This is a genomic window from Pseudomonas sp. NBRC 111119 (assembly GCF_001320125.1).
Classification (GTDB): Bacteria; Pseudomonadota; Gammaproteobacteria; order Pseudomonadales; family Pseudomonadaceae; genus Aquipseudomonas; species Aquipseudomonas parafulva.
In genome coordinates this window covers 1-57671 of sequence record NZ_BCAV01000063.1, presented here as the reverse complement: position 1 = coordinate 57671, position 57671 = coordinate 1, and the positions used below count along the sequence as shown (strand labels likewise).

Here is a 57671-nt window from a genome sequence, read left to right as displayed (position 1 = left end):
CCAAAGGCCTGCAACTGCCTGGCTACGGCCTCGATACCCCCGCGTTTTTCCCCCACCACGTACAGTTCGCCGCCCGCCAACGGTGCAGCCAGCGCATTGAGCAGGTAGGCAGCCAGTTCGCGTGATTTGGGCAGGAACAGCACGGCCGCAGTGAACGCCACGGCCGGTGGTTCCACCCCGCAGTGGCTGCGCATTGCGTAACGGTTGGCCAAGGCTGCATGGTCGCCGGCGTGCCAGGTCCAGGCATGGGCTTCAGGCAACTGGCCGAGCAGGTCGTCAGCCGGTGCTCCGGCTATCAGCAGCGGGCCTTGGAACAGCTCTGCCTGGCGGAGCAACACTTGACTACGCGGGTCCATGGACGAGGCCTCCGGAAAAAGTGGCGCAGTGTACCAGAGGCGCCACGTTGGCTCAGCTGACCACTCGCTGCGCCTGCCCGGCGAAGAAGGCCTGAGCGTTTTCGGCCAGCTGCCCGACGATGCGCTGGCGGGCCTCCACCGCGCCCCAGGCGCTGTGGGGCGTGACGATCAAGCGTGGGATGCTGGGCTCGAGCAGTGGGTTGCCGTGAACCGGCGGCTCGACGCTGAGCACGTCGGTAGCCGCACCGCCCAGGTGGCCACTGCGCAGGGCATCGGCCAGCGCCTGCTCGTCGATCAAACCGCCTCGGGCAGTGTTCACCACCAGGGCGCCGGGCTTGAGCAGCGCCAGCTCGCGGGCACCGATCATGTGCCGGGTCTGGTCGTTGAGCGGGCAGTGCAAGGTCAGGGCATCGACCTGAGGCAGCAGCTCATCGAGCGGCAGGCGGTCGTTGCGGCTGGGTCGCCCGGGTATCTGCCCGCTCAGCACGCGCATGCCAAACGCCTCGGCCAGCCGCGCCACCGCGCCACCCAGTTCCCCATGGCCCAGCAGGCCGAGGGTTTTACCCTCCAGTTCGACGATGGGGAAGTCCAGCAGGCAAAACTGGCTGGCCTGTGCCCAGCGGCCTTCACGCACGGCCTGCTGGTAGTCGCACAGGCGGGTGGCCAGTGCCAGCAACAGGGCCAGGGTATGCTGGGCCACTGAAGGGGTGCCGTAGCCCTGGCAGTTGCAAACGGTGATGCCTTGCGCATGCGCAGCGGCCAAGTCGACGTTGTTGGTGCCAGTGGCAGCCACCAGAATCAGCTTTAGCTGCGGGTTGGCAGCCAGGGTTGCGGCATCCAGTACCACCTTGTTGCTGATGACCGCGGTTGCCCCTTGCAGGCGCTCTGCCACCTGCTCCGGGCGGGTGGCCGCGAACAGTTCGAAGGTGTCGAACTGCTGCTTCAGGGGCGAGAGGTCAAGGTCGCCAAGGTCCAGGGAGTGGTGGTCGAGAAACACGGCGTGACGCGGGCTGGGCATGGAGTTCTCCGGTGGCTGATCGCAGGCTTCAACCCAGTGTCCAGCCCCTTGCAACCGCCCGTCAACGCCCACCCCTCAACACCTGCGCCTGGCAAATCATTCCTTCGGCTGATTTGGCTGTCATATCGGCGAACTACAGTAACGGCCACACGTTTCCAGCCTGCTGCTCAATGAAAGGGATATTTATGTTGCAGACCCGCATCATCAAGCCCGCCGAGGGCGCCTATGCGTACCCGCTGCTGATCAAGCGCCTGCTGATGTCTGCAAGCCGCTACGAGAAAACCCGCGAAATCGTCTACCGGGACACGCTGCGCCTGACCTACCCGCAGCTTAACGAACGTATTGCACGGCTGGCCAACGTGCTGACTGCCGCCGGCGTGAAGGCCGGTGATACCGTGGCGGTGATGGACTGGGACAGCCACCGTTACCTGGAGTGCATGTTCGCCATTCCCATGATCGGGGCGGTGGTGCACACCATCAACGTGCGCCTGTCGCCCGAGCAGATCCTCTACACCATGAACCACGCCGAAGACCGCCTGGTGTTGGTCAACAGTGATTTTGCAGGCCTGTACCAGTCCATTGCCGGGCAATTGACCACGGTCGAGCGCACGGTACTGCTGACCGACGATGCGGCCAGCCAGGCCACGTTGCCAGGCATGGAGGGCGAATACGAACAACTGCTGGCCGCTGCCAGCCCGCACTACGACTTCCCCGATTTCGACGAAAACTCGGTGGCCACTACGTTCTACACCACCGGTACCACGGGCAACCCCAAGGGGGTGTATTTCACCCACCGGCAACTGGTGCTGCACACGCTGGCCGAAACGTCGGTGACCGGCAGTATCGACAGCGTGCGCCTGATCGGCAGCGATGACGTGTACATGCCGATAACCCCCATGTTCCATGTGCATGCCTGGGGTATCCCTTATGCCGCCACCATGCTGGGCATGAAGCAGGTGTACCCCGGCCGCTACGAGCCAGAAATGCTGGTCAGGCTGTGGCGTGAAGAACGGGTCACGTTCTCTCACTGCGTGCCTACCATCTTGCAGATGCTGCTGAACTGCCCAAGCGCCCAGGGGCAGCACTTCGGTGGCTGGAAGATCATCATCGGCGGCAGTGCCTTGAACCGCTCGTTGTACCAGGCTGCCCTGGCCCGCGGCATCCAGCTCACGGCGGCGTATGGCATGTCCGAAACCTGCCCGCTGATTTCTGCGGCCCACCTCAATGATGAACTGCGTGCCGGCAGCGAAGATGAACGGGTCAGCTATCGCATCAAGGCCGGCGTGCCGGTGCCCCTGGTGGAAGCTGCCATTGTCGACGCCGAAGGCAACTTCCTGCCTGCCGATGGCGAAACCCAGGGGGAGCTGGTGCTGCGCGCACCCTGGCTGACCCAGGGCTACCTGAACGAACCCGAGAAGAGCGAGGCCCTGTGGCAAGGCGGCTGGCTGCACACAGGTGACGTCGCCACCCTCGACAGCATGGGTTTCATCGATATCCGCGACCGCATCAAGGATGTGATCAAGACCGGCGGCGAGTGGGTATCTTCGCTGGACCTCGAAGACCTGATCAGCCGGCACGCGGCGGTTCGCGAAGTCGCTGTGGTCGGCGTGGCCGACCCACAATGGGGGGAACGGCCATTCGCCCTGCTGGTACTCAGGGAAGGCCAGGCGGTCGATGCCAAGGCACTTAAAGACCATTTGAAGCCGTTCGTGGAGCAAGGGCAGATCAACAAGTGGGCGATTCCAAGCCAGATCGCCGTTGTTACTGAAATTCCCAAGACCAGTGTCGGCAAGCTCGACAAGAAACGTATCCGCCAGGACATCGTCCAGTGGCAAGCCAGCAACAGTGCGTTTCTTTCCACCTTGTAACAGGGCGGTAACCGGGGTGTCTGCGGCAATCTGCCCGGGGGTAACCCACGTGGCAGAGCGGCCCGGCGTCTTGCCAAACGGCGCAAATGCGCCATCCTTGAGCACTGCCAGCCTGCACGCGGAGCAAACACCAGCGGGTTGGCGGCATGGAGCGCAAATCACACTTTAGAGGGATCAAGCGCCTGTGCCTTGCTGGCTATAGTCGGGGTCAGGGGCTTTTCGGGAGGGGAGGGTACGCAGGCGCACGCTTGCATGCCGGTCGTTCAGGCCATTCCTGAAGGGACTCACTGCCATAACAAAAAAGTACATGGAGTAGCGTCGATGAAATCTGCAAACCCGTTCTGGCGCAGGGCCAGGTTGCCCATGGCCGTCAGCCTTGCTTCCACGCTCGCCGGCCCAGCATTCGCAGTCAGCTTCAACATTGGTGAAATCGAAGGCCAGTTCGACTCGTCGCTCTCCATAGGCGCCAGCTGGTCGACCGCCAACCCCAACCGCAACCTCATCGGGGTCAACAACGGCGGCAAGGGCCTGTCGCAAACCTCTGACGATGGCCACCTGAACTTCAAGAAGGGCGAAACCTTCTCCAAGATCTTCAAGGGTATTCACGACCTGGAGCTCAAGTACGGCGACACCGGCATCTTTGTGCGCGGCAAGTACTGGTACGACTTTGAACTCAAAGACGAGCACCGCCAGTTCAAAGACATCAGTGATTCCAACCGCAAGGAGGGCGCCAAGTCGTCCGGTGCCGAACTGCTCGACGCCTTCGTCTACCACAACTACTCCATCGGCGACCAACCGGGCTCGGTGCGCCTGGGCAAGCAAGTGGTGAGCTGGGGCGAAAGCACCTTCATCGGCAGCGGCATCAACGCCATCAACCCCATCGACGTGTCGGCGTTTCGCCGGCCCGGGGCCGAGATCAAGGAAGGCCTGATCCCGGTCAACATGTTCTATATCTCCCAGAGCCTCACCGACAACCTGTCAGCCGAGGCGTTCTACCAGCTTGAGTGGGACCAGACGGTTGTCGACAACTGCGGCACCTTCTTCTCCCAGCCAGACATCATTGCCGACGGCTGCAACAACAACCTGCGCGTGCTCAACAGCAGCCGCACCGTGCCGGCAGCAGCCCGCCAGTTCCTGGCCACGCGGGGTGTGAACATCAACGAAGAAGGGGTGATGGTGCGCCGGGGCGGCGACCGCGATGCCCGTGACAGCGGGCAGTTCGGCGTGGCCATGCGCTACATGTTCGAGCCGCTGGACACCGAGTTCGGTGCCTACTTCATGAACTACCACAGCCGCGCGCCGATCTTCAGCGCCACCGGCGCATCCCCCTCGGTGTTCGCCGCCATCCCGACCCTGCCAGCGCAACTGCGGGCCCTGGCGCCGCTGATCGTTGCCGGCAACTCGCAGTACTTCGTGGAATACCCCGAAGACATCCGCCTGTATGGCCTTAGCTTCTCCACCACACTGCCCACCGGTACAGCGTGGAGTGGTGAACTCAGTTACCGCCCCAACGCACCGGTGCAGTTGAACACCACCGATATTCTGTTTGCTGGCGTACGCCCGCTGGGCGGCGCACTCAGCAATGCTTCGCTGCTGACCGGCACCCCGGGCCAGGACCTGCATGGCTATCGCCGCAAGGAAGTCACCCAGTTCCAGACTACCCTCACGCACTTCTTCGACCAGGTGATGGGCGCCAGCCGCATGACCGTGGTAGGTGAGGTGGGCGTGACCCACGTCGGTGGCCTGGAGAGCGCCTACGACACCCGCTATGGCCGCGACCCGGTTTACGGCCCAGGCCCACTGCCTTCTACCGGTGGCGCCAATACCTGCCAGGCACTCAACGCCAGCACCATCGCCGGTGCCGGGCCGGGCAGCTCCACGGCCAACCTGAACCGCAAGTGTGAAAACGACGGCTATACCACCAGCACTTCCTGGGGTTACCGCGCCCGCGTGATCTGGGATTACCCGGACGTGTTCGCCGGGGTCAACCTCAAGCCCAGCGTGGCCTGGTCCCATGATGTGTCCGGTTACTCGCCAGGCCCGGGCGGCAACTTCGAGGAAGGTCGCAAGGCAGTCAGCCTGGGGCTGGACGCCGAGTACCAGAACACCTACACCGCCAGCCTCTCGTACACCAACTTCTTCGACGGCAAGTACACCACCGTGGATGATCGCGACTTCGTCGCCCTCAGCTTCGGCGTGAACTTCTAAGCAAACAGATCCAGGACGACACGACATGAACAAGACCAGAAGTCTGCTGCAAGCCGGTGTGCTGGGCCTGTCCCTGCTGGCGACCAGCGTAATGGCAGCGGTGTCTGCGGACGAGGCGGCGAAGCTGGGCAGCACCCTGACGCCAATGGGCGCGGAAAAAGCCGGCAATGCCGATGGTTCCATCGGCCCCTGGCAGCCGCTGGCCAAAACCGCCGGCAGCGTCGACGGCAAAGGTTTCCTTGCTGACCCTTACGGCAGCGAAAAACCCCTGTTCACCATCACCGCGCAGAATGCCGACCAGTACAAGGACAAGCTCTCACCCGGCCAGTTGGCCATGATCAAGCGTTACCCGGACACCTACAGAATCCCGGTTTTCAAAACCCACCGGGGGTCGACCGTTCCCGCAGATGTGTTCGCCGCCATCAAGGAAAATGCCACCAAGGCCACCCTGGCTGAGGGCGGCAACGGGCTGAAAGACTTCCGCACGGCAGTGCCGTTCCCCATCCCGAAAACCGGGTTGGAGGTGATCTGGAACCACATCACCCGCTACCGTGGCGGCAGCGTCAGCCGGCAGGTGATCCAGGCTACGCCGCAGCAGAACGGCTCCTTCAGCGCTGTGAATTTTTCTGACCAGTTCGTGTTCCGCGACCGGATGAAGGATTACGACCCGAACAACCCGGGCAACATCCTGTTCTACTTCAAACAGGAAGTGACGGCCCCGGCGCGTTTGGCAGGCACCGTGTTGCTGGTACACGAAACCCTCGACCAGGTGAAGGAGCCGCGCAAGGCCTGGATCTATAACGCCGGGCAACGCCGCGTACGTCAGGCACCGCAGGTGTCGTACGACGGGCCGGGCACCGCGGCCGATGGCCTGCGCACCTCGGATAACCTCGACATGTACAACGGTGCCCCGGACCGCTACGACTGGAAGCTCGAGGGCAAGAAGGAGCTCTACATTGCCTCCAACGCCTTCAAGCTCGATGACCCCAAGCTGAAGTACACCGATATCGTCAAGGCCGGGCACATCAACCAGGACCTCGCCCGTTACGAGTTGCGACGGGTGTGGCATGTGGTTGCCACCCTCAAGCCTGGCCAGCGGCACATCTATGCCAAGCGTGACTTCTACATCGACGAAGACACCTGGCAGGCCGCCGTGATCGACCAGTACGACGGCCGTGGCCAGCTGTGGCGCGTGTCCGAGGCCCACGCCCAGCCGTACTACAACGTGGAGGTGCCGTGGATCACCCTGGAGGCCATCTACGACCTGCAATCGGGCAGGTACCTGGCCTTGGGCATGAAGAACGAAGAGAAGCGTGCATACGACTTCGGCTTCACCGCCAGCAAAGCCGACTTCCAGCCTGCAGCACTGCGCCAGTCCGGCATCCGTTAATCCGGCGTCACACGGGCGATGTAGGAGCGAGCACAGCTCGCGATGGGGCGCAAAGCGCCCCCAGCCTTCCCGATAAACCCGCTGAATACCCCTCCAAACCCCCGCCATAGCCTCTGTCCATCGCCGTTGTTGCTTTTTGTCGTAGTCTTTTCCCCAGCATTCGCCCCGCTTTGCCTTCAAATGCGCGACGTTAACCGCTAGTCTCGCAAACACCGCTATCGCCGTATTCTTCCAACCAGAACGAGCCGGCCATGTCAGACCTGTCCCGTACGAACGGATTCGCCAGCCAGGCCATGGGCCTGCTGGACGGGCGTTTCTTCCGGCCACCCTTGCCCGATGGCCATGTCGCTCGCCAGCGCCTGTGCCAACGCTTGCACGCGGGGCTGGGTGGGCGTTTGCTGCTGGTCAGTGCACCTGCGGGGTTTGGCAAAAGCTGCCTGGCCATCGAGTTCTGCGAGGCGCTACCGGCCCATTGGCGTAGCCTGTGGCTGGGCTTGAGCCCGCGTGATGCCGACCCGGGTCGCTTCCTCGAGCGCCTGCTCGAGGGCCTGCAACAACACTGCCCGGCCTTGGGCGGGCAGGCCATGGGTTTGCTGAAGATGCGCCAGCGTCATCAGCCGTTCGCCTTCGAGCAATGGCTCGATGGCCTGGTCGATGAGCTGGCGCTGTATTTCCAGGCTGATACGCCTTTGCTGCTGGTGCTGGATGACTACCATCTGGCCCAGGGGCCTGTGCTCGATGGTTGCCTGCAGTTCTTCCTCAACCACCTGCCTGCTGGCCTGGTGCTGCTGGTCACCAGCCGACAGCGGCCTGACTGGCACCTGGCTCGCCTGCGCCTGTCACGGCAATTGGCCGAGTTGAGCGAACAGGACCTGCGCCTGACCGTGGATGAAGCCCTGGCGGTTATCGGCCGCAAGCCCACCAGCCTGCGCGGCCAGGCACTGGACAACCTGATCCAGCGCAGTGATGGCTGGGTAGCGGGCCTGCGCTTCTGGCAACTGGCTGCCAGTGAGTCGGCTGACGACCAGGCCTTGCCCCAGGCACTGCATGGCGGGGAAGGGCTGATCCGTGACTATCTGCTCGAAGAGGTCATCGACATGCTGCCTGCCGACGTGCAGACCTTTCTCGATGAAACTGCTTGCCAGGAACGGTTCTGCGCGCCCCTGTGCGATGCACTACGGGTGCGGGATGACAGCGCCGCCATCCTGGGTTTTCTGCAAGCGCACCAGGTATTTCTGGTGCCCCTGGACGAACACGGCCGCTGGTTCCGCTATCACCACCTGTTTTCCGACCTGCTGCGCAGCCGTCAGCAAAGCGAGCCGCTGGCTGGCCGGCACCTGCGCGCCTGCCGTTGGTTCCAGGCCCAGGGTTTGCTGGATGAAGCCGTCGAGCAGGCGCTGCGCGGCGGGCACCTGGACGTGGCGGCCGACCTTGTGCAAAGCCTTTCTGAAGAACAACTGCTGGCCGAACAGAACGTCGGCATGCTGTTGCGCTGGAAGATGGACCTGCCCGACAGCCTGCTGATCAGTACCCCTCGGCTGATTGTGCTGTACAGCTGGGCACTGGGCCTTGCCTGCCAGCTGGATGCGGCCGAGGAACTGGCCGGCTACCTCAGCCGCTTTCTGCCCGCGCCCTCTGCCAGCGCGCAGAAATCCATGCTGGCGCAATGGCTGGCACTCAGTGGCGTGATCGCCCGCGGCCGCGGTGACCGCGAGCGAACCCTGGCTTACTGCAGCGAAGCGCTGCACAGCCTGCCTTGCAAGCGTTACGGCCAGCGCCTGGTGTGCCTGTCCACCTTGTCCAACCTGGCCATTGCCGAGGGTGACTTCTGGCGTGCCCGCGGCTGGAACCGCGAAGCGCTCGAGCTGGCCCAGCGGGTCGGCAACCCGTTGTTCGAAGCATTGGCCCATTACGACCGTGCGCGCGTGCTGCACGCCCGTGGCGAGGTGCTGCGTGCGCTCGATGAAGTGCGTCAGGGCCTGCAGCGCCTGCAAGGGCTTTCAGCACAACGCCTGTATGCCATTCGCGCACGTCTGACCCTGTACGACGGCTACCTGCAGGTGTCGCGCCTGAACCCCGTGCAGGGCCGTGCCCGCTTGCGCGCGGGCCTCGGTGAAGCGCGCGCCTGCCGCGACATCAGCGTGCTCATCGGCCATTGCGTAATTGCCACCCTCGACGGGCGTGAAGGGCATTATGCCGAAGCGTTTGCCGAACTGGCCGAAGCAGAGCGCCTGATGCACATCTGGGACGTGCCGCCTGTGTACTACCTGGCTATGATCACCTTGGTGAAATGCGAGCTATGGCTGGCGCAAGGGCGCACAGACCTGGCCGAGTCCTGGTTGCAGCGCCTGGGCCAGACCTATGGGGGGGAGCAACCGGCCCTGGCGCCCGAGTTCCACCCCTTGTTGCCGTGCCATGTGGCGTTGCAGCAGGGATGGCTGGAGCGCAGCCGTGCGCGCTGTGAGGAGGCCGCGCAGCGCTTGGAGGCGCTGGTCGCTCGCGGCCAGCGCTGTGGCGGCATGATGCTCACGGTCAGTGCGCTGGCGCAGTTGCTGGCGCTGTTGTTGAGTACTGGCCAAGCCGGCAAGGCCGCGCAATGGCTGCCGGGTTTGCTGGAAGCTGCGCGTGGCGGGGTACTGCAGCCTTTTCAGGTACTGCTCGAACAGCACCCGCAGTGGCTGGCCGAGCAGTTGCAGGGGCTTGCCAGCTGCCCGGTCCAGGGCGAGCTGCTGCAGCGCCTGCCTAAACTTGCCAGTACCGGCGCCCCTGGCATGGAGGCCTTGAGCGGCCGCGAGCTGGCGGTGCTGGAGCTGATCGCTCAAGGCTGGTCTAACCAACAGATCAGCGAACGCTTGTTCATTTCGCTGCACACCGTCAAAACCCACGCCAGCCATATCAACAGCAAGCTGGGTGTGGAGCGCCGTACTCAAGCCGTGGCCAGGGCAAAATCCCTCGGCTTGCTGGCGTGACGCTGGCCCAGCGGGCGGCTGCCCGCTAAAATGCTGGCTTGGGGCCAGCCTGCAGGAACGCAGCTGCCCGCTTTCATCTTTTCCGACCAGCTGCCGATACAGCGATCGGTGGCATCGCCTCGCGCGGTTTTTCCCATTATTCCAAGGCAGGTCGTGTTGATGCTGCAGTTCGGGCAAAAGAGCTTTCTGATCGTCGACGACTTCACCGACTTCCGCACCTCGACCCGCTCCATGTTGCGCGAGCTGGGCGTGCGGGACGTCGATACCGCCGACAGTGGCGAGCAGGCATTGCGGATGTGCGCGCAAAAGCGCTACGACTTCATCCTGCAGGATTTTCACCTGGGCGATGGCAAGAAGAACGGCCAGCAGGTGCTTGAAGACCTGATCATCGACAAGCACATCAGCCATGAATGCGTGTTCATCATGGTGACGGCCGAAAGCAGCCAGGCCATTGTGCTCAGCGCCATCGAGCATGAGCCGGACGCCTACCTGACCAAGCCCTTCAACCGGGTTGGCCTGGCCCAGCGGGTCGAGAAGCTGTACCAGCGCAAGACCCTGCTCAAGCCTATCCTCCAGGCACTGGACCGTAACCGCCCCGGTGAGGTGCTGGCAGCCTGTGCAGAGCTGTGCAAAAAAGACCCGCGTCTGGCGCCGCTGTGCCTGCGCTACCGGGCCGATGCGTTGCGCAACCTCAACCGGTTCGAAGAGCTGGAAAAGTTTCTCAAGGCCATCCTGGCCAGCCGCCCCCAGCCCTGGGTGTACGCCGCATTGGGCAGCCTGATGCACAAGCGTGGGCAGAATGCCCAGGCGCAAGTGGTGTATGAACAAGCGCTTAAGGCCTTCCCCATCATGCCAGCCCTGTACGACGGCATTGCCGAAGTGCTGGTAGCCCAGGGCGAAACCAAACGCGCCCAGGGCCTGCTGGAAGAGGCCGTGCGCCTGTCACCGCTGTCTGTAAGGCGCCAGGCGACGCTGGGCAAGCTGGCACTGGCCAACGAAGACTTCGACAGCGCTTCCAAGGCGTTCCGCCACGCGGTCACCCAGGGGCAAAGCTCGCGTTACAAAGACGCCGAGAACAACCTGGGCCTGGCCCAGGCACTGATGAGCCGCAACGCCGGGTTTGGTCTGGATGCCCGCACCCGCGTCGAGATCAACACCACCCTCAGTGAAGTGGCCAAGGAAAACCCTGAAGACCAGGGTTTGCAGGTTCGTGCGCGCATGATGAAGGCCGCCAGCCTGCAGCAGGCCGGTGACCCTGAAACCGCTGCCAAGCTGACGGAGCAGGCGGTGTTGCGTCTGGAAAAGATGAACCAGTTCTTCTCGGTGGATGCAGCCCTCACGGTTGCCCGGCAGTTGCAGGCCATGGGTCAGGATGCAGCGGCCACCGTGGTGCTCAGGAACTGTGTGGAGAGTTATGGCGACGACCCCAAGGTCATGGAAAAAGTGGGCAAGCTGACCGACGACCCAAGCGTGCTCAACGCCATTACCGAAGCCGTCACGCTCAACCGTCAGGGCGTGCGCAGTTACCAGGGAGGTCAGCTTGGCGAGGCATTGCAGATGTTCCGCAAGGCACTGGGCCTGCAGCCCAAAAACATCAGTATCGCCCTCAACACCGCCCAGGCGCTGCTGCGCATCGGCGGTGAGAATCCTCAGCCTGCGATCATGCAGGAGTGCCGTGACGCCTTGACCAGCGTGGCCGGCATTCCTGCCAGCGATAACCGCTATGACCGCTACCGCAAACTGCATACCCGGGTGTTCGGCGCATGAATCAAGACAATCAGGGGCTGGATTTTTCCACGGTGATCGCCTCCACCGTGCACGACCTGAAAAATTCGCTCTCCGCGCTGATCCAGTCCCACAGCCAGTGGGTACAGCGCCTGCCCGAGGAACTGCGTGGCGGCGTGGAGCAAGGCGTGATGGAGCACGAGTTCCGTCACCTCAATGGCATGCTCGTGCAGCTGCTGGGGCTTTATAAGCTGGGCGTCAACCAGCTGCCTGTGTGCCCCGACTATCACGAGCTGGACGACTTCATCGAAGCCCAGCTGGCGGCTCACGAGGAGGTGCTGCAGCACAATGCCATTCAGGCAAGCTGGCGCATCGACACCGATAACCCGCTGGGCTTCTTCGACCGTGAGCTGGTGGCCTCGGTAATCGCCAACGTGATCACCAACGCCACGCGCTTCGCCGAGCAGGCGCTGTTGATTACCATCGAGGAAGCGGACAACCAGTTGGCCATCTGCGTGAACGATGACGGCCCGGGCTACCCACAGCGCATGATCGACCGGCAGCAGGATTACATCCAGGGCATCGATTCCAACAGTGGCAGCACGGGGCTGGGCCTTTACTTTGCTGCACGCATTGCCGCCCTGCATGAAAGCAACGGTGTGCAGGGGCGGATCGAGATCTCCAACGGGGGCGAGTTGGGCGGCGGGTTTTTCAAACTGTTCCTGCCGTGATGAAGACTCCTTCATGGAATTTTCCTTTACCGGGGCACTCCAACCCTGGCATAGAGCCGTTTCAGATCTACCGCCTTCACGACTTACAGTAGGAGCTTGCCCATGTTCAACATGCGTCGCCTGATTATCGTCGGAACTGCCGCTGCCATGATGGCCGGCTGTGCTGGCCAGAACCCCTACGAGAACCAGGGGCAAGGCTCCGGTGGCATGAGCAAGACCGCCAAGTACGGTGGCCTGGGTGCGCTGGCAGGTGCCGTTGCCGGTGCTGCCATCGACCATAACCACCGTGGCAAGGGCGCACTGATCGGCGCCGCCGCCATTGGCGCGGCAGCTGCCGGTTATGGCTATTACGCAGACAAGCAGGAAGCCGAACTGCGCGAGAAAATGGCCAACACCGGGGTGGAGGTTCAGCGCCAGGGTGACCAGATCAAGCTGATCATGCCGGGCAACATTACCTTCGCCACCGACTCGGCCAACATTTCCCCAAGCTTCTATGCGCCGCTGAACAACCTGGCAGGCTCGTTCAAGCAATTCAACCAGAACACCATCGAAGTGGTCGGCTTCACCGACAGCACCGGTAGCCGCCAGCACAACATGGACCTGTCCCAGCGCCGTGCGCAGGCGGTCAGTACCTACCTGACTTCGCAGGGCGTCGATGCTTCGCGGGTGTCGGTGCGTGGTATGGGCCCGGACCAGCCGATTGCCAGCAACGCCGATGCCAATGGCCGCGCGCAGAACCGCCGTGTGGAAGTGAACCTCAAGCCAATCCCCGGCCAGCAGTACGACCAGCAGCAAGGCCAGGTACAGCAGTACCCTTGATGCTCTTGGGTTAGGCAGTCAGGGGCCGCAAAGCGGCCCCAACCGCCTCAGCCCACCTCACTGGCCTGTATGGCCGTCAACGCGATGGTATGCACAATATCGTCAACCTGCGCGCCACGCGGCAGGTCGTTCACCGGCTTGCGCAACCCCTGCAACATTGGCCCCAGGCTCACCCCATCGGTGCTGCGTTGCACAGCCTTGTGGGTGGTATTGCCGGTGTTCAGATCTGGGAATACGAACACCGTCGCCCGCCCAGCCACCTGGCTGCCCGGAGCCAGGTCGCGGGCAATCGCCGGGTTGACCGCAGCGTCGTATTGCAGCGGCCCATCAATCAACAGCTCTCTGGCCGCCTCTTGGGCAATGCGTGTGGCTTCACGCACCTTGTCCACTTCTTCGTCACTGGCCGAGTCGCTTGAATAGCTGATCATCGCCACCCGTGGCGCAATGCCAAACGACTGGGCCGATGCTGCACTCTGCCGGGCGATCTCTGCCAGCTCCGCCGCGCTGGGGTGTGGGTTCATCACGCAATCGCCGTACACCAGCACCTGCTCGGGGAACAGCATGAAGAACACCGAGGAGACCAGGCTGGCACCCGGGGCCGTCTTGATCAGTTGCAGGGCCGGGCGAATAGTGTTGGCGGTGGAGTGCACCAGGCCAGAAACCAGGCCATCCACTTCGCCAAGGGCCAGCATCATGGTGCCGATGACCACCGGGTCTTCAAGCTGCTGTTCCGCCATCGGCGCGTTGAGGTTCTTGCTGTTGCGCAGCGCCACCATGGGTTCCACGTAGCGGCCACGGATCAGCTCCGGGTCCAGCACTTCCAGGCCATCGGGCAAGGTGATGCCCTGGGCGCGTGCCACGGCGTCCACCTCGTCGGGCTTGGCCAGCAGCACGCAGCGGGCGATACCACGGGCCTGGCAGATAGCCGCCGCCTGTACCAGCAACGGCTCGGCGCCCTCGGGCAGCACGATCCGCTTGTTGGCCTGTTGCGCCCGTTGGATCAACTGGTAGCGGAACACCGCCGGCGACAGACGCAGCTCCCGAGGGGTGCCGCAACGCTGGTGCAGCCAGGCTGCGTCGAGGTGGCTGGCCACGAAGTCGGTGATGAATTCGGCCCGTTCGCGGTCGTCCACCGGGATTTCCCGGTTCAGCGAATTGAGCCGGTTGGCGGTGTCGTAGGAGCCGGTGCTCACCGACAGGATCGGCAGCCCGGCCTGCAGCGCGCCCCGGCACAGGCCAAGGATGCGAGCGTCGGGCTTGCTGTCGCTGGTCAGCAGCAACCCGGCCAGAGGCACGCCGTTGATGGCGGCCAGGCTGACGGCCAGGATGATGTCGTCGCGGTCGCCGGGTGTGACCACCAGCGTACCCGGCGTGAGCAGCGGCACGGTGTTGGCCACGGTGCGTGCGCAGATGATGATCTTGCTCATGCGCCGTTGTTCGTAATCGCCGGCGTTGAGAACCTGGGCGCCCAGCAGGTCAGCCACATCGCGGGTACGCGGGGCGTTCAGTTCGGGCTGGTAAGGGATGCAGCCCAGCAGGCGGAAGTCGTCGCCACGCAACAGCGGCGAGTGCTCGCGAAGGCGGGTGGAGAACGCCGCCATGCTTTCATCGGTGCGTACCTTGTTGAGGATGACGCCGAGCACTTTCGGGTCCCTTGGGCCCCCGAACAGCTGAGCCTGCAGCTCGACCCGGCCAGACAGCTCGCTGAGCACTTCATGCTCGGCGGCCGACACCAGAATCACCTCGGCGTCCAGGCTTTTGGCCAGGTGCAGGTTCACCCGCGCGGCGTAGCTGGCGTGACGGGTAGGCACCATGCCTTCGACCACCACCACGTCGTTACCGACGCAGGCTTGCCGATACAGGGTGATGATGCCTTCAAGCAATTCGTCTAGCTGGCCATCGCCCAGCATCCGCTCCACCTGCCCCAGGCTCATGGGCGTGGGGGGCTTGATGCCATGGGTGCGGGCAACCAGCTCGGTGGACCTTTCCGGGCCCGTGTCGCCTGGGTGCGGCTGGGCGATCGGTTTGAAGAACCCGACCTTCAACCCGGCGCGTTCCAGGGTGCGGATAAGGCCCAGGCTGATGGAGGTAAGGCCGACGCCGAAGTCGGTTGGCGCTATGAAAAAAGTCTGCATGCGTGCTTCTCAAGATAAGCGGTGCAATGAATCAACGCTCAAGGGTAGCGCTATCGGTTGCCGGTGCGCACCCGTTGCACATCAATGCCGGGTGCTGATGCAACTCAATGATCCGACTGGTGGACCGTTGCTCGTCAGCAGGGCGTTCGCATTCGGGCGATGGCTTGGTTACACTTGCCCGTTCTACATTCTTTTGCAAAAGGTCTTGCCCCATGCTGATCGCCGCCAACAAGGCAGTCTCCATCGACTATACCCTGACCAACGACGCCGGGGAGACCATCGACAGCTCCGCCGGTGGCGCGCCGCTGGTTTACCTGCACGGTGCCGGCAACATCATCCCAGGCCTGGAAAAGGCCCTGGAAGGCAAGCAGGCCGGTGACGAGCTGAACGTCGCCATCGAGCCGGAAGACGCCTACGGCGAGTACCTCGCCGAGCTGGTAAGCACCCTGAACCGCAGCATGTTCGAAGGCGTTGACCAGCTGGAAGTGGGCATGCAGTTCCACGCTTCTGCGCCCGATGGCCAGATGCAGATCGTCACCATCCGCGACATCGACGGCGATGACGTCACCGTTGATGGCAACCACCCACTGGCTGGCCAGCGCCTGAACTTCCAGGTCAAGGTCGTCGAAGTGCGTGACGCTTCCGAGGAAGAAATTGCCCACCGTCACATCCACGGTGAAGGTGGCCATCACCACTGATTTTCTGCGCTAAGCTCAGAGAGTCGCCAGGCGCTCGGGCAAACCGTTCTGCCTTCCCCAGGGAAGCGGGCGGTTTGGACGAGCGCCTTTTTAGTGGGCGCAATTTGCCTGCGGGGTTGTCGGCATCCTGAGAAGGGGTTTCATCATGAGTGCATTTCACGACCTGAAGTTGAACGCGCTGAACGGCGGTGAGCTGCCCCTGGCGCCTTTTAAAGGCCAAGTGGTGCTGGTGGTCAACGTCGCCTCCAAATGTGGCCTCACGCCTCAGTACAAAGCGTTGGAGAATCTCTACCAGGATTACCGTGACCGCGGTTTCAACGTACTTGGCCTGCCGTGCAACCAGTTTGCCGGGCAGGAGCCGGGCACTGACAAGGACATTCAGGACTTCTGCAGCCTTAACTACGGGGTGAACTTCCCGCTGGGTGCCAAACTGGAAGTCAACGGGCCGCAGCGCCATGCGCTGTATCGGCTGTTGGCAGGCGAGGGGGCCGAGTTCCCGGGTGACATCACCTGGAATTTCGAGAAGTTTCTGGTGGGCAAGGATGGGCGGGTACTGGCGCGCTTTTCACCGCGCACGGCGCCGGATGACCCGGCAGTGGTGCAGGCGATCGAGAAAGCGTTGGGCTGATTGCCGGGGGGGTGTGGGCGGTATGAGGGGCGCCGTTTGCACGGCGTATCGCCAGCAAGCTGCCGCCAACCGGGTGGGCGCATGCGGGTAGGCTGCCTTGTTGCTGGCAGGCGCTGTGCAGGTAGCTTTCGAACTGCTCGACGATGGCCGGCCAGCCTTGGTGGCTGGCATGCTGGCGGGCATTGAGGCGCACGCGGCGCAGGGTTTCTTCTTCTTCCAGTAACCAGCAGGCAGCATCCATGAAGGCTGCCTGGTCACCCGGCATGGCCAGCGCCCCGCTGTGACCGTGGCGGATATGCTGGGCGGCGGCGGCCTCGTCGTAAGCGACCACAGCCAGGCCTGAGGCCATGGCTTCGAGTACCACATTGCCAAAGGTTTCGGTCAGGCTGGGGAATAGGAACAGGTCGCCACTGGCGTAATGCTCGGCCAGCGCTTCGCCGCGCTGGGCACCGCAGAATATGGCATCAGGCATTTGCTGCTGCAGCGCAGCGCGCTGCGGCCCATCCCCCACCACGATCAGGCGTAGACGGCATTGGGGGTGCGCCTGCTGCAAGGCGTGCATGCTTGGCGCCAGCAGGCCCAGGTTCTTTTCCACTGCCAGCCGGCCCACATGCAGCACGGCGATGTCTTCCGGGCCTAACCCCCAGCCGGCGCGCAGGGCCTGGTTGCGCCGGGCGGGGTGAAACAGGCAGGCATCCACCCCACGCGCCAGCAATGCCAGGCGCTCGAACCCGCGGCGCTCCAGCTCCAGACGCTGGCTGAGGCTAGGGACCAGGGTAACCGCCGTGCGCCGGTGGAACCAGCGCAGGTAATGGGTGAGCAGGCGTGCCAGCAGGCCCAGGCCATACTGGCCCGAGTACTGCGGGAAGTTGGTATGAAACCCGCTGACCACCGCGACCCCCAGGCGCCTGGCGGCGCGCAGGGCACTGAGCCCCAGCGGCCCCTCGGTGGCGATGTACAGCACATCCGGGCGTTCCCGGCGCCAGCGGCGCAACAGCCTGTGCATCGACACCTCGCCCCATTGCAGCCCAGGGTAGCCAGGTAGCGCCCAGCCCCTGCACAGCACGACTGCGGGGTCGCTCTCTGCCGCCCCGTCACCGGCCTGCCGGGGGCGCACTACCGTCACCTTGTGGCCCCGCTGGCACAGCCCCTCGCTAAGGCGGCCAAGGGTGTTGGCCACGCCGTTGATCTCGGGTGGGAAGGTTTCGCTGACCAGGACGATACGCAGGGCGGGTGTGTTCATGAAGAAAGTGTCCGCCGGCAGGGTTGCGCCAATGTGACGTGAACATGACGTAAAGATGACGCCTGATTTGTGCCACTTCATTTTTATGAAATTTTGCGCGGCGAACGCTCAAGACCCTGCCGCGCCCGCCGATTAAAGGGGTATTCGCCCTTACGCTCCAGGAGAGCGGTGATGTTCAATAACAAGCTCAAGCAAGAAATTCGGCAGTTGCGTGAAGACCTGATGACCGTCGAACAGGTCAAGAGCAGCCTCGATAGCGAGATGCTGGTCCTGCAGCTCGACCCTAACGGGCGAATTGAAATGGTCAACGGCAACTTCGAGAGCGAAATGCTCTACCGTGCCGACCAATTGCTGGGGCGCAACATCGAAGACATCGTGCCTACCCACGTCAAGTCGCTGGATTTCTACAAGCGGCTGAAGACCGCCATCAGCCGGGGCGAGCACCTGCACGGTGCGGTACGCCTGCTGCGTGGCGATGGCCAGGAAGCCTGGCTGCGATCGATCCTGCAACCTGTGAAGGGCATCGATGGGCGCATCAAGTATTTCTCGCTGCACTCAAGCGACCTTACCCGCACCATCGTCACCTCCCGCGAGCATGAGAGCCTGATCAAGGCCCTGATGCGGTCTACGGCAGTGATCGAGTTCGACCTCGACGGCAACATCCTCACGGCCAACGACCGCTTTCTGTCTGCGGTGGGGTACCGCCTGGACCAGATTCGCGGCAAGCATCACCGCATCTTCTGCGAACCTGAAGAAGCCAACTCCACGGCCTACCAGGCGTTCTGGGACAAGCTCCGCCGTGGCGAGTACATTGCCGAGCGCTTCAAGCGCATCGATGCCCACGGGCGGGTGATCTGGCTGGAGGCGTCCTACAACCCCATCTTCAATGCCCACGATGAGCTGTACAAGGTGGTGAAGTTCGCCACTGTGATCACCGACCAGGTCAACCAGGAGCAGGCAGTGGCAAGTGCTGCGGATGTGGCCTACAACACCTCGCGCGACACCGACGACAGCGCGCGCAGGGCCACCGACGTGGTCACCCAGTCCGTCAGCGTGATGCGTGGGCTTGAGGCATCCATGCAGCAGGCCGCCGAAGGTATCCAGGCGCTGGACACGCAGTCGCGGGTGATCGGCTCGATCATCAAGACCATCAGCGATATCGCTGGGCAGACCAACCTGCTGGCGCTCAACGCTGCCATCGAAGCAGCCCGTGCAGGCGAGCAGGGCCGTGGTTTTGCCGTGGTGGCCGATGAGGTACGCCAGCTGGCGTCACGCACCAGCACGGCTACCGAGGAAATCGCCCGGGTGGTCCAGCAGAACGAGCAACTGGCTCAGGCCGCAGTAGCAATTATTGACACCAGCAAGCGGCAGGCTGAGGAAGGTATGGCTTTGGCGGACCAGACAGGTAACGTGATCATCGAGATCCAGGATGGGGCCAAGCGGGTTGTGGACATTGTGGGCCAGTTTTCCAGCAGGCTTGGGCAGTAGTACGCGGTTAAGCGCCTCTCCGATGTGTAGGTAAGGGGGGCGCTGGGCGTCCCATCGCGACCTGCGGTCGCTCCTACGGGCGGTTGTTGGTCAGTTTCGCTCCCGCACCCAGAACAACGTCGCGCCGGCCACCGCCGCCGGCATCATCAGCACATTCACCCCAGGGATCAGCAGCGCCAGGTACGTCACCCCGCCAAACCCCAGGCTCTGCCAGCGCTTCTGGCGCAACCAGGCGAGCATGTCCTGCCAGCTCATCTTGTTGTTGTCGGCCGGGTAGTCGATGTACTGGATGGCCATCATCCAGATGCCGAAAATCAACCACAGTGGCGCAGCCACCACGTTCACCACCGGTACCAGCGAGAGGATGAACAGCCCAATGGCCCGCGGCAAAAAATACCCCAGCTTGCGCATTTCGCGGCTGAGGGTGCGGGGCACCATGGCTGCCAGCTCGCCCCAGCTGAACGCCGGGAAGTTATCCTGGCCGCGTACCACCACTTCGACCTTTTCGGCCAGAAACCCGTTGAAGGGCGCGGCGATCACGTTGGCCACCAGGGTAAAGGTGAAGAACACCATCAGGATGACCAGCGCCACGAACAAAGGCCACAGGATGTACGTGAGAAAGCTCAGCCAGCTGGGCAGGGTAGGCATGAGCGTGTCCACCCACAGGCTGAACTGATGGCCGGCAAAGTAGATCAGGCCACCGAACAGCAACAGGTTCACGGCCAGTGGCAGCAGCACGAACAGCCGCAGGTTGGGGCTCAGCACCAGTTTCAGGCCTTCACGCAGATACTGGGGGCCAGAGAGGACGGGGGCTTGCATCGGGGTACTCCGCAGAGGGTTGAAAACGCGCTGACCTTACCTGAGTTTGCCGCCTGCACCAAAGGCAACACGCTGGCGGGAAACTGCTGGTAACAAACCCGTAGACCACGGAAAGCTGGCAAATTCACCGTATAGACAATGGCTATGAGGTGGATTGTCGAAGGATATTTCCTTAATCTTTGCCACCTCGCTACAGTGCGCTCAACTTTCAGCTTTACGGGCCTGCGCGTCGTAGCCTTCCCCAAAGTGCTGCGCGGGCCCCTTTTATTTCCACAGCTGGCCGGGCCGGTCCATCATGGCCGGTCTCGCAGCCCGCTCGACAGGAGTTCGACATGTCCGAAGTACGTCATTCGCGCGTCATCATTCTGGGTTCCGGCCCTGCCGGTTACAGCGCAGCAGTGTATGCCGCCCGTGCCAACCTCAAGCCGCTGCTGATCACCGGCATGCAGGCCGGTGGCCAGCTGACCACCACGACTGAAGTCGACAACTGGCCGGGTGACCCCCACGGCCTGACTGGCCCGGCGCTGATGCAGCGCATGCAGGAGCACGCCGAGCGCTTCGAGACTGAAATCGTGTTTGACCACATCAACGCTGTCGACCTGGCCAACAAGCCGTTCACCCTCACAGGTGACAGCGGCACCTACACCTGTGACGCCCTGATCGTTGCCACCGGTGCCAGTGCCCGCTACCTGGGCCTGCCTTCCGAAGAAGCGTTCATGGGCAAGGGCGTGTCGGCCTGCGCCACGTGCGACGGGTTCTTCTACCGCAACAAGCCGGTAGCCGTGGTAGGTGGTGGCAACACTGCCGTGGAAGAAGCGCTCTACCTGGCCAATATCGCCAGCAAGGTGACCCTGGTTCACCGCCGTGACACCTTCCGTGCCGAGAAGATTCTGGTCGACAAGCTGCACGCTCGTGTTGCCGAAGGCAAGATCGAGCTCAAGCTCAACGCCACGCTGGACGAAGTGCTGGGCGACAACATGGGTGTGACCGGTGCGCGCCTGAAGAACAACGACGGCAGCAGCGACGAGCTGAAGGTCGACGGTGTGTTCATCGCCATTGGCCACACCCCGAACACCTCGCTGTTCGAGGGCCAGTTGACCCTGAAGGACGGCTACCTGGTGGTCAGCGGTGGCCGCGAAGGCAATGCTACCGCCACCAACGTTGAAGGTGTGTTTGCCGCTGGCGACGTAGCCGACCACGTCTACCGTCAGGCGATCACGTCGGCGGGTGCAGGCTGCATGGCCGCGCTGGACGTCGAGCGTTACCTCGACGGCCTGGCCAACGCCGCCTTCTGACCTGGCAAGCCGGGGCCGCTTGGCGGCCCCGTGCTACAGGCTAAGGCGCATCGACAGGTCGACCGCCTTTACGTCCTTGGTCATTGCACCGATCGAAATATAGTCCACGCCCGTTTCGGCAATTTCCCGCAAAGTTGCCTCGCTGACCCCACCGCTGGCTTCCAGCTTCGCTTTGCCCGCAGTGATCCCCACCGCCTCGCGCATCTCGTCCAGGCTCAGCTCATCGAGCATGATGATGTCGGCGCCCGCCGCCAGCGCCTGGCGCAGCTCATCCAGGGTTTCTACTTCAATCTCCACCGGCTTGCCTGGGGCGATGCGGTGCGCGGCGGTTACCGCTTCGGCCACGCCACCACTGGCGGCAATGTGGTTCTCCTTGATCAGGAACGCGTCGTACAAGCCAATGCGATGGTTGTGGCAACCGCCGCAGGTGACTGCGTACTTCTGCGCCAGGCGCAGCCCCGGCAGCGTCTTGCGGGTATCCAGCAGGCGCACCTGGGTGCCCTGCACCAGGTCGGCCAGCAACCGGGCGCGGGTAGCCACGCCGGACAGCATCTGCAGGAAGTTCAGGGCACTGCGTTCACCGCTGAGCAGCGACCGCGCCGGCCCCTCCAGGTGGAACAGCGGCTGGTTGGCCTGGGCACGGTCACCGTCGGCTACCTGCCAATGCACCGCAACGCGCGGGTCTAGCTGCCGGAATACCGCATCCACCCACGCAGTGCCAGCGATCACGCACGCCTCACGGGTGATGATGGTCGCTTTGGCCAGGCGCTCGGCCGGGATCAACTGCGCGGTGATGTCGCCACTGCCGATGTCCTCCAGCAACGCGCGGCGCACATTGGCTTCGATTTCAGCAGTCAGGTCGGCAAGGCGTAGGTTCGGCATGTTCGGCTCCACAAGCTAGATGCCGGCGATTATAGGGCAGGGCGCAGGTGTGTACAGCCGCATGGGCGACAACCTCTGGTCACGTGCAGGGAGTCATTTCCGATAAATGCCGGTCACTGTCCCTAGGAAAACGGTGCTGGCAGCAGTGGAATTTTTTGCTGATAATGGCGTCCGTTATTTGGCGTCATAGCTTTGACGATCAAGGGCCATGAACGGCCAGACCCTGCAAGGAGTACAGGATGCGCAAAGAGGGCAAGGTTGTGCCTCTGGCGGCAGCCAGCGACCAAGGACGACGCCCGCCGCTGGCTGGCCTTCCCGTGCTGTTGCTGCAGGTGCGTGACAAGGCCGCCTTGCAACTGCGCCAGGGCCTGCACGACCTGTTCGACAATGCCGACGACACGCTGTTCGAGATGGCGGACAAGGCGGCCGATCGCGGCGGCCAGCACCGGTACTTCGAGGCCATGCGCGACCTGCGCCTCAAGCGCAAGAGCATTGAACGCGGGGTCATCGACACCTTCCATGACAGCTTCGCCCGCCTAGGCGACAACGACCTGGTGGGTGGCTTGATGGTGCCTGCGCCCGTACGCCGTGCGGTTCATCCTCAACTCACAGCCACCATCGACGCCATGGTTGCAAGGGTCAGTGCTCGCGACGCCACCGCGCTGCAGCACATGGGCCTACGCTTTCAGGCCCTGCTGGAGTGGCCCTTGCCTGAACAGCTCAACCCGCTGGCGCCTGCGGCCCTGTGTGGCTACTTCATCGATGCGGTCCGTAGCCTGGGCGTGGCGGCACGGGTGAAGGATGTGTTGCTCAAGCTGTTCGAGCGCTACGTGCTGCGTGATGCGGACGTCATCTATGACGAAGCCAACCGGTTGATGGCCGCCGCCGGGGTGTTGAGCCATTTGCCGCCCAGCCCGCGCCGCCGTGCCGAGGACCGACCGTTGTCAGTGCGCCAGCCGCTGGACGAAGGTGAAGGCGCGATAGCTGCGGATGCCTCAGGGCAGTTGCTATTCGACACTTTGCAGCCGTTGCTGGCGCGATCGCGCGGGCTGTTTGCCCCGCGGTTGCAGGCCAACGGCAATGCGCAGCCCGTCGACACCGCCGACGTGCTGCGACTGCTGTCGCACTTGCAGCATTACGTACCAGGCCCAGAAGCCATCGACGAGTTCGAGCTGGGGCAGCAGCTTGAACAATTGCTGCTGAGGGTGAGCGTGCGCAGTGGGACGCGGCGGCGAATTCACCCGGCCGACGAAGACATGATCAACCTCATGGGCTGCGTGTTCACCTTTATCGGCTGCGATGAAAACCTCCCGCCTGTTCTTCGCTCGCTGCTCAAGCGCCTGCAAATTCCACTGCTGAAAGTCGCGTTGCTGGACAAGAGCGTGCTGAGCCGGTCTGGCCACCCGGCCCGGCGCTTGCTCAACGAAATCGCCGGGGCCAGCCTGGGTTGCAACCACGACAAGAACGGCCTGGGTGGCAACCTGCAACTGCGGGTAGAGCGAATCGTACAGCGTGTTCTCAACGACTTCGCTGAAGACCCGCGCCTGTTCGCCGAGCTGCTTGAAGAGTTCCTCGGCCAGAACCAGCACGAGCGGCGCCGTAACGAGCTGTTCGAGCAGCGCACGCGGGACGCCGAAGAAGGGCGGGTCCAGGCCCTCCAGGCCAGGCGGCAGGTTCAGGCGGTGCTGAACCAGCGCTTGCGCGGGCGTGTGCTGCCGCAGGGCGTGGTGCACATGCTGGTGCAGCACTGGAGCCAAGTGCTGATGCTGGCGTGGTTGAAACAGGGTGAGGCGTCGTGGGCCTGGCGCACGGCAGTGCACACCATGGACACACTGCTTGCCAGCGTAACCCCGCCTCATGAACCCGAAGCGCTCGTGCAGCAGGTGCCCGCGCTTCTGAAAGCACTGCGTGAGGGCCTTGCCAGCGTGGCGACCGACTCGGCTACAACTCGCGACTTCTTCTTGCAGTTGGAACAACTGCACCTGCGCGCTTGCACCGGCGAGCAGCTGCCCACGGAGGATGATGTTCTGGTTGCCCAGGACATCATGCTCGATGCGGCGCAAGAGGAGGGCGCCGTGATGCCTCGCCCGGCAGATGGCCCGCTGAGCCAGGTGAACGGTTTGCGTATCGGTACCTGGATCGAGGTGTTGGACGAACAGGAAGCCCAGCGCTGCAAGCTGGTAGCCCGCATCGATAGCCGCGACAGGCTGGTATTCGCCAACCACACCGGCATGAAAGTGCGCGAGTGGGACGTCGCCGGCTTGGGCCTGGCCCTGCAACAGGGCACCGTCCGGGTGCTGGACGACGGCCCCTTGTTCGACCGGGCGCTCGATGCGGTGATCATAAGCCTGCATGACCTGAAGTAGGCCGCATTACAATCATTCACATGCCAAGGGCGATGGCCGCAGGGCATACTGTGCCCCTGTCTGGCGCTTTTCAGGATCTGCCCCATGCAATTGGACCGTGCCAGTGGTTGGTTCCACGGAGACGGAATCACGCACTGCCCCTCGCCAAATTTCAATGCGCGCCCCCAGGGCGAGCCTATCTCCCTGCTGGTTATCCACAACATCAGCCTGCCACCTGCGTGCTTTGGAAGTGGCAAGGTGCAGCAGTTTTTCCAGAACCGGTTGAACCCGGATGAGCACCCTTACTTTGCAGGCATCTGCCACCTGACGGTATCGGCTCACCTGTTCATCGAACGTGACGGCGCCGTGACGCAGTTCGTGTCATTGTGCGACCGCGCCTGGCACGCGGGTGTGTCCAGCTTCGACGGGCGCGAAGACTGCAACGACTTCTCCATCGGCATCGAGCTCGAAGGCACCGACGAGTTGCCCTACACCGATGCCCAGTACCGGGTCCTGGAACAGGTGACCCGGCTTATCCGCAGCGCCTGGCCTGCCATTGGGGTGGATCGCATTACCGGCCACAGCGACATTGCCCCGCAGCGCAAGACCGACCCAGGCCCTGCATTCGACTGGTCGCGCTACCGCGAGGCGCTGCATAACGGCGAGGGCAAGGCATGAGTTTTCTGGTGTTGTTGATGGCGCTGTGGTTCGAGAAGTTTTCGGCCATGCGCCACGGGGTGCAGCGCGACAGCTTCTTCCTGGGCGAACTGGTGCGGCTTGAGCGCAGCGGCAAACGGCAGCCAGGCTGGGTGTTGGCTATCGTGGTACTGGCACCGGTCGCCTTGCTGGTGCTGCTATTGCACGTGCTCGAGCCGGTTGCCTATGGCCTGTTGGCCCTGCCCGTGCACCTGCTGGTACTCATCTACAGCCTGGGCCGTGGCGACGTCAAAGCGCCGCTGGGGCCGTTGCGTGATGCCTGGCGCCGGGGCGATGAACAGGCGGCGCTGCATGTGGCAGAGCGCGACCTTGGCCTGGTGGCCGACGGGCCGCGCAGCTTGATGGAGCGGGTGCAGAGCCAGTTGCTCTGGCAGGTGTACCAAGGCTTTTTCGCCGTCATTTTCTGGTACTTCGTGTTGGGCCCCGCCGCCGCGCTGGCCTATCGGCTGCTGGCGCTGTGCACCGAGCACAGCAGGCAACCCGCACTGCAAACCCGTGCAGAACAGTTGCGCCATATCATGGACTGGCTACCCGTGCGTGTGGTGGCGTTGAGCTTTGCCCTGGTGGGCAATTTTGTCGCGGTCACCCGGGTGATGCTCCATGAAGTGCTGAACTGGCACATCAGCGCTGCGCACCTGGTTGCCCGTGTTGGGCGCATTGCTGACGATATCCCCGATGAAGAAGACACCGAACGTGGGCTCGGCCGGCTGGACAGCCTGTGGGAGCTGGTGCTGCGTTGTGGGGTGCTGTGGTATGCGGTGTTCGCGCTGTTAACGGTGCTGCTCTGAATTGCAGATAACGCTATACCCGGCGTTACTGCAACGCCTGCCAGCCGAATAGCTGACAGGCGTTGCGGGTGCTGGCATCGGCCAGCGCTTGCACATCCACCCCCATCACCTCGGCCAACGCCTGGGCAATGTCTGGCAGGTGCTCCGGGCTGTTGCGCACGCCCGGGTGCATAACAGGGGCCATGTCGGGCGCGTCGGTTTCAAGTACCACGGCGTCCAGCGACAGCCTGGCCAGGGTCTTGCGCAGGCGCAGCGCCTGCGGCCAGGTGCCGGCACCGCCGAGCCCAAGGCGGAACCCCAGCTTGAGGTATTCGCGCGCTTCTTCGTAGCTGCCGGCAAACGCATGAATGATACCGGCCCGTGCCGGCCGGTAGCGCTTGAGGGTTGCGATCACCTGGGCATGGCTGCGGCGCACGTGCAGCAGGGCGGGGAGCTGGAAGTCGCAAGCCATTTGCAGCTGCGATTCGAACAGGTGTTGCTGCTGCGCCTTGTCCAGGTGCGGCAGGTAGTAGTCCAGGCCGAACTCACCTACCGCACACAGCCGAGGGTCGCCCTGCAGGCGCTCGAGCCACCCTCGCAGGTGTTCGAGGTCGGCTGGGCGATGCTGCTCAAGGTATACCGGGTGCAGCCCCAGCGCTGCGGGCAGGCGCGGGTCGGCGCAGGCCAGGTCCCACACCCGCTGGAAATTGGCCCGATACACCCCCAGTACCACCATCCTCATTACGCCACGCGCCGTCGCGCGGGCCAGCAGGCCTGCGCGATCGGCATCGAAGTCGGGGAAATCCAGGTGGGTGTGGGTATCGATCAGGCGCATGGTCAGGCCCGGGTGATGCGCTGTTTGAAGGTGCGGCCAACCGCGTGTACCCCGGGCTGGTAGCGTTGTTCTTCGATAGCGGCCAATGCCAGCTCCAGCGCCGTTGCCGCAATCTGGCCGTGCTGCTGGGCCATGGCGTTGACCGGAAGCGGCAGGAAGTCCAGCAGTTGGTTGTCGCCAAAGGTACCCAGTTGTAGCTGACGGGCCCCGGGCGGGCACGCCTGCAGGGTATCGAACACCCCCTGCAGCAGCACGTAGGACGTGGTGATCAAGGCGTCCGGCAGGCTACCCAGGTCATCGATGAGTTGCTGCATCAGTTGCTGGCCGCAGGCACGGCTGAACGCATCGCCCTGATAACGGCGCACTTCGCCGGTGTAACCCTGCAAGGCTTCATCAAAACCGCCGGCGCGGGCCTGGCTGACGGACAGTTCCGGGCGCGCGCCAATCAGCGCAATGCTGTTGGGTGATGCGCTCAGCAGGCTGGCTGCCAGCCGGCGGCTGGCATCGCGGTCATCACTGATCACCGAGCAGAAGTGTGCCGGGTCCAGGCTACGGTCGATGGCAATCACCGGCAGGCCTTTGTCCTGCAGTTCGCGGTAGCTCTGGTCTTCGGGCGGCAGGCAACTGGCGACGAACAGGGCATCGCAACGCCGCGCCCGGAACAGCTGCTGCAATTGCCGTTCGCTGTCAGGCTGGTCGTCGCTGCTGGCAATCAGCAGTTGGTAGCCGCGGGCCCGGGCGCCTTGTTCCAGCTGTTTGGCGATCCGGGCGTAGCTGGGGTTTTCGAGGTCCGGCAGGATGAAGCCCAGAGTACGGGTATGCCGGCTGCGCAGCCCGGCCGCTTGGGGGTTGGGGGTAAAGCCATGGGCCTCCACCACCGCACGAACCCGTTCCACGGTCGTGTTGCTGATGCGCTGCTGTTCGGCCTTGCCATTGATGACGTAGCTGGCAGTGGTCACGGACACACCGGCCAGACGGGCGATATCGCTGAGTTTCACCGAATTTTCCTTGTTATTACCGGGGCTGGCTGTAAGCGTTGGCCGGGCATTCTGCCTGGCGGGAGGCTTGCGGCGCAGACGACTATTGTCGCAATTGTCCGACAGGATGGGGCTTTTTCCTCGGAAGATTATCGAGTAACGTGGCCGCCTGGTCAGGTTAAACGTTTCAGCCTCCGAATTTTCTGCCTCGGCTGCCCTCTGTGCAAGGCTGTTGAGCTGGCCATTTCCGTGAATTTCACAACAATACTCCAGTACCCACCTCGGGAACTGCAAAAGGAGAAGGTCATGCTCGAGCTCGCCAGAGAGCAGATAGCCATGGGCCAGACGGCCCCAGACAAGGCGCACGCATTGCGCTTGCTGGCGGACCGGCTGGTTGCTGACGGGCTGGTTGCCGACGGTTACCTGCAAGGTTTGCAGGACCGCGAGGCGCAAGGCTCCACCTTCCTCGGCCAGGGGATCGCCATCCCCCATGGCACCCCGCAAACCCGCGACCTGGTGTTCGCCACCGGTGTACGCCTGCTGCAGTTCCCCGAAGGTGTGGACTGGGGTGATGGCCAGAGGGTCTACCTGGCCATTGGCATCGCTGCCCGCTCCGACGAGCACCTGCGGCTTCTGCAACTGTTGACCCGCGCCCTGGGCGAAACCGACCTGGCCGAGGCGTTGCGCCGGGCCAGCACGGCCGACGCGCTACTCAAGCTGCTGCAGGGCGCGCCTCAGGAACTGGCGCTGGACGCCCAGTTGGTGGGCCTGAACCTGGCCGCCGAAGATTTCGACGAACTGGCCTGGCGCGGCGCTCGCTTGCTCCAGCGTGCCGAATGCGTGGACAGCGGTTTTGCCGCCGTGCTGCAGCAGGCCGAGCCTCTGCCCCTGGGCGAAGGCCTGTGGTGGTTGCACAGCGAGCGCCAGGTCCGCCAGCCAGGCCTGGCCTTCGTGACCCCGCAGCAGCCGCTGCGTTACCGCGACCAGCCGCTCAACGGCCTGTTCTGCCTGGCCAGCCTGGGCGCGGCGCACCAGGCCCTGCTGGAACGCCTGTGCGAAGTGCTGATCGAAGGCCGTGGCCAGACGCTTTACCAGGCGACCAGCAGCCGGGCCGTACTCCAGGTGTTGGGTGGCGAGGCGCCAGCGGACTGGCCCAGCGCGCGCATCGTGCTGGCCAACCCCCATGGCCTGCATGCTCGCCCGGCCAAGGTGCTGGCGCAGCTGGCCAAAGGCTTTGAAGGCGAGATCCGCGTACGCCTGGTCGACAGTGCCCAGCCCGCCGTGTCGGTGAAGAGCTTGAGCAAGCTGCTGAGCCTGGGCGCCCGCCGTGGTCAGGAACTCGAACTGGTGGCCGAGCCTGACATTGCTGCCGACGCCTTGCCGGTGCTGCTTGCCGCCATCGAACAGGGCCTGGGTGAAGACGTCGAGCCGCTGCCAACCAGCCCGGCCCCCGTCAGCGCCCCGGCCCCGGAGGTGCTGCAGGCGCCCGCGCCGGGCAGCCGTGTGCAGGGTGTGGGCGCTGCGCCGGGCATCGCTTGCGGGCCAGCCCATGTGGTCACCGAACGCGCTTTCGACTACCCGCTGCGTGGCGAGTCGTGCAGCGCCGAGCGCCAGAAGCTGCGCGATGCCATTGCCAGTGTGAACACCGACTTGCAGGCGCTGGTGCAACGCAGCGAGGCGAGCATCGGCGAGATTTTTGTCACCCACCAGGAAATGCTCGCCGACCCGGCCCTGACCGATGACGTCGAGCAGCGCCTGGCGCAGGGCGAGAGCGCCGCCGCTGCCTGGATGGCCGTGATCGAAGCCGCCGCCAGCCAGCAGGAAGCCCTGCATGATGCCTTGCTGGCCGAGCGCGCGGCCGACCTGCGTGACGTGGGCCGGCGGGTCCTTGCCCAGCTGTGTGGCATACAGGCACAGGCCGAACCTGACCAGCCCTACGTGCTGGTGATGACCGAGGTCGGCCCGTCCGACGTCGCCCGCCTGGACCCGGCACGGGTCGCCGGTATCGTCACCGCCCAAGGGGGCGCCACCGCACACAGTGCCATCGTGGCCCGGGCCTTGGGCATTCCGGCAGTGGTGGGTGCAGGTGCCGCGATGCTGCTGCTGGAAAACGGCACGCCGCTGCTGCTGGATGGCCAGCGCGGCGTGGTCAATGTCGCCCCGCCGGCAGAAGACCTGCAGCGGGCATTGGCCGAGCGCGACCTGCGCGAGCAACGCTTGCAGGCGGCGTGGGAGAAACGCCTGGAACCTGCGGTCACCCGCGATGGCCACGCCATCGAAGTGTTCGCCAACATCGGCGAGAGCAGCGGCATCGCCAAGGTGGTCGACCAAGGCGCCGAAGGCGTGGGCTTGTTGCGTACCGAACTGATTTTCATGGCCCACCCCCAGGCACCTGACGTCGCCACCCAGGAGGCTGAGTACCGCCGGGTGCTGGACGGCCTGGGCGGCCGCCCGCTGGTGGTGCGTACCCTGGACGTGGGCGGCGACAAGCCTTTGCCCTACTGGCCGATCGCTGCCGAAGAAAACCCCTTCCTGGGTGTGCGCGGGGTGCGCCTGACCCTGCAGCGCCCACAGGTGATGGAAGACCAGCTGCGCGCCCTGCTGCGTGCCGCCGACAACCGCCCGCTGCGCATCATGTTCCCCATGGTCGGCCAGGTGCATGAGTGGCGCGAGGCACGGGCCATGGTCGAGCGCCTGCGAACGGAAATACCAGTGGCAGACCTGCAGCTGGGGATCATGGTCGAGGTGCCGTCGGCAGCGCTGCTGGCGCCACAACTGGCCCGCGAAGTGGATTTCTTCAGCATCGGCACCAACGACCTGACCCAATACACCCTGGCCATCGACCGCGGCCACCCCAGCCTGTCGGCCCAGGCCGACGGCCTGCACCCGGCGGTGCTCAGCCTGATCGACATGACCGTACGCGCCGCCCATGCCCATGGCAAATGGGTAGGGGTATGCGGCGAACTGGCCGCCGACCCGCAAGCGGTGGCTGTGCTGCTGGGGCTGCAGGTGGACGAGCTGAGCGTCGCGTCGCGCAGCATCGCCGAGGTCAAGGCACTGGTGCGCCAGGCCGATTATTCGACGGCCCGCGCCCTGGCGCAGGAGGCCTTGCAACAAGACAGCGCCGCAGCGGTGCGTGCGCTGGTGGAGCGTTACTGAATGGCCAAGATACTGACCCTTACCCTGAACCCCGCACTGGATATCACCATCGGCCTGGACACCCTGCGCCCCGGGCACGTCAACCGCAGCCTCGCCCAGCAAAGCCACGCCGCCGGCAAGGGCCTGAATGTGGCGCAGGTGCTGGCCGACCTGGGGCACAGCGTAACCGTTGCCGGCTTCCTCGGGCAGGACAACCTGCAGGCATTTGAAGCCCTGATCGACTGGCGCGGCTTTGCCGACTGCTTCGTGCGCGTGCCCGGTGAAACCCGCAGCAACCTCAAGTTGGTCGAAGGCGATGGCCGGGTCACCGACATCAACGGCCAAGGCCCTGCAATCGACGACGCCGCCCGCAGCGCCCTGTTGCGTCTGCTGCTGCAAGTCGCCCCCGGCCATGATGCGGTGGTGGTCGCCGGCAGCCTGCCCCGTGGTGTAGACCCGCACTGGTTCCGGCAACTGCTGGACATGCTCAAGGCGCAGGGCCTGAAAGTGGCCCTGGACAGCAGCGGCGAGGCCCTACGTGCAGGCCTGCAGAGCGCGCCATGGCTGGTTAAACCCAATACCGAAGAACTGGGCGAAGTGCTTGGCCTGGCCGTGGATGAGCCCGCGCAGCAGGGCGAAGCTGCCCAGCGCTTGCTGGCAACCGGTATCGAGCACGTGGTGGTGTCTGCCGGCGAGCAGGGCGTGCGCTGGTTCAGCCAAGGGACAACCCTGGCCGCTGTACCGCCCAAGGTGACGGTGGCAAGTACCGTCGGTGCCGGCGATTCACTGGTGGCGGGCATGGTGCACGGCCTGCTGCTGCATGAGGCCCCTGCCCGAACCTTGGCCCGTGCCACCGCCATTGCTGCCCAGGCCGTCACCCAGGTGGGCTTCGGCATCCGCGACCAAGCGCAACTGGCGCACCTGGAAGCCGGGGTGCAACTGACAGAACAACAAGAGGGTTGCCGATGAACATTGCCATTGTCACCGCCTGCCCCAACGGGCAGGTGTCAAGCGTGCTGAGTGCGCGGCTGTTGTCCGCCGCTGCCCAGCGCCGCGGCTGGAGCACCAGCGTCGAGGTGCAGGACACCGAGCACCCGGAGCGCCAGCTCAGCGCTGCACAGATCGCCGAGGCCGACTGGGTGCTGGTGGTCAGCACCGGATCTGTGGACCTGAGCCGCTTTGTGGGCAAGCGTGTCTACCAGAGTACGCCGTCCCAGGCCTTGGCCGACCGCGAAGGTTTTCTGGATGAAGCCGCCGCCAATGCCAGCCTGTTGGCTGCCACTGCGCCCGAAACCGCGGTCGCCACCCACACCGCCGTACGCATCGTGGCCGTCACCGCCTGCCCGACCGGCGTTGCGCATACCTTCATGGCAGCCGAGGCTTTGCAGCAGGCGGCGCAGCAGCTGGGCTACCAGCTTACGGTCGAGACCCAAGGCTCGGTGGGCGCGCGCAACCCGTTGTCTGCCGATGCCATCGCGGCGGCCGATGTGGTGCTGCTGGCCGCCGACATCGAAGTGCCCACGGCCCGGTTCGCCGGCAAGCGCATCTACCGCTGCGGTACCGGCATCGCCTTGAAACAGGCGCGAGCCACCCTGGACAAGGCCTTGGCCGAGGCGAAGGTGGAAGGGGCTGCCGATGCGGCAGCTGCCGCCCCGGCCAAGGGCGAAAAAACCGGGGTGTACAAGCACCTTCTGACCGGTGTGTCCTTCATGCTGCCCATGGTGGTGGCGGGCGGCCTGCTGATTGCACTGTCGTTTGTGTTCGGCATCGAGGCGTACAAGGAACCCGGTACCCTGCCTGCAGCTTTGATGCAGATCGGTGGCGAAGCCGCCTTCAAGTTGATGGTGCCGCTGTTGGCCGGTTACATCGCCTGGTCCATCGCCGACCGCCCCGGGCTGGCCCCCGGCATGATAGGCGGCCTGCTGGCCAGTACCCTGGGCGCAGGCTTCATTGGCGGCATCGTGGCGGGTTTCCTGGCCGGTTACAGCGCAAAAGCCATTGCCCGCTGGGCGCGGCTACCTACCAGCCTGGAAGCGCTCAAGCCAATCCTGATCATCCCGTTGCTGGCCAGCCTGTTCACCGGCCTGATCATGATCTATGTGGTCGGCCAGCCGGTGGCGGCCATGCTCGAGGGCCTTACCCATTTCCTCGACAGCATGGGCACCACCAATGCCATCCTGTTGGGGCTACTGCTGGGCGGCATGATGTGCGTGGACCTGGGCGGGCCGATCAACAAGGCGGCCTACGCGTTTTCGGTCGGGCTGCTGGCTTCGTCCAGCTACGCACCCATGGCGGCCACCATGGCGGCGGGCATGGTGCCGCCGATTGGCCTGGGTATCGCCACGTTCCTGGCGCGTCGCAAGTTCGCGCAAAGCGAGCGGGAGGCGGGCAAGGCTGCACTGGCGCTGGGGTTGTGCTTTATCTCTGAAGGTGCAATTCCGTTCGCCGCCAAGGACCCGCTGCGGGTGATCCCCGCCAGCATTGCGGGCGGCGCGCTCACCGGGGCGCTGTCGATGTACTTCGGCTGCAAGCTGATGGCGCCCCATGGCGGCCTGTTCGTGTTGCTGATACCCAATGCCATCAACCATGCCTTGCTTTACCTGCTGGCAATCGTGGCGGGTAGCCTGGTGACGGCAGTGATTTACGCGGTGATCAAGAAAAGCGAGCAGGTAGAACTGGCCGTGGCGCCCGCCAAAGGCTGACCCGTTCACCTTTCACCCATGCCCTGGGGCCACTCAGCTGCTCCAGGGCATGGACGCGTCAGCGTGATTGATGCTTGTGCCGCAATGGCACCAGCAGGTCACCCAGGCCGTTATGGTCGATTTCGTGCATCAATGCCAGTAACCCACCCAGTTCCCCCTGCGGAAAACCCTTTCGGGCAAACCAGGCCAGGTAGTCTCCCGGCAGGTCAGCGATGGCTCGACCCTGGTATTTGCCGAACGGCATGGTGCGGGTAACGAGTAATTCCAGGGTTTCTGGGTTCATGTCTGTTCACGGGGTCCGATTGATGCGGTGACGATACTGCAATCTGCACGAGCGCCAAAGTCGCAATCATGCAGAACGCCGCTGCCGAGGGTTTCCGATTGAAATTCAACTAATTGATATATATAGAGTTTTGTTTATTCGTCAGGTTGGCACGATCGCTGCTCTTATCTAAAGGACTACCACCTGCCAAGGAGTTTTGCCATGAGCAACCCGAACAAAGACGTTGTGGATGTACTGAACGACCTGATCGAGTACAGCAAAGACGGCGAAAAAGGTTTCCGTGAATCCGCCGACGATGTGAAGAACCCTGAGCTCAAGGCATTCTTCGCCCAGCGTGCTGGCGAGTGCGCCAACGCCGCAGCAGAGCTGCAAAGCGAAGTGCGTCGCCTGGGTGGCGATCCTGAGACTTCCACCAGCATCAGCGGTGACCTGCACCGTGGTTGGGTGAACCTGAAGTCCATGGTCACCGGCAAAGACGAAGAGGCCGTTCTGAACGAAGTGGAACGTGGTGAAGACCACGCCCTGAAGGCCTACAAAGAAGCCCGCGAAAAACTGGTCAAGCTTGGGCGTGCAGCTACCGATACCGCCTATGCGTTGGTTGAGAAGCAACTGCAAGGCGTACAGCGTAACCACGACCAGGTCAAAGCCCTGCGCGACGCCGCCCGCGCTCGCTCTTAACGGCCGGGCCCCTCGACACGGTTGCGGCCATTGGCTTTAGCCCTGTAGAGCGCTTCATCCGCAGCACCCAGCAGGCCTGCCAGGTCATGCTGGGTGTTTGCCGTGTGGGCACTGACGCCAATGCTCACCGTGACAGGTTGTGTGTCCTGGCCAAACGGCGCCAGCCGCTCAACCCGGGCGCGTATTATCTCTGCCAGCAGCATCGCCCCCGCCTCATCGGTTTCCGGCAATACCACCTGAAATTCCTCACCCCCGTACCGGGCTGCCAGGTCGGCAGGCCGCCTGATCGACGCCTCGATGGCCTTGGCTACCTCGCGCAAGGCATGGTCGCCCCCTGCATGGCCGTGGCGCTGGTTGAATGCCTTGAAATGGTCCACATCCACCATCAGCACGGCGAGTGGCTTGCGGTTGCGCTGGGTACGCGCCCATTCCTGGCGCAGCACCTGGTCGAGCCGCCTGCGGTTGGCCAGGCCGGTCAGGCTGTCGGTTGCAGCCAGGGCGGCAAGGCCCTGTTCAGCCTGTTGGCGCCGACGCAGTTCTCGGCCCAGCAGCAGTGTCAGCCACAGGATGCCTGCGCACAGCAGGCCCGTGGCGACACTGACCATGATGGCGGTGCGGCGCCACGAGGCGAATACGTCGTCGGCAGAATGCACCACCAGCACGATCAGGGGCAATTGCGCGACCCTGGCGAAGGTGTACATGCGCGGGCGACTGTCGGTTGCCGACGCCGCAGTAAAACTGCCGCTCTGCTGGCTGAGCATGCGGCGGAAATTCGGTCGGTCTGCATAATTGCTGCCGATGGGTGGGTCCTGCGCGCGTGCGGGTTGACGCGCCAGCAGCTGGCCATCGGTATTGAACAGGTTGATGTTGCTGTCCGCACCAATGTCCAACCTGCGGAACAGGTCCACGAAGTAAGACAGGCGCAGGGCACCGGCGGCAACACCGGCAAATTCGCCACCAGGCCCCGTGATGCGCCGGCTGAAGCTGATGCACCAGTCCAGGCCGCCCAGCCGCGCCTTGAACGGTGGGCCAACCAGCAACCCCAGGCTTTCATTGCGCGCGTGGGCCTGAAATACCCCGGTGTCGGCGAAATTGGCCTTGCGTGGCACAGTGCTGGTTGAGTCCCCCACCACATCGCCTTGCTTGTCCAGCCATAGCACGTCCCCGCGCTTGCGGTCGACGAACGCTTCGTTGAACAGCAAGCGCTGGCGCAGCGGGCCCGGCATGCTCGGCAGCTCGCTACGCCCAACGGCCCAGATCAGGCCCTTGAGGGATTGGTCGTAAAGCTCGGCATTGCGCAAAATGTCACTTTCGATCAGTTGCACGATGTTGCTGGCCGAGCGTACGGCCGACAACTCCACGCTGTCCCGCTCACGGGCCAGCAGGTAACTGACGATGGCCACGATCGCCAGCACGGCCACGCAGCTGCCCAAGGTAAGCGCCAGTTCGGGGTGTGACCTGTGAAGTGCGAAACGCGGTGTGGGGGTTGGCATGTTCGCTACTGCAGGGGCAGGGCCATTCGCGGCGGCGACATTCTAGGGAACTGTGGATTGTCGGACAAGTTTGCCCGACAGAATCCCCATGCGGCAGTGTTCAGCACTGCCGCAGGTTCAGTCCGAGGGGCGGCAGATCCAGGTCAGAACACGTTGAACGGGTAGTCGACGATAACCCGCACTTCATCGTTGTCGCTGTTGCTGTCGATGGACGCGTAGCCCTGGCTGCCACGGTGGGTGGCGTAGCGCAGCAATACCGACAGGTCCTTGAAGTCACCTTCCTGGAACACGTATTTCACATCCAGGTCGCGCTCCCAGTGGGTGGCGTTCTTGCCGTCGGCGCGGTAGTAGTCGTAGTGGGTATTGCCCTGGTCGGCCTGGGTCAGGTCTGCCTTACCCCGCGAGTACGACAGCGACGTGCTCAGGCCAGGCATGCCCAGGCCGGCGAAATCGTAGCCGTATTGCAGCTTCCACGAGCGCTCGTTGGGCGCGTTGAAGTCCGAGTACATGCGTGAGTTGTCCAGGTACACGCTGTCACCCAGGTTGATGTAGTCGAACGGCGTGTCACCGTTGACCCGTTGGTAGGCCGCCGTCACGCTGTGGTGCCCGGCGTTCAACGTCAGGTGCAGGCTGTAGGTATTGTTGTCGATGCGCCCGAGCAACGCCCTGCCGGTGTCCTGGGTGTGATAGAAATGCACGCCGGGGTTCAGGCTGAGCTGCTCGTTGACCACGTAGGTGTAGTCGAAGTCGGCGTAGTACTGGTTCCAGATGTCCTTGAGCTCGGCGGCATACAGGCTGGTGGTGATGCTTGGCGTGCCGGTCCAGGCGGCACCGGCCCAACTCAGGTGTCGGCTTTTGTCGTGGCCGTCGAGGGTGCCGTAGTAGCTGTCGATGCGGCGGTGCCCGCTTTGGTTGTATGGCTTGGTGAAACTCACCTGGCCACCTTCGAGCAACAGGCCGTCGATGCTGTGGTTGCTCAGGCTGACGCCGCGGAAGGTCTGCGGCAGCATGCGGGTCTCACCACCGGCGATTACCGGGTTGGTCAGGAACAGGTCGCCGGCTTTCAATTCGGTATCCAGTGCCTTGAGCTTCACCGCAGCCCCCGCGGTGGAGAATGAACGCGGCGCGGCGCCCAGTTCGCCATCAGCTTTGACATGGGCAGGCAGGATGCTGGTACCGGCATAACCGCCACCGCCGTCCAGCTTCAGCCCCAGCATGGCATGGGCATCGAGACCAAAGCCGACCGTGCCGGGGGTATAGCCCGATTCGAAACGCGCCACGGCACCCTGACCCCATTCACGTTTGTCGCGAACGCCGGGGTTGTGGTTGTCGCGGTTGAAGTAGGCATTGCGCAGGTTCAGGTTCAGGGACGAGCCTTCGACAAAACCCTGGGCCGGGCTGTCATCTGCCTGGGCGGCGCATGGAATAGTTGCAGTCAATGCAATGAACAACGGGGTAAAACGGAACGCGGAAGGCACCGGGACAAGCTCCTTGTTTCTGTCGGTGGGGCAGTTTTTGTTGTCGATATTTGCGCTTTATATCAAGGGACGACAGGGCCGGGCAGAAAACCAGCGCCTATAAAAAAAGCCGCTGATCGGCAGCGGCTTTCAAAGGCTAACATATCGACACAAACCCTGGCCATGTCACCCAGGGCCCACCGCGGCACGGCGGCATCAGCTGTCGGCATTGGCATCCACGGTAGCTTTTGCAGCGGTCTGTTTTGCGCCTTTCACGGTATCCAGCTGCTGTGCGGCAACGGCTTCGCGAGCCTCTTCGTGGGTGCTGGCGAATGCTGCATTGCGGGCGACGAACGCCGGGGATTCTTCGGCCATGGCCAGGGGTGACAACAACAGGGAAGACAGGACAAAGACGCTGGCAATACCCATACTGTTGGACATTTGTAACTACCTTCTTGCGGTGCAAGTGTTAATGAGGACAGGGCTAAAGTTAGCCCCTCACCGGCCCTGGAAACAGAGTGAAGTTGGATAAGCACTCTTGCATTAAAGGTAACTATCTTCGGCAAACAGGTAGCGTTCAAGGCGTGAAGGCGCGGGCTAGAGCCTTTCAAGCCCATCACCCTTTACGCCTGGGGCAGGCGTGCGCAATCAATAGGGACGTTCAGAACCCGATAAAAGCGTAATAAACAGGCGGTTCGCTCGTGGTCTGCATCCCACAGGCCTGCAAGTCTGAAACCAGTGCTTCATTCTCCACATGCAAGGTCCAGTGCTCACCGTCGGTTTCTGCGACCTGCGCCAAGGCCGTTGCGAAAGCGCCCATGTCGGGCAGGTAGGCGGTAAAGCCATTGCCTTTCACCGCGCTGGTGGTCATGCCCAGCCTCTGGCACACCGCAACCTTCGCGGCGATGTCGTCACGGTCAGCCTGGCGGGATGCCTGCACCAACGCCTCCAGGCCAGCATCCAGCAACTGTGTGCCGTGAATCAGTTGCGGGCCCTGCTGCCAGGCTTCGGGTGGGCAGTCCTTGCTCTCCGGCCGCAGCGGGATATGCGGGTTGATCTCTACCGGGTAGATACGGCACACCAGCGGCCGTTGCTCGTAGATGGTGCACAGGTCGTTGTCGTCCAGGTTGCGACAACGGCCTGGGTTGAAGGCGGCGAAGGTCACCGACACCCGGGCCTCACCACTGCCGCACGGCACCGGGTGGGAGCGACGCAGCACATGGTCGCGCTGCTCTGCCGGCATGCCCGGGCCGTCCGTCACGAACGCCTCGATCAGAACCACCACCTGCCCACCCGCATCCGCCCACTGGCGGGCCTCGCTCAAGGTCAGGGGTACATGATGCCCGGTGCAGCACTTGCCGCAACCGGTGCAGGCGAAACGTAGGCTGTCGGTCACTTGCTTTGCGGGCTCCACTCACTGACGTACGCCTGCTGCTGACGGCGATCGTACAGGCACAGCTCGGTGCCGGTGCGCTGCTTCATGTGCTTTTGCGGGTACACGCCTTCGATCAGCAGGGCGCTCATGGCCACCCGGTCATCGAACTCTGCGGGCTTGCCGCGGGCGTGGGCGTTCTTGAACTGGCTGGCGGCCAGGCACGCCTTGATCATTTGCTGGCGGTGTTCGTTCCAGGCCTCGTTGCTGGAGGCTTGGGCAACGCCGCTGAACAGGGCGCAACTGATCACGATGGAGCTGAGGCACTTCATGAATGGCTTCCCACAGGTCGCTGGCTGAGAGGGAATTATGCCCCAGTCACACCTGAGGGCAAGCCGGGTGTGGCCACAGCCGGTCAGCGCTCGGCGAACACCACGGCCCGCGCCGCCACCACCAGGCAGTCGGTCAGCTCCGGGGAAGAAAATTTGGTAAGGATGGCGTTGGCCCCGGCCTGGGTCGCCTTCTCGCTGCTCATGGCACTGTCCAGCGAGGTGTGCAGCAGCACGTAGAGGTGTTGAAAGTCTGGGGTCTGGCGCAAGGTGCGGGTGAACGCGTAGCCGTCCATTTCGCTCATCTCGATGTCCGAGACGATGATGTTGATTTCCTGCGCCGTGCCTTGCAGCTCCAGCAACACGTTGATGGCATCCTTGGCACTGCGTGCGGTGCGGCATTCGATGCCCAGGTTGCGCAGGGTATGCACCGACTGTTGCAGGGCCACGTTGCTGTCGTCCACCACCAGGATGTTGGCGGCGGCCAGCAGGCTGGCATCTTCCTCGCTGAGCCCACCTGGGTGAGGCTGCGGCGCAGGCGGGGCGATGCCGTGGATGACTTTTTCGATGTCCAGTACCTGTACCAGGGCGTTGTCCACCCGCGTTACACCGGTGATGAACGAGCGGTTGCCTGAGCCGAAGGGCGGGGGTTTGATGTCGGTGCTCAGGCAATGCACGATGCGGCTTACCGCCTGCACGTGCAGGCCTTGGCGCGAGCGGCTGATCTCGGTGACGATGAGGCAGCCACCGTTGGGGTCGGCCAGCGGCATCTCGCCGATGGCGCGGGACAGGTCGATGACCGACAGCGGGTGGCCACGCAAGGTGGCCACGCCCTTCACGTGCGGGTGCGATTCAGGCAGCTTGGTCAGCGCCGGGCAGGGGATGATTTCGCTGACCTTGAGCAGGTTGATTGCCATCAGCTTGCCGCTGCGCAGGGTGAACAGCAGCAGGGACAAAGCGTCCGCGCGGGCATTTTGCGTGGCCATGGTGACCTTCGGTGGGGAACAGGGGATAACAGGCTATCGGCCTGTTCCGTGCAGGCTTTAGGGGCGGATTGACTAACGTTCGCGCAACGCCTCCTTGGCCCGGTTGAGCGGCTTGATCAGGTAGTCGAGGATGGTCTTTTCGCCGGTGCGGATATCCACCGTGGCAATCATCCCCGGCACGATCGCAAAATGCTTGCCAGCCTTGTTCTGCAGGCTGTCCTGCTCGGTGCGGATGAACACCCGGTAGTAGTAGATTTCCGGTTTCACCTCGTCCTGCAGGGTATCGGGCGAGATCCCCACCACCTTGCCTTCCAGGCCGCCATACACCGAATAGTCATAGGCGCTGATCTTTACCTTGGCCTGCTGGTCGGGATGGATGAAGGCGATGTCGCGCGGTGCGATGCGGGTTTCGATCAATAGGCGTTCGTCCATCGGCACGATCTTCATCACCTGTCCGCCCGGCTGCACCACGCCGCCCAAGGTGTTGACCTCGATGTCCTTGACGATACCGCGCACCGGCGAGCGCAGCGTCAGGCGGGTGAGCGAATCGCTGCGCCCACGAATGACCTCCGACAAACTGTCGGCCTCGGCGCTGGCCTTGGCCAGTTCTTCCCTGGCGCGCACCAGGTAGTCCGACCGCGCCTCGGTGGCCTTGAGTTCCAGTTCCGAGCGCTGGCGGTTCAGGCGGATCACCTCCACCCGGCTGGAGGCGCCCATCTTGGCCAGGTTTTCGGTGATTTTCAGCTCGCTGCGCACCAGCCGCAGCGAGTCCTCGATGCCGGCCAGGGTCTGCTCCAGGCCACGGCGGCGGGTCTGGTACAGCGCGGTTTCGGCATCGATCAGCTCCGGCGATTCGCGCAAGCCGGGCGGGAACACCAAAGGCTTGCCAGTGACCTCTGCCTGCAGGCGGGCCTGGCTGGCCTTTGCCGCGCGGTACTTGGCCTCGCTCTCGCCCACGCTGGAGGCCGTCTTGGTCGGGTCGAGCTGAGCCAGCACCTGGCCACGCTCGACCAGGTCGCCTTCGGCCACAGTCATCTGCGCGACGATGCCGCCTTCGAACGACTGGATCACCTGCTCCCGCGAACTGGGGATGACCTTGCCAGTGCCGGTGGATACCTCGGTCACTTCGAACCAGGCCGCCCAGGCCAGGAACGCCGCCAGCATCAGTGCGCACAAGGTGATCAGGCGGCTGGCGCGGAACACCGCCTGGTCGTCCTGCCCATCGAGGTAAGAGGCGGGGAGTTCATGGTTGCTCATGCCTGCGCTCCTTGCAGCTTGGCCAGCGCGGCTTCGCGCGCATCATCGATGACGACCCGCCCGCCATCGAGGACCACGATGCGGTCTACCCGCTGCAGCACGCTCAGGCGGTGGGTGGCGATCACCAGGGTGCGGCCCTGGCAGAAGCGGTCGAGGTTATCCAGCAGCCGGCGTTCGGTGATGTCGTCCAGCGAGGCGGTCGGCTCATCCAGCAGCAGCACCTGCGGCTGGCGCACCAGCAGGCGTGACAGCACCAGGGCCTGACGCTGGCCGCCAGACAACCCCAGCCCGCCCTCCAGAATCAGGTGGTCCATGCCCTTGGGCAGGCGCCGCACGAAGTCCAGGGCGCCGGTGGCAGCCAGCGCAGCCACCAGTTCCTGGTCGCTGGCTTGCCCGGCCCCCAGGGTGAGGTTTTCCCGCAGGGTGCCGTGGAACAGCCGTGCGTACTGGGCCAGCAGCCCCACGTCGCGGCGCAAGTCGGCAGGGTCGAGGTGGGCCATGGCGATACCATCCAGGCTGACTTCACCCTGGCTCAGGTCCATTGCGCCGGCAAGGGCCTGCAGCAGTGTCGACTTGCCTGCACCGTTGCGGCCCAGCACGGCAATGCGTTCGCCTGGGCGGATGTCCAGCCGGGCGATGTTGAGCACCGGTGGGGTGTCTTCGCTGTAGCGGAAGGTGGCCTGGCGCAGGCTGTACTCCCCGCGAATGGCGGGCAGGTGCACCCGTGCCTCACCCTCCGGGTGGTCGACGGGCGACTGCATCAGCTTGTCCAGCCCCTGCAAGGCCACCTTGGCCTGCTGCCAGCGGGTGAGCACATGGGTAAGCTGGGCCAGCGGCGCCATCATGCGCGAAGACAGCATGGACGCGGCCACCAGGCTGCCGGTGGTGAGGTCCCCGGCAATGACCATGGGCGCGCCGATGACGATGACCACGGCGAACACCGCGCCCTGTACGTTCTGCGTCCAGGCCACCAGGCCATTGGTGAGTGTGCGCAGGCGCAGGTTGGTGTGGGCGCAGGCGGCGTTGTACTGGTTCCATTGCCGCTCGAAGCGCGCTTCGGCCTGCAGTGCCTTGATTTCGTCCAGGCCTTGCACGCTTTCCACCAGCATGGCATTGCGCAGCGACGACTCGCGCATCGACGCATTGGCCAGCCGGGCCAGGCGCCGCTGCGCCAGCAGGCCAGGCAGCACCATGGCCAGCAAGGCCACCAGCGGCACGAACACCAGCACGCCGCCGATCAGCCAGAACACCAGCAAGAACAACAGGAAGAAGGGCAGGTCGGCCAGCGCCGTGGCCGTGCTGGAGGTGATCAGGTCACGCACCGACTCCAGCTCGCGCAATTGCGAGATGAACGAGCCGGTGGACTTGGGCCGTACCGAGTTGCGCAGGCGCAGGGCATGCCCGTACACCAGGTCGCTCACCCGCAGGTCTGCACGCTTGCCCAACAGGTCGGTCACCTTCAGCCGCAACAGGCGCATGCTGAAGTCGAAGACCAGCGCCAGCACCACACCACCAAACAGCACGTACAGGGTGGGCAGCGATTCGGCCGGGATCACCCGGTCGTACACCTGCATGGAAAACAGCACACCCGCCAGCGCCAGCACATTGGCCACCAGCGAGGCGACCATCACCTGGCCATAGGGGCGCAGGTCGCGCAGCACGATGCGGGCGAACCAGTGGCGGTCGTAGGGGGCGGTGTAGTCGTCGGTGCGCACATCGCGCAGCGGGCGTGCCGGGCGCAGCAGGGCGACGCGGGTGATTCTGCCCACCAGGGTATCGCGTGGCAGGCGCGATGCGAGGCCTTGATCGCCGGCAAACACCACGGCCAGTTCGTCTTCCTGGGTGACCGACTCCACCACCGCCAGTTGGCCGTCATCCAGCTCCAGCACCAGCGGCGTGCGCCACTGGCGCAGCCCTTTGGCGTCGAAGCGCACGAAGCGCAGCGCCAGGCCCGCCTGGCGCGCCATGTGGCGCAGGATTTCGTCCAGCGGGCGGGCATCTTCGTCAGCCGCCAGGCGGATACGCTGGGGCGATACGTCCAGGCGGTAGTGGTGGGCCACCTGCAGCATCACCTCAAGCCACGGGCCCAGGTCTGCGCGGGGCGCGGGTGCAGGGGCCGCGGCCTGTTCAGGCAGCGTCACATTGATCGGGTCGCTCATGGCTGGATCTCCACACCTTGCAGGTTGCGCCCCTCAAGGCCCAGGGCGGCCCGCAGAGCGCCGGTGTTGTACAGGCAGTCCACGTCCAGGCGCAGCAGGTCGGAGCGGGTGCCGGCCAGCTCGAAACGTGATTGGTAGATTTCCTGCTCGGCGTTCAGCAGGTCGAGCAGTGGCCGGGTGCCCAGGTCCAGGTATTGGCGGCCGTACAGCATGCGCGCCTCCTGAATGCTGACCTGGCGCGCTTCCAGCGAACCCAGGCGACGGCCCAGGCCGGAGGTTTGCGCCATGGCTTCGGCCAGCCCACGGCGCGCCTGCAGGCGGGCGGCGTCTTCGGCGGAGTCGGCGGCGGTGAGCGCATAGCCGGCTGCCCGGGTGCGCGCGCTGATGGCCCCGCCCTGGTAGATAGGCACTTCCACGTTCAGGTAGATACCGGCCTGGGTTCGGTCCAGGCGGCCGTTGTCGCGGTTGTAGTCGTTGTCCAGGTAGTGGTTGACCTGCGGCTGCAACGACACCGTCGGGTAAGCCTCGGCCTTGGCCTGGGCCAGTTCGGCCTGGCCCTGAGCGCGCTGGGCCAGGGCCATCAGCACACCGGGCAGGCGCTCGTCGCCCTGCGCCGGGCGCTGGCAAGCCTGGGCCAGTTCCGGGGGCGGCTGCTCGGTGAGGGACACGGGCGTGACGCGCCCCAGCAAGGCGGCCAGGGTGGAACGCCAGCGTTCGTACTGCGAACGGTATTCTTCCAGCACGGCGCGGGCGCTTTGCACCCGGGACTCGGCCTGCACCACGTCGGAACGGGTACTGGCACCCATGTCGCTGCGCTGACGGGCCATGCTGGCAATGTCACCGACCCCGCGGATCTGCTCGCGGGCGATGGCGATCAACTGCTCGTAGCGGCGGGTTTCGATCCAGGCATAGGCGGTATCGCGCGCCAGGTCGTCCACTACCAGCAGGATGTTGGCCTGGGCACGGGCGGCAGCGGCCTGGGCGGCACTGACCGCATGGTCCACCTTGCCGAAGTCGTACAGCATCTGCTTGAGCGAAAGGTTTACCGCCTGGCTGTTGCGGTCGCCCCCATAGCCGGTGTCATAGCCGGTGCGGATGCCACCGGAAACCTGCGGGTAATAGCCCGCGCGGGCGACGTTGATGCCCTCGCCCTGCTTATAGAGGTCGCCGATGGCCTCGGCGATACTCGGGTGCCATTGCGCGGCCTGCAGCACCGCATCGGACAACCCCAGGCGCTGGGCGCTGGCGACCGGCGCCATGCCGGTGGCGGGGCGGGTGGGTACGGCACCTGGCGCATCGCGTAACAGCGATGGGCCAATTTGGCGCAACGTCGGGTCCAGGTCATCGGCGGCCTGGGCCGCCGGGTAAAGGTTCATGGCCAGGAGCCCGAAGGCCCCCAGCAACAACGGTGACAGCGCACAGCTTCGCTTCACTGAGTGTCCTTACTGTTGATCATCATCCATGCCGCCGGGTAAACCCGGCGGGTGTGCAACGGCTTCAAACCACATGAATACCGTTCTGTACCCACAATTGATGGCTCGGGTCCTCCTGGGCCGTGTATTGGTTGTAGTCGATACCGTCCAGGCTGTGGTTGCCGATGCGGTTCCAGGTGTCGGTCATCAGCACCGTGTCGTGCTCGTCACCCTTGATGATAAGGGTGTCGTTGGCGCTGTCGGTCACCGCCACCACGTCAGCCAGGCTGAGGGTGAGCGCCACGGCGCTGGTGGCGTTGAGGTCGATCACTTCCAGGTCGTGCACCTGCCCGGCCAGGTTGGCCAGGTCGATGCTGGCATCGCCACCGCCCCACAGCAGGGCATCGTTGCCGGTGCCGGTATCCACGCTGACGAAGCCGTTATCCAGGGTGACCTGGGTGCCAGTATCCGCGTGGCTGGCCAGCGCCGTGTCGCTGCCATCATCGCTGTCGACGGCCACCTCACCGGCGGTTGCCGCCGCCAGGGTGGTCAGCGCGGCCCCTTCGTCACTGGCATCTGCCAGCAAGGCACTGCTGGTGGTGAAACCGGTGACAGGGTCCAGGTTGATGGTGAGTGTGGCCGTGTCGGTGGTGCCATTGGGGTGGGTCAGCTCGTAGGTGAAGGTTTCTTTCTGGCCGACCACCGCCGAGGTCAGCCCGGCGTTGAGCGTGTAGGTGTAGCTGCCGTCGGCAAACACCACCAAGGTGCCGTACGTGCCCTGTACGCTGGCACCGTTGTAGCCGGGCAGGGTGAAGGTGTTGGCTGCGGTCAGCACGCTGAGCACCGTCAGTGGCGAGCCCAGGTTGTCCGCCCCCGCGCCGTCGGTCAGCAGGTTGCCTGACACAGGCGTGTAGTTGCCGACCACGAACTCGTTGAGGTGAGTGGCCGTGGCATTGACGGTGGTCGTGAGCGAGCTGAGCAGGCCGATACCGCCGGCCGTTACGCGCACGTGGTAGGTACCCGCCCCCTGGTTCTGGAAGGTGTACCCGGCGCCCCCGCCCAGCAGGCTGAGCAGCGAGGTACCGGCCACGGTCTGTACGGTCACGTACTGCCCGGTGGTGGGGTTGAGCTTGAGCAGCTCCAGCGTGGTGCCATTGAGCAGGCCCAGCAGGTTGGTGGAGTTGAGCACCACCTGCAGGTCGGCGGAGGTATTGGCCGCCACGGTGGTGGTGTAGGTTGCCGAGCGGCTGCCGAGCACTGGCAGCGACAGCGCCGCGAAGGTGGTACTGCTGGAGGTCTGCAGGTTGACCAGGCTGATGTTGGTGTTGTCTACGTCGTTCACCGCATCTACCACGGTGGCAGGCGCTGCGTAGTTGTTGTCATTCCAGGTTTCGGTAGCCTGCGGGCTATCGATGCGTACATACAGGTTGGCCGTGTCGGACTTGCCGTTGGGGTGCACCAGCTGGTAGCTGAACACATCCACCTTGCCAACGCTGGCGGGGCTGCCGTTGGGGGTGTAGGTGTAGCTGCCATCCCCACGGATCACCAGCGTGCCGTACAGCCCTTGCACGGTGGTAGCGCTGCCTGCGCTGATGTAGCTGCCGGCCTTGAGCACCTGCAGCACCGCTTCGCTGTCGGGGCCGCGTGCGTCCACGCTGCCGTCAATGCCCACATCGGTAATCACGTTGCCCGAAGCGGCAGTGCCGGTACCGGTGAACTGCGTCAGGCTGGTGGTCTGCACCTCCAGCGCGGTCGTCACGGTGGTCAGCAGGCCGATACCGCCGCTGCCTACCGTCAGCCGATAGTCACCGGCCAGCAGTTCACCGATGCCCACGCGTATGCCCTGGCCCAGCGGCAGCAGCACTAGGTCGAGCAGGCCCTGGCTGTTGCCGGTCGCCAGGGTTACCCAGTTGCCGCTGGCATTCTTCACCTGCAGGGTGAAGGTGGCGTTGTCCAGCAGCGCCAGGGCACTGTCGGTGCTCAGTGTCAGGGTAGGGTCAGCCGTGGTCCCGGCTGCGACGGTCCAGGTGAAAGTTTTGCTGAAGCCCGCGAGCAAGGTGCTGAACGTGTCCTGGTACACCCGCGTGCTCACCACCGGCGCCAGGTTAACCACGGCGGTGGCCAGGTTGTCGCTGGCAATGACCGGCGCGTTGGCATCCACATCGGGCGCCGTTACGGTGACATTGCCGGACAGGTTACCGCGTGGGTCGGTGAGGATGACGGACACCACCTGGCCGTTGTCCTGCGGCGGGTTCAGGGTGAGGGTGAAGGTACCGTTGGCCTGCACCGTGCCGGTCTGCAGCACGGTGCCGATGGCACTGCGTACGGTGACCGTGGCACCCACTTCACCGGTACCGGTCAGGCTGCTGCCGTCGGCGCTGAACTGCAGGTTGCCGGCAGCGGCGGGCGGGGTGAGGTCTGGCGCGGTCAGCGCAGTGCTGGTCGAGACGTTACCTGCACCGTCGGTAAGCGTCACCGTGAGGGCCTGGTTGTCGATTTGCGCAGCGGCCAGGCTGACCACGAACAGCCCGTTGCTGCCCACCGTCGCGGTCCCCAGCACGGTACCTGCGCTGTTGCGCACGGTGGCTGTACTACCCACCTGGCCAGAGCCGCTTACCGCAGTACCCAGGGCGTTGATGGTGGCCACCGGTGCGGCCGGTGGCGTGATGTCCGGGGCGGCCAGGCTGACACTGCCCGACAGGTTGCCAGCAGCATCGGCCTGGCGCACCACCAGTAACTGGCCGTCGTTCTGTGGTGTGGTCAGGGTAATGCTGAAGGTGCCATTGGCCTGCACCAGGCCGCTGCCCACTTGCCCACCAGGGCCCTGCACGGTCACGGTAGCGCCCGCCTCACCGTTGCCGGTCAGTACAGTACCTGTGCCGTTTATGGCAACGTTGGTGGGGGCGGCGGGGGGTTGCACGTCGGCAGCGGTGAAGCTGGTGCTGGCAGACACGTTGCCTGCTCGGTCGGCCTGGCTCAGGCTCAACACCTGGCCGTTCAACTGGGCAGCATTCAGGTTGACGCTGAAGTTGCCGGCGGTATTCACCACCGCAGTGCCCAGCACGGCATTGCTGGCGTCACGCACGGTGACGGTGGCACCTGCCTCGCCGCTGCCGGTCAGTACCAGGCCATTGGGCGACAGTGCGATCACCACCGGGCTGGCCGGTGGAGTGATGTCCGCTGCCACCACGAAGGTTGGCTGCGATTCGCCCCCCACCAGCGCCACGGCGGTTACCGTCAGCTGCTGGCCGTTCAGTTGCGGCGTATTCAATTGCAGGCTGAAGGCGCCGTTGAGGGTGGCGCCGCCCACGCCGATCTGATTGCCCGCGGCATCGTAAACCCGAATGCCGGTACCGGTAGGCGCGTTGCCCGTCAGCGTCAGGCCGTCGCCGGCCAGCACCACGTTGGTGGGCGGCACGGGTGGCGCTGCCAAGGGGGTGATGTACGTGACGCTGGCAGAGGTGTTGGACGCCGCGTCGGTCTGGTAGATCACCAGGCTGGCAACCGACCCTGCGGCTGGCTGCGTGACGATCTGGAACGTACCCGCCTCGCTTACCTCGCCAGTGCCGATCACCTGGTTGTTCTTGCTGATGGTGACGGTGGCGCCAGGTTCGCCACGGCCCGTGATCACGGTGAACGTGTTGTCCACCGCCAGGTCGGTGACGGGGGCAGGCGGGGAGGTATCCCGGGCCTGCACGGTTGCGGGTATCGACTCGTTACCGGCCGCGTCTGTAGACACGATGGTGAGCAACTGGCCGTTGTTCTGCAGAGGGTTCAGCGCAACCGTGAAGGCCCCACCCTCGGGCACTTGCACAGTTCCGACTTCGGCACCGTTCGGGCCGCGTACGCTAATGGTGCTGCCTGCCTCGGCAGTGCCGGTCAATGTCGCGCCCAAGGGGTCCAGCACCAGGTTTGAAGGCTGTACCGGAGGCGTCAGGTCAGGCGCATCGAGTGCCAGAGCCGGTGATGGATTGCCGGTAGCATCCTGGGCAATCACCGAGAGTGTCTGGCCGTTGACCTGAGCCGGCACCAACGCCAACACGAAGGTGCCATCAGCCGCCACCACGCCCTGACCAACCAGGTCGCCTGCATTGTTCAGCACAGTGACGCGCGCGCCGGCCTCGGCCGTGCCCACCACCTGGGTACCACTGTCGTTGATGGTGGCTACCACGGCAGCCGGTGGGGTGATGTCCAGGGCTGTGAGGCTGCTGATGGGGGAGACGTTGCCCGCCGCGTCGGTCAGGGTTACCTGCAGCACCTGGCCGTTGAGCTGGGCGGCGTCCAGTTGCACGGTGAAGATGCCGGCTGGTGTCACCTGGCCGGTACCGATCTGGCTGGTGCCGACGAATACCCGCACGGTGGCGCCCGGTTCGCCGATACCGCCCAGCGTGTCACCCGCCACGCTCAGCTGCAACGCCGTGGCTGCGGCCGGCGGGGTCAGGTCTGGTGCCACTACGCTGACCGGTTCGCTGACGTTGCCGGGTGGGTCGGCCTGTTGCACCGAGAGCACCTGGTTGTCGATTTGCGCAGGCGACAGTTCCACGCGGAAGCTGCCATCGGCAAGCACCGTGCCGGTGCCAAGCTGTACGCCGGCCGCGTTGCTGACGGTGACCGTGGCGCCGGCCTCACCCCGGCCGGTGACCACGCTGCCGTCGGCGTTGATGGTGACTTGGGTGAGGGCGTCAGGTGGGGTGAAGTCCGGCGTCTGCAGGGTCGCCACTGCAGATACGTTACCGGCAGCGTCTGCCTGGGTGAAGCTGAGCAGTTCGGCATTGCCCAGCGCGGGGTTGAGGTCAAGGGTGAAGTGGCCGCTGGCGTCTACCGTGGCGCTGCCAAGGGTTTCACCCTCGGCGTTTTTCACCGTGACCAGCGCGCCGGCTTCGCCACGGCCCGTAATGGTGACACCGTTGCTGGAGATGGCGAGCTCGCCGGGGGCAGCCGGCGGTGTGGTGTCTGGTGCCGTTATGACGCTGGGGAGCGACTGGTTGCCGGCCGCATCGGTGAGCAGCACTTCCACTTGTTGCCCATTGGCCTGGGGCGCCGCCAGGCTGACCTGGAAGGTGCCGTCGCCGCGCACGGTCGAGGTGCCCAGCACACTGCCGTCGGCAGCCAATACCCGTACCGCTGCGCCTGCCTCGCCCGTGCCGTTGAGCAGCGAACCGCCGCCGGCAAATGCCAGGCCCTGGGCAGGCTCGGGTGCAATGCGGTCAGGCACCACCAGGCTGACGCTGTTGGACTCGTTACCGGCCGCGTCGGTCTGGCTGGCGCTCAGCACTTCGCCGTTGAGTTGGGCCACCAGCAGGGTGGCGCTGAAGCGGCCATCGGCGTTCACCACAGCGGTGCCGAGGTCGACGCCGCCTGCGCCAGTGATGGTCACGGTTGCACCGGGCTCACCGAGGCCGGTCAGTACCAGGCCGTCGTTGGACAGCACCAGTGCACTCAGTGGTTGCGGCGCAGTGGTGTCAGGGGCCTGCAGGGTTGCAGGCAGAGACACCGCACCATCGGTGCCGAGCGCGTCTACCCGCAGGACCTCGCCGTTGGCCTGGGCGCTGCCCAGGTTGACGGTGAAGGTTCCATCGTTGGCTACCTGGCCACTGCCCAGCAATTCATCGTTGGGGCCATAGACCCTGACCGTGGTGCCACTGGCGGCCGTGCCTGACACCGACAGGCCGTTGGCGGCCAGCGTCAGGTTTTCGGGTGTCTGCGGTGCAAGCACGCCAGGTGCGGTGATGGTCTGGGCAACCGAGAGGTTCTGCGCCGCATCGGCCTGCACCACGCTCAAGAGCGTGCCTACAGGCGCGGCTGGGTCGAGAGAGACGCTGAAGCGGCCATCCGCTGCGACCTGGGCAGTGCCCAGCAGGGTGCCGTCGGCGGCGCTGACCCGGACCGTGGCCCCCACTTCACCATGGCCTACCAGAGAGGTGCCGTCGGCCGACACGGCCAGGTTGGTCACCGCTGCTGGCGGTGTGGTGTCCAGGGCCGTATAGGTGGCCACGGGCGACACATTGCCTGCGGCATCGGTCGCCGTTACCTGCAAGGTCTGCCCGTTGGTCTGTGGCGTATCCAGGGTGATCTGGAAGGTGCCGTTGCTGGCCACCCGTGCAGAGCCCAGGACGCTACCAGTGGCATCGCGCACGGCCACCGTGCTGCCTGCCTCGGCACTGCCGGTGAGTTGCAACCCATTTGCCGCCAACAGCAGATTGGCGGGCGCAGCCGGTGGCGTGAAGTCCGGTGCAGTGATCGCCACGGCGGGCGAGGTGTTGTTGCCAGCGTCGGTCTGGGTCACGCTCAGGCGCTGGGCATTGAGCTGGGCGCTGTCCAGGGTCAGGGTGAAACTGCCATTGGCCGCGACCAGGCCGGTACCGATGATGGTGCCGTCGATGCCGCGCACGGTAACCGTGGCGCCTGCTTCACCCAGGCCGGTGAGGGTCAGGCCATTGTTGTTCAGGGCTACGTTGGTCAGCGCAGCGGGCGGGGTCAGGTCCGGGGTAGGCAGCGTGACGGCGGTCGACGTGTTACCGGCTGCGTCTACCTGGGTTACCCCAATCGCCTGGCCACTGACCTGCGGCGTATCGAACACCACAGTGAAGCGGCCATCGGCACCCACGCTGGCAGTGCCCAGTACGGCGCCGGAGGCGTTGCGCACCTGCACCGTGGCGCCTGGCTCACCGCTGCCGGACAGCTGCCGGCCATCCAGGCTCAGCTGCGGGTTGCCCACCGCCGCAGGCGGGGTGCGGTCGGGCGTCAGCACGCTGGCAGGGCCGGACACGTTACCCGCAGCATCGCTCAAGGTTACCTGCAGGGCACTGCCGGTGGTCTGGGCGCTGGGCAGGGTGACCTGGAACTGCCCGCTCTGGTTGACCGTACCGGTAGCCAGCACGGCGCCGCTGGCATCACGTACCGTGACGGTGGCGCCGGCCTCGCCCTGCCCGCTGAGCACAGTGGCGGCACTGTTGAGGCTAAGATTGCTGGCGGCCGGTGGGGCCTGCAGGTCGGGTGCCTGCAAAGTGGTGGCCAGCGACACGTTGCCGGCGGCATCGGCCTGGGTCACCACCAGGTTCTGTGCGTTGACCACGGCAGGGACGAAGTTGACCGTGAACAAGCCGTTGGCGGCCACGGTCGCCGTACCCAACAGGTTGCCCTGGCCATCCGTGACCCTGACGGTGGCGCCGACTTCCCCTTGGCCGGTCAGCGTGCTGCCAATCCGGTCGATGGCAATGGCGGTGGGGGCGTCCGGTGCCGTGGTGTCTTCTGCCACTACGGTGGCAGGCACCGAAAGCTGCCCGCCAGCGCTGGCGCGAGCGGTCACGTGCAACGTCTGGGCATTGAGCTGCGCATTCAGGAAGAACACCCGGAAGGTGCCATCACTGCCCACAGTGGCGGTGCCGAGCGTTGCCCCTGCCGAGGTTACGGTAATCAGCGACCCCACGGTGCCTTGCCCGGTCAGCAGGAACCCGTCGGCGCTGATGGCTAGGCCACTCGGGGTGGCCAGTTCATTGCCGGTTGGGCCTGCCAGCGGCACATCGGGAGAGGAGTTGCCTGCCGGGTCGACCACCACCACGGTAACGGTTTCGCCAGCCGTCAGCGGCGGCGCTACCGGTACCACGAAGGTGCCATCTGCACCCACGGTTTCACTGCCGCGCTCGCTGCCATCGGGGTTACGGATAACCACCGTGCTGCCAGGCTCGGCGCCGCCGCCGACCACAGCGCCATCGGGGCTGATGGTGACATCGGTCGCCGGCAGCGGTGGGGTGGTGTCCGGGGCGGTAACGGTGATGGGGGCGGTGGCGTTGCCCGCTTGGTCGGTGACCACCACAGTCAGCGGCTCACCATTGAGTAGCGGAGTCGGCAGAGGGATGCTGAAGCTGCCGTCGCCAGTGACCGGCACGGTGATTTCCAGGCCGGTGCTGTCGCGTACGGTCACGGTCGCTGCGCCCGGCGCACTGCCGGAGACCTCGATGCCGTCTTCGCTCACTTGCACCCCGGTGGGCAGTTGAGGCGGGGTGATGTCGGGGGCGGTGATCTGCCCAGGTTGCGATGGGTTGCCGGCAGCGTCTACCAACACCACGTTCAGCAACTGGCCATCCAGCTGGGCGGGCGACAGCGGCACCGTGAAGTTGCCACCTGCCGGCACCTGCACACTGCCCAATACGTCTCCGTTGGCATTGCGCACTTCTACTGTGGCACCAGGCTCGCCGATGCCCTGCAGGGCGTCACCACCCGGATTGATCGCAAGGTCGGTGGCAGTGGCGGGTGGGGTGATGTCATCGGCGATGAACGTGGCCGAGGGGGAGACATTGCCCTGGCTGTCGCTCAACACTACCGACAACACTTCGCCATTGGTTTGTGGCGGGGTGAGTGGCACCTCGAAGTTGCCCTGTGCATCTACCAGCACGCTGCCGAGCAACGCACCACTGGCACTGCGTACTTCAACGGTGGTACCCGCTTCACCCTGGCCGGTCAGCAGTGTGCCAGCCAGGTTCAGCGCCAGCCCATCTGCTGGCAAAGGTGGCTCCAGGTCTGGCGCGATGAGGGTGCCTGCAGTTGAGAGGTTGCCAGCGGGGTCCGCCTGGGTCACCGACAGGGTCTGCCCGTTGAGCTGGGGCGGTGAGAGGGTAACGCTGAAGCTGCCATCTGCCTGCACCACGGCGGTACCGAGGGTCGTGCCAGTGCTGCCGGTAACGGTAACGCGTGCACCCGGTTCGCCGATGCCGGCCAGCAACACGCCATCGGCGGTCAGGGTGAGTTCACCGGGCATTGCCGGTGGCTCGTTGTCGGGCGCCATCAGGTCAACGGCCACAGACAGGTTGCCGGCCAGGTCGCGCTGCTCGATGCTCAGCATCTGGCCGTTGGTCTGCGGGGGCACCAGTGCTACTTCGAAGGCGCCGTTGGCGCCCACCTGCGCAGTGCCTAGCACGGTGCCGTCCGGGGCGCGCACGCTCACTGTCGCACCTGGCTCGCCAGTGCCTGTGACCACGCTGCCTTCGCCGTTGATCGCCGCACCTGTGACGGCCAGCGGTGGTGTGGTATCGGGCGCCGTGAAGGGTACTGGCCCGGCGCTGTTGCCCAGGCTGTCGGTCGCCTCGACGGTGAGGTTTTCACCATTGCGCTGCGCGGCTGCCAGGGTGACATCGAAGCGGCCATCGGCGCCGACGGTGGTGACACCCAGTACAGCGCCATTTGCAGCGCGCACGGTGATGATCGACCCAACTTGGCCCACCCCGGTGAGGTGCAGGCCGGCAGTGTCGATGCTCAAGGCCGACGGCTGTAGTGGGCCGTCCAGGTCGGGTGCGGTGACAGTAGTGCTCGAGCTGTTGCCGGCGGCATCGCGCAGCACCACTTCCAGTACCTGGCCATCGGTTTGTGGCGGGGTCAGTTGCACGCTGATCACGCCGTTGGCGCCTACCTGCGCCGTACCCAGCAGCGTGCCCTGGGCATCGGTGACCTCGACGGTGGTGCCGGCCTCACCGCGGCCGGTCAGCACGCTGCCATCGGGGCTCAGTTGCAGGTCGGTCGGCTCGCTGGGGGCGGTAATGTCCGGGGCAATCACTTGCACCGGCAGCGAGCGGTTACCACCGTCATCGATGGCCACCACCTCCAGGGTTTCCCCGTTGGCCTGCGGCGGTTGCAGGCCGAGGGTGAAATCGCCGTTGGCGCCGGCCTGGGCGCTGCCCAGCAAGGTGCCCTGGGCGTCGTGCACTTCAACTTGGCTATTGGCCGGCGCAGTACCGCTGACGCTGCTACCGTCAGCGGCCACCACGATTGCACTCGGGCTGGCTGGTACCGGCACCTGCGGCACGGTCACATTGGTGGCAATGGACGTGTTGCCGGCGGCATCGGTTTGCACCAGCACCAAGGCTTCGCCTGCATTCAGCGCAACACCCAGGTTCACGACGAAGGTGCCATTGGCAGCCACCGTGGCGGTGCCCAGCACGTCGCCGTTGGTATTGCGTACCTGCACCGTGGCACCCGCTTCGCCGTGCCCGGCAACGGCAAAGCTACCGGCGCCGGTGACCACATCGGTAATGGCGGCCGGTGGGGTGATGTCCGGGGCGGTGTAGGCCAATGGCAGTGAGGTATTGCCGGCAGCGTCGGTCATGGTAATCGACAGTGCCTCGCCATTGGCCTGCGGCGGAGTCAGCGTGAGGCTGAACGTGCCTGAGCCTTGCACGATGGCATTGCCGATCAGGTTGCCTGCTGCGTCGCGGACCTCGACCCGTGCGCCGGCTTCGGCGGTACCGGTCAGGGTGACGCCCGCATTGAGTACCAGGTCAGTTGGCTGCGCAGGCGGCACTTGGTCGGGTGCGCTCAGCGAAACCGGCGTGGACACGTTGCCCGCCGCATCGCTCAGGGTGACCTGCAACGCAGAACCATCCACCACTGGCGGCTGCAGCTGCACCACGAAGCTGCCGTCGGCCTGCACGGTCGCGCTTGCCAGCAACTGCCCCTGGTCATTGCGCACCTGCACGGTGGTGCCTGCTTCGCCACGGCCCGAGACGGTGCCGCCGCTGGCACTGATGGCCAGGTCTGTTGCAGGTTGGGGTGGGGTGGTATCGATGCCGGTGTCGATGGTCGGCGCAGTCACCAACCCGGGGGCGGAGGTGTTGCCCGCCGTGTCGGTGGCCGTGACCTGCAATTGCTCGCCCGCCACCTGCGCAGGTGTCAGGCCGATGCTGAAGGCACCGGTGGCACCCACCACAGCCGAGCCCAATACCGTGATGCCATCCGCCGCGAGTACGCGCACGGTGCTGCCGGCCTCGGCGCGGCCTGTCACCACATTGCCGTCAGCGCTGACCAGCAGCTGACCGGGTTCCTGCGGCGGGGTGATGTCCGGCGCTGTGATCTGTACGGGCAGCGACGCGGTACCATTGCCGTCGACGGCCACCACGTCCAGCAATTGACCGTTGGCCTGGGCAGGTTGGAGGGGGACGGTGAAGGTGCCTTCGGCCCCGACCACCACACTGCCTACCAACGTGCCATCGGCATCGCGTACTTGCACGCGGCTGCCAGCAGGGGCAGTGCCGCTGATGCTGCTGCCGTCCTCGGCAACGGCCAGGCCAGTTGGGCTGGCAGGCGTCGGCAGGGTTGGCACCTCGAACACCAGCGCCTGAGAAGCATTGCCGCTGGGGTCGGTCTGCACGAGCGTCAATTGCGCGCCGGGCAGGGCAGGCGTGTCAAGGTTGAGCAGGAATGTGCCGTTAACATCCACCACGCCGCTGCCGATCAGCGCACCATTGCCATCGCGCACTTCGATAGACGCGCCGGCTTCGCCGCGACCGCTCAGGGTGACGCCGGCGTTGCCGACCACGATGTTGCTGACGGGGGCTGGCGGGGTAATGTCCGGGGTGTCGAACTGCAGTGGCGCAGAGCGGTTGCCAGCGGCGTCCACCAGGCGTACGTCCAGCACTTCACCGTTGGCTTGAGGTGGCGACAGGGTAAGGCTGAAGGTGCCATCTGCTGTAACGCTGCCGGTGCCGACCAGTACGCCGGCCGCAGTGCGTACCTCTACGGTGGCGCCAGGTTCACCGCGGCCGGTAAACGTGGCCCCAGCGTCCAGGGCAAGGTCGGTGGGCTGTGCCGGGGCTTGCAGGTCTGGGCTGACCACCGTTGCCGGTGGCGAAACATTGCCTGCGGCATCGGTGAGCACCACTTGCAGGCTGCTGCCATCCCTTACTGCAGGGTCGAGCGTGAGTTGGAACGTGCCATCCGCGTTCACGCTGCCGCTGACCAGCAGGTTGCCTTGGGTGTCACGCACTTGCACCGTGGCGCCGGCTTCGCCTCGGCCGCTCAGCAGGGCACCGGCCAAGCCGATGATCAGGTCAGTAGGCGCGAGCGGCGGGGTGGTGTCGCCGCCATCGATATCCGGCGCGGTGATGCTGCCTGCGCCGGAGACGTTGCCGGCGCCATCGGTGGCAGTCACTTGCAGTACCTCGCCATTCACTTGTGGCGGCGCCAGGGTGACGCTGAAGCTGCCAGTGGCACCCACCACGACGCTGCCCAGCACGGTGGTGCCGTCGGCAGCCAGGACGCGGATGGTGCTGCCCGGCTCGCCGCGGCCACTGACCTGGGTGCCATCTGTATTGATCGCCAGGTCGCTTGGGATGACCGGGGGTGTGATGTCGGGGGCTGTGATTTGGGCTGGCAGGGAAGACAGGCCGCCTTCAATGGCGACTACGTCCAGCAATTCACCGTTGGCTTGGGCTGGATTGAGCGGGATGCTGAAGGTGCCGTCGGCATTGGCGGTGGCGCTGCCGATCAGCGTGCCATCCGTGTCTCGGACTTCGACGCGTGAACCCGCGGGTGCGGTACCGGTGAGCGCTGTACCGTCCGCGTTGACGATCAGGTTGGTCGGGCTCTCCGGCGCGATGGTAAGAGGGACCTCGTAATCCACGGCGACCGAAGCGTTACCGCTTGGGTCGATCTGCACCAGGCTCAATTGCTCGCCGGGCTGTGCAGCAGGATCGAGGCTGACCAGGAAGGTGCCGTTGGCGG

General features: G+C 64.7%; 36 protein-coding genes and 3 pseudogenes (1 of these 39 running past the window's edge). 19 read left to right on the top strand and 20 right to left on the bottom strand.

What is annotated here, in order from left to right; translation table 11 throughout:
* Nucleotides 1-356, bottom strand: the 5' portion of a protein-coding gene (locus tag APH25_RS21415) for a class I SAM-dependent methyltransferase (RefSeq protein WP_060483299.1). It extends 643 nt beyond the left edge of the window; 356 of the gene's 999 nt are visible here — the first part of the coding sequence; it begins with the start codon at nt 354-356; the stop codon falls past the left edge of the window.
* Between the two features lie 52 nt (nt 357-408).
* Complete coding sequence (locus APH25_RS21410) at nt 409-1374, bottom strand: 2-hydroxyacid dehydrogenase (protein WP_060483298.1); 966 nt, start codon at nt 1372-1374, stop codon at nt 409-411.
* A 185-nt stretch (nt 1375-1559) separates the two neighbouring features.
* Between APH25_RS21410 and APH25_RS21405 the strand changes: the two genes are divergently transcribed.
* The 7 genes from APH25_RS21405 to APH25_RS21375 all read left to right on the top strand — a co-directional run bounded on the left by APH25_RS21405 (nt 1560) and on the right by APH25_RS21375 (nt 13084).
* Nucleotides 1560-3242, top strand: coding sequence for a fatty acid--CoA ligase (locus APH25_RS21405; RefSeq protein ID WP_060483297.1), 1683 nt, complete (start codon nt 1560-1562; stop codon nt 3240-3242).
* A 321-nt stretch (nt 3243-3563) separates the two neighbouring features.
* A complete protein-coding gene (locus APH25_RS21400) occupies nt 3564-5450 on the top strand; it encodes a DUF1302 domain-containing protein (RefSeq protein ID WP_028631657.1) in 1887 nt (628 codons plus the stop codon).
* Between the two features lie 25 nt (nt 5451-5475).
* Nucleotides 5476-6840, top strand: a complete 1365-nt coding sequence (locus tag APH25_RS21395; RefSeq protein ID WP_060483296.1) for a DUF1329 domain-containing protein — start codon at nt 5476-5478, stop codon at nt 6838-6840.
* Nucleotides 6841-7091: 251 nt separating this feature from the next.
* On the top strand, nt 7092-9809 hold the full coding sequence (locus tag APH25_RS21390; protein ID WP_060483295.1) for a LuxR C-terminal-related transcriptional regulator: 2718 nt from the start codon (nt 7092-7094) through the stop codon (nt 9807-9809).
* Nucleotides 9810-9968: 159 nt separating this feature from the next.
* Entirely contained in the window at nt 9969-11576 is a 1608-nt protein-coding gene (locus APH25_RS21385; protein ID WP_060483294.1) for a response regulator, read from the top strand.
* A complete protein-coding gene (locus APH25_RS21380) occupies nt 11573-12265 on the top strand; it encodes a sensor histidine kinase KdpD (protein ID WP_060483293.1) in 693 nt (230 codons plus the stop codon). Before APH25_RS21385 ends, APH25_RS21380 begins: the two co-directional genes overlap by 4 nt.
* 102 nt (nt 12266-12367) lie before the next feature.
* Nucleotides 12368-13084 (top strand): OmpA family protein, encoded by a 717-nt coding sequence (locus tag APH25_RS21375; protein WP_028631652.1) that lies wholly within the window; start codon nt 12368-12370, stop codon nt 13082-13084.
* 47 nt (nt 13085-13131) lie between these two features.
* Here APH25_RS21375 and pta read toward each other — a convergent pair whose 3' ends face one another.
* Nucleotides 13132-15219, bottom strand: a complete 2088-nt coding sequence (gene pta, locus APH25_RS21370; RefSeq protein WP_060483292.1) for a phosphate acetyltransferase — start codon at nt 15217-15219, stop codon at nt 13132-13134.
* Between the two features lie 94 nt (nt 15220-15313).
* Nucleotides 15314-15433, bottom strand: a pseudogene (locus APH25_RS26035) (DUF3565 domain-containing protein); the annotation flags it as partial.
* Here APH25_RS26035 and APH25_RS21365 point away from each other — a divergent pair.
* The gene (locus tag APH25_RS21365; protein WP_060483291.1) at nt 15432-15917 is read left to right on the top strand and encodes a peptidylprolyl isomerase; all 486 of its coding nucleotides are present in this window, start codon (nt 15432-15434) and stop codon (nt 15915-15917) included. The pseudogene APH25_RS26035 and the gene APH25_RS21365 sit on opposite strands and share 2 nt — an antisense overlap.
* Nucleotides 15918-16062: 145 nt before the next feature.
* Nucleotides 16063-16545, top strand: coding sequence for a glutathione peroxidase (locus tag APH25_RS25190; RefSeq protein ID WP_082428410.1), 483 nt, complete (start codon nt 16063-16065; stop codon nt 16543-16545).
* A 91-nt stretch (nt 16546-16636) separates the two neighbouring features.
* Here APH25_RS25190 and APH25_RS21360 read toward each other — a convergent pair.
* Nucleotides 16637-17788, bottom strand: a pseudogene (locus APH25_RS21360) (glycosyltransferase family 4 protein); the annotation flags it as partial.
* Nucleotides 17789-17959: 171 nt separating this feature from the next.
* Between APH25_RS21360 and APH25_RS26335 the strand changes: the two are divergent.
* Nucleotides 17960-18736, top strand: a pseudogene (locus tag APH25_RS26335) (PAS domain-containing protein); the annotation flags it as partial.
* 108 nt (nt 18737-18844) lie between these two features.
* Nucleotides 18845-19276, top strand: coding sequence for a methyl-accepting chemotaxis protein (locus APH25_RS26330; RefSeq protein WP_371262523.1), 432 nt, complete (start codon nt 18845-18847; stop codon nt 19274-19276).
* Nucleotides 19277-19366: 90 nt separating this feature from the next.
* On the opposite strand, the gene cysZ is transcribed toward APH25_RS26330, so the two are convergent.
* Nucleotides 19367-20095, bottom strand: a complete 729-nt coding sequence (gene cysZ, locus APH25_RS21350; protein ID WP_060483290.1) for a sulfate transporter CysZ — start codon at nt 20093-20095, stop codon at nt 19367-19369.
* Nucleotides 20096-20427: 332 nt separating this feature from the next.
* Between cysZ and trxB the strand changes: the two genes are divergently transcribed.
* On the top strand, nt 20428-21390 hold the full coding sequence (trxB, locus tag APH25_RS21345; RefSeq protein WP_060483289.1) for a thioredoxin-disulfide reductase: 963 nt from the start codon (nt 20428-20430) through the stop codon (nt 21388-21390).
* A 33-nt stretch (nt 21391-21423) separates the two neighbouring features.
* Here the strand turns inward: trxB and nadC are convergent, their stop codons facing one another.
* Nucleotides 21424-22272: a carboxylating nicotinate-nucleotide diphosphorylase gene (nadC, locus tag APH25_RS21340; RefSeq protein WP_060483288.1), complete on the bottom strand. Its 849-nt coding sequence runs from the start codon at nt 22270-22272 to the stop codon at nt 21424-21426.
* Nucleotides 22273-22511: 239 nt separating this feature from the next.
* Here nadC and APH25_RS21335 point away from each other — a divergent pair, with 239 nt between their 5' ends.
* From APH25_RS21335 to ampE, 3 genes are all read left to right on the top strand, one after another.
* Nucleotides 22512-24638: a DUF1631 domain-containing protein gene (locus tag APH25_RS21335; RefSeq protein WP_060483287.1), complete on the top strand. Its 2127-nt coding sequence runs from the start codon at nt 22512-22514 to the stop codon at nt 24636-24638.
* 84 nt (nt 24639-24722) lie between these two features.
* Entirely contained in the window at nt 24723-25295 is a 573-nt protein-coding gene (gene ampD / locus APH25_RS21330) for a 1,6-anhydro-N-acetylmuramyl-L-alanine amidase AmpD (protein ID WP_060483286.1), read from the top strand.
* Complete coding sequence (ampE, locus tag APH25_RS21325; protein ID WP_028631643.1) at nt 25292-26122, top strand: regulatory signaling modulator protein AmpE; 831 nt, start codon at nt 25292-25294, stop codon at nt 26120-26122. Before ampD ends, ampE begins: the two co-directional genes overlap by 4 nt.
* A gap of 25 nt (nt 26123-26147) precedes the next feature.
* Here the strand turns inward: ampE and APH25_RS21320 are convergent, their stop codons facing one another.
* Nucleotides 26148-26936, bottom strand: a complete 789-nt coding sequence (locus tag APH25_RS21320; RefSeq protein ID WP_060483285.1) for a TatD family hydrolase — start codon at nt 26934-26936, stop codon at nt 26148-26150.
* Nucleotides 26937-26938: 2 nt separating this feature from the next.
* Nucleotides 26939-27934, bottom strand: a complete 996-nt coding sequence (gene cra / locus APH25_RS21315) for a catabolite repressor/activator (RefSeq protein WP_060483284.1) — start codon at nt 27932-27934, stop codon at nt 26939-26941.
* A gap of 285 nt (nt 27935-28219) precedes the next feature.
* On the opposite strand from cra, the gene ptsP reads away from it, so the two are divergent.
* From ptsP to APH25_RS21300, 3 genes are read left to right on the top strand one after another with little or no spacing between them, the layout of a single operon-like run.
* Nucleotides 28220-31072 (top strand): phosphoenolpyruvate--protein phosphotransferase, encoded by a 2853-nt coding sequence (gene ptsP / locus APH25_RS21310; RefSeq protein ID WP_060483283.1) that lies wholly within the window; start codon nt 28220-28222, stop codon nt 31070-31072.
* Entirely contained in the window at nt 31073-32020 is a 948-nt protein-coding gene (gene pfkB / locus APH25_RS21305; RefSeq protein WP_060483282.1) for a 1-phosphofructokinase, read from the top strand.
* The gene (locus APH25_RS21300) at nt 32017-33753 is read left to right on the top strand and encodes a PTS fructose-like transporter subunit IIB (RefSeq protein ID WP_060483281.1); all 1737 of its coding nucleotides are present in this window, start codon (nt 32017-32019) and stop codon (nt 33751-33753) included. The genes pfkB and APH25_RS21300 overlap by 4 nt, the downstream gene beginning before the upstream one ends.
* Before the next feature lie 58 nt (nt 33754-33811).
* Here the strand turns inward: APH25_RS21300 and APH25_RS21295 are convergent, their stop codons facing one another.
* Nucleotides 33812-34036: a DUF3820 family protein gene (locus tag APH25_RS21295; RefSeq protein WP_060483280.1), complete on the bottom strand. Its 225-nt coding sequence runs from the start codon at nt 34034-34036 to the stop codon at nt 33812-33814.
* Between the two features lie 201 nt (nt 34037-34237).
* On the opposite strand from APH25_RS21295, the gene APH25_RS21290 reads away from it, so the two are divergent.
* Nucleotides 34238-34714 carry a PA2169 family four-helix-bundle protein gene (locus tag APH25_RS21290; RefSeq protein WP_060483279.1) on the top strand — a complete coding sequence of 159 codons (477 nt, stop codon included), beginning with the start codon at nt 34238-34240 and terminating at the stop codon, nt 34712-34714.
* Here the strand turns inward: APH25_RS21290 and APH25_RS21285 are convergent.
* The 10 genes from APH25_RS21285 to APH25_RS21240 form a co-directional block, all read right to left on the bottom strand.
* Complete coding sequence (locus APH25_RS21285; protein WP_060483278.1) at nt 34711-36207, bottom strand: sensor domain-containing diguanylate cyclase; 1497 nt, start codon at nt 36205-36207, stop codon at nt 34711-34713. The two genes, APH25_RS21290 and APH25_RS21285, sit on opposite strands and share 4 nt — an antisense overlap.
* A 143-nt stretch (nt 36208-36350) precedes the next feature.
* The gene (locus APH25_RS21280; RefSeq protein ID WP_060483277.1) at nt 36351-37685 is read right to left on the bottom strand and encodes an OprD family porin; all 1335 of its coding nucleotides are present in this window, start codon (nt 37683-37685) and stop codon (nt 36351-36353) included.
* A 195-nt stretch (nt 37686-37880) separates the two neighbouring features.
* Nucleotides 37881-38105: a hypothetical protein gene (locus tag APH25_RS21275; RefSeq protein ID WP_060483276.1), complete on the bottom strand. Its 225-nt coding sequence runs from the start codon at nt 38103-38105 to the stop codon at nt 37881-37883.
* 220 nt (nt 38106-38325) lie between these two features.
* Nucleotides 38326-39060 carry a YkgJ family cysteine cluster protein gene (locus APH25_RS21270; RefSeq protein WP_060483275.1) on the bottom strand — a complete coding sequence of 245 codons (735 nt, stop codon included), beginning with the start codon at nt 39058-39060 and terminating at the stop codon, nt 38326-38328.
* Complete coding sequence (locus tag APH25_RS21265) at nt 39057-39368, bottom strand: hypothetical protein (RefSeq protein ID WP_028631631.1); 312 nt, start codon at nt 39366-39368, stop codon at nt 39057-39059. Before APH25_RS21265 ends, APH25_RS21270 begins: the two co-directional genes overlap by 4 nt.
* 83 nt (nt 39369-39451) lie before the next feature.
* Nucleotides 39452-40351, bottom strand: coding sequence for a chemotaxis protein (locus tag APH25_RS21260; RefSeq protein ID WP_060483274.1), 900 nt, complete (start codon nt 40349-40351; stop codon nt 39452-39454).
* 72 nt (nt 40352-40423) lie between these two features.
* Nucleotides 40424-41608 carry an HlyD family type I secretion periplasmic adaptor subunit gene (locus APH25_RS21255; protein ID WP_060483273.1) on the bottom strand — a complete coding sequence of 395 codons (1185 nt, stop codon included), beginning with the start codon at nt 41606-41608 and terminating at the stop codon, nt 40424-40426.
* The gene (locus APH25_RS21250) at nt 41605-43767 is read right to left on the bottom strand and encodes a type I secretion system permease/ATPase (protein WP_060483272.1); all 2163 of its coding nucleotides are present in this window, start codon (nt 43765-43767) and stop codon (nt 41605-41607) included. Before APH25_RS21250 ends, APH25_RS21255 begins: the two co-directional genes overlap by 4 nt.
* Nucleotides 43764-45200: a TolC family outer membrane protein gene (locus tag APH25_RS21245; protein ID WP_060483271.1), complete on the bottom strand. Its 1437-nt coding sequence runs from the start codon at nt 45198-45200 to the stop codon at nt 43764-43766. The genes APH25_RS21250 and APH25_RS21245 overlap by 4 nt, the downstream gene beginning before the upstream one ends.
* A gap of 64 nt (nt 45201-45264) precedes the next feature.
* Nucleotides 45265-57671, bottom strand: a 12407-nt coding sequence (locus APH25_RS21240) for a BapA/Bap/LapF family large adhesin (protein ID WP_060483270.1), incomplete at its 5' end; no start/stop codon positions are given.

Excerpts from the sequence above, each read along its gene's own strand:
- APH25_RS21260 (WP_060483274.1), bottom strand. The coding sequence starts at position 40,351 with ATGGCCACGCAAAATGCCCGCGCGGACGCTTTGTCCCTGCTGCTGTTC.
- nadC (WP_060483288.1), bottom strand. The coding sequence starts at position 22,272 with ATGCCGAACCTACGCCTTGCCGACCTGACTGCTGAAATCGAAGCCAAT.
- ampE (WP_028631643.1), top strand. The coding sequence starts at position 25,292 with ATGAGTTTTCTGGTGTTGTTGATGGCGCTGTGGTTCGAGAAGTTTTCG.
- pfkB (WP_060483282.1), top strand. The coding sequence starts at position 31,073 with ATGGCCAAGATACTGACCCTTACCCTGAACCCCGCACTGGATATCACC.
- APH25_RS21375 (WP_028631652.1), top strand. The coding sequence starts at position 12,368 with ATGTTCAACATGCGTCGCCTGATTATCGTCGGAACTGCCGCTGCCATG.
- APH25_RS21275 (WP_060483276.1), bottom strand. The coding sequence starts at position 38,105 with ATGTCCAACAGTATGGGTATTGCCAGCGTCTTTGTCCTGTCTTCCCTG.
- APH25_RS21265 (WP_028631631.1), bottom strand. The coding sequence starts at position 39,368 with ATGAAGTGCCTCAGCTCCATCGTGATCAGTTGCGCCCTGTTCAGCGGC.
- APH25_RS21380 (WP_060483293.1), top strand. The coding sequence starts at position 11,573 with ATGAATCAAGACAATCAGGGGCTGGATTTTTCCACGGTGATCGCCTCC.
- APH25_RS25190 (WP_082428410.1), top strand. The coding sequence starts at position 16,063 with ATGAGTGCATTTCACGACCTGAAGTTGAACGCGCTGAACGGCGGTGAG.
- APH25_RS21405 (WP_060483297.1), top strand. The coding sequence starts at position 1,560 with ATGTTGCAGACCCGCATCATCAAGCCCGCCGAGGGCGCCTATGCGTAC.
- APH25_RS21385 (WP_060483294.1), top strand. The coding sequence starts at position 9,969 with ATGCTGCAGTTCGGGCAAAAGAGCTTTCTGATCGTCGACGACTTCACC.
- APH25_RS21300 (WP_060483281.1), top strand. The coding sequence starts at position 32,017 with ATGAACATTGCCATTGTCACCGCCTGCCCCAACGGGCAGGTGTCAAGC.
- APH25_RS26330 (WP_371262523.1), top strand. The coding sequence starts at position 18,845 with ATGCGTGGGCTTGAGGCATCCATGCAGCAGGCCGCCGAAGGTATCCAG.
- APH25_RS21410 (WP_060483298.1), bottom strand. The coding sequence starts at position 1,374 with ATGCCCAGCCCGCGTCACGCCGTGTTTCTCGACCACCACTCCCTGGAC.
- APH25_RS21255 (WP_060483273.1), bottom strand. The coding sequence starts at position 41,608 with ATGAGCAACCATGAACTCCCCGCCTCTTACCTCGATGGGCAGGACGAC.
- APH25_RS21290 (WP_060483279.1), top strand. The coding sequence starts at position 34,238 with ATGAGCAACCCGAACAAAGACGTTGTGGATGTACTGAACGACCTGATC.
- APH25_RS21400 (WP_028631657.1), top strand. The coding sequence starts at position 3,564 with ATGAAATCTGCAAACCCGTTCTGGCGCAGGGCCAGGTTGCCCATGGCC.
- APH25_RS21365 (WP_060483291.1), top strand. The coding sequence starts at position 15,432 with ATGCTGATCGCCGCCAACAAGGCAGTCTCCATCGACTATACCCTGACC.
- APH25_RS21250 (WP_060483272.1), bottom strand. The coding sequence starts at position 43,767 with ATGAGCGACCCGATCAATGTGACGCTGCCTGAACAGGCCGCGGCCCCT.
- APH25_RS21320 (WP_060483285.1), bottom strand. The coding sequence starts at position 26,936 with ATGCGCCTGATCGATACCCACACCCACCTGGATTTCCCCGACTTCGAT.
- APH25_RS21390 (WP_060483295.1), top strand. The coding sequence starts at position 7,092 with ATGTCAGACCTGTCCCGTACGAACGGATTCGCCAGCCAGGCCATGGGC.
- ptsP (WP_060483283.1), top strand. The coding sequence starts at position 28,220 with ATGCTCGAGCTCGCCAGAGAGCAGATAGCCATGGGCCAGACGGCCCCA.
- APH25_RS21395 (WP_060483296.1), top strand. The coding sequence starts at position 5,476 with ATGAACAAGACCAGAAGTCTGCTGCAAGCCGGTGTGCTGGGCCTGTCC.
- APH25_RS21295 (WP_060483280.1), bottom strand. The coding sequence starts at position 34,036 with ATGAACCCAGAAACCCTGGAATTACTCGTTACCCGCACCATGCCGTTC.
- cysZ (WP_060483290.1), bottom strand. The coding sequence starts at position 20,095 with ATGCAAGCCCCCGTCCTCTCTGGCCCCCAGTATCTGCGTGAAGGCCTG.
- pta (WP_060483292.1), bottom strand. The coding sequence starts at position 15,219 with ATGCAGACTTTTTTCATAGCGCCAACCGACTTCGGCGTCGGCCTTACC.
- APH25_RS21285 (WP_060483278.1), bottom strand. The coding sequence starts at position 36,207 with ATGCCAACCCCCACACCGCGTTTCGCACTTCACAGGTCACACCCCGAA.
- trxB (WP_060483289.1), top strand. The coding sequence starts at position 20,428 with ATGTCCGAAGTACGTCATTCGCGCGTCATCATTCTGGGTTCCGGCCCT.
- APH25_RS21335 (WP_060483287.1), top strand. The coding sequence starts at position 22,512 with ATGCGCAAAGAGGGCAAGGTTGTGCCTCTGGCGGCAGCCAGCGACCAA.
- ampD (WP_060483286.1), top strand. The coding sequence starts at position 24,723 with ATGCAATTGGACCGTGCCAGTGGTTGGTTCCACGGAGACGGAATCACG.